This window comes from Veillonella sp. Ser01 (assembly GCF_053850375.1).
On record NZ_JBSPUA010000001.1, the window covers coordinates 692,060 to 749,730 of the forward strand.

53 protein-coding genes (2 of these 53 running past the window's edge) are annotated in these 57,671 nt (G+C 38.2%); 3 read left to right on the forward strand and 50 right to left on the reverse strand.

Annotated elements, in window-relative coordinates:
• From ACWTVK_RS03305 to ACWTVK_RS03320, 4 genes are all read right to left on the reverse strand, one after another.
• A protein-coding gene (locus ACWTVK_RS03305; protein WP_456045924.1) for a BdrN protein crosses the window boundary here: on the reverse strand, positions 1 to 240 show its 5' portion. Its footprint begins 201 nt before the window's first position; 240 of the gene's 441 nt are visible here — the first part of the coding sequence; it begins with the start codon at positions 238 to 240; the stop codon falls past the left edge of the window.
• 33 nt (positions 241 to 273) lie between these two features.
• Entirely contained in the window at positions 274 to 1,761 is a 1,488-nt protein-coding gene (gene rlmD, locus ACWTVK_RS03310) for a 23S rRNA (uracil(1939)-C(5))-methyltransferase RlmD (protein ID WP_456045925.1), read from the reverse strand.
• Entirely contained in the window at positions 1,762 to 2,430 is a 669-nt protein-coding gene (locus ACWTVK_RS03315) for a TerC family protein (RefSeq protein WP_295210042.1), read from the reverse strand.
• A gap of 145 nt (positions 2,431 to 2,575) precedes the next feature.
• Entirely contained in the window at positions 2,576 to 3,235 is a 660-nt protein-coding gene (locus ACWTVK_RS03320) for a TerC family protein (RefSeq protein WP_308522571.1), read from the reverse strand.
• 290 nt (positions 3,236 to 3,525) lie between these two features.
• Here ACWTVK_RS03320 and ACWTVK_RS03325 point away from each other — a divergent pair, with 290 nt between their 5' ends.
• Complete coding sequence (locus ACWTVK_RS03325) at positions 3,526 to 4,869, forward strand: MATE family efflux transporter (RefSeq protein WP_456045926.1); 1,344 nt, start codon at positions 3,526 to 3,528, stop codon at positions 4,867 to 4,869.
• Positions 4,870 to 4,917: 48 nt separating this feature from the next.
• On the opposite strand, the gene uvrC is transcribed toward ACWTVK_RS03325, so the two are convergent.
• From uvrC to ACWTVK_RS03425, 20 genes are all read right to left on the reverse strand, one after another.
• Entirely contained in the window at positions 4,918 to 6,744 is a 1,827-nt protein-coding gene (uvrC, locus tag ACWTVK_RS03330; RefSeq protein ID WP_456045927.1) for an excinuclease ABC subunit UvrC, read from the reverse strand.
• Between the two features lie 32 nt (positions 6,745 to 6,776).
• A complete protein-coding gene (uvrA, locus tag ACWTVK_RS03335; RefSeq protein WP_456045928.1) occupies positions 6,777 to 9,629 on the reverse strand; it encodes an excinuclease ABC subunit UvrA in 2,853 nt (950 codons plus the stop codon).
• A 147-nt stretch (positions 9,630 to 9,776) separates the two neighbouring features.
• On the reverse strand, positions 9,777 to 11,951 hold the full coding sequence (gene uvrB / locus ACWTVK_RS03340) for an excinuclease ABC subunit UvrB (protein ID WP_456045929.1): 2,175 nt from the start codon (positions 11,949 to 11,951) through the stop codon (positions 9,777 to 9,779).
• Complete coding sequence (locus ACWTVK_RS03345; RefSeq protein ID WP_295802913.1) at positions 11,951 to 12,334, reverse strand: hypothetical protein; 384 nt, start codon at positions 12,332 to 12,334, stop codon at positions 11,951 to 11,953. The genes uvrB and ACWTVK_RS03345 overlap by 1 nt, the downstream gene beginning before the upstream one ends.
• The gene (gene ftsY, locus ACWTVK_RS03350; protein ID WP_024066706.1) at positions 12,324 to 13,259 is read right to left on the reverse strand and encodes a signal recognition particle-docking protein FtsY; all 936 of its coding nucleotides are present in this window, start codon (positions 13,257 to 13,259) and stop codon (positions 12,324 to 12,326) included. The genes ACWTVK_RS03345 and ftsY overlap by 11 nt, the downstream gene beginning before the upstream one ends.
• Positions 13,259 to 16,813: a chromosome segregation protein SMC gene (gene smc, locus ACWTVK_RS03355; RefSeq protein WP_456045930.1), complete on the reverse strand. Its 3,555-nt coding sequence runs from the start codon at positions 16,811 to 16,813 to the stop codon at positions 13,259 to 13,261. The genes ftsY and smc overlap by 1 nt, the downstream gene beginning before the upstream one ends.
• Before the next feature lie 45 nt (positions 16,814 to 16,858).
• A complete protein-coding gene (locus ACWTVK_RS03360) occupies positions 16,859 to 18,001 on the reverse strand; it encodes an elongator complex protein 3 (RefSeq protein ID WP_456045931.1) in 1,143 nt (380 codons plus the stop codon).
• A 203-nt stretch (positions 18,002 to 18,204) separates the two neighbouring features.
• Positions 18,205 to 18,942: a ribonuclease III gene (gene rnc / locus ACWTVK_RS03365; RefSeq protein WP_456045932.1), complete on the reverse strand. Its 738-nt coding sequence runs from the start codon at positions 18,940 to 18,942 to the stop codon at positions 18,205 to 18,207.
• A complete protein-coding gene (gene fabF / locus ACWTVK_RS03370) occupies positions 18,942 to 20,186 on the reverse strand; it encodes a beta-ketoacyl-ACP synthase II (protein WP_024066702.1) in 1,245 nt (414 codons plus the stop codon). Before fabF ends, rnc begins: the two co-directional genes overlap by 1 nt.
• A 36-nt stretch (positions 20,187 to 20,222) precedes the next feature.
• Positions 20,223 to 21,179, reverse strand: coding sequence for an NAD(P)H-dependent flavin oxidoreductase (locus ACWTVK_RS03375; RefSeq protein WP_005386972.1), 957 nt, complete (start codon positions 21,177 to 21,179; stop codon positions 20,223 to 20,225).
• Between the two features lie 77 nt (positions 21,180 to 21,256).
• Entirely contained in the window at positions 21,257 to 21,487 is a 231-nt protein-coding gene (locus ACWTVK_RS03380) for an acyl carrier protein (protein ID WP_004693441.1), read from the reverse strand.
• 51 nt (positions 21,488 to 21,538) lie between these two features.
• On the reverse strand, positions 21,539 to 22,282 hold the full coding sequence (gene fabG, locus ACWTVK_RS03385) for a 3-oxoacyl-[acyl-carrier-protein] reductase (protein WP_105085447.1): 744 nt from the start codon (positions 22,280 to 22,282) through the stop codon (positions 21,539 to 21,541).
• A gap of 1 nt (position 22,283) precedes the next feature.
• Complete coding sequence (gene fabD / locus ACWTVK_RS03390) at positions 22,284 to 23,225, reverse strand: ACP S-malonyltransferase (protein ID WP_039969254.1); 942 nt, start codon at positions 23,223 to 23,225, stop codon at positions 22,284 to 22,286.
• 10 nt (positions 23,226 to 23,235) lie between these two features.
• Entirely contained in the window at positions 23,236 to 24,180 is a 945-nt protein-coding gene (gene fabK / locus ACWTVK_RS03395) for an enoyl-[acyl-carrier-protein] reductase FabK (protein ID WP_105094461.1), read from the reverse strand.
• A 15-nt stretch (positions 24,181 to 24,195) separates the two neighbouring features.
• Positions 24,196 to 25,191 carry a beta-ketoacyl-ACP synthase III gene (locus ACWTVK_RS03400; RefSeq protein ID WP_060924752.1) on the reverse strand — a complete coding sequence of 332 codons (996 nt, stop codon included), beginning with the start codon at positions 25,189 to 25,191 and terminating at the stop codon, positions 24,196 to 24,198.
• Positions 25,175 to 26,203 (reverse strand): phosphate acyltransferase PlsX, encoded by a 1,029-nt coding sequence (gene plsX, locus ACWTVK_RS03405; RefSeq protein ID WP_456045933.1) that lies wholly within the window; start codon positions 26,201 to 26,203, stop codon positions 25,175 to 25,177. The genes ACWTVK_RS03400 and plsX overlap by 17 nt, the downstream gene beginning before the upstream one ends.
• 3 nt (positions 26,204 to 26,206) lie before the next feature.
• Positions 26,207 to 26,767, reverse strand: a complete 561-nt coding sequence (fapR, locus tag ACWTVK_RS03410; protein ID WP_456045934.1) for a transcription factor FapR — start codon at positions 26,765 to 26,767, stop codon at positions 26,207 to 26,209.
• Positions 26,768 to 27,071: 304 nt separating this feature from the next.
• On the reverse strand, positions 27,072 to 27,248 hold the full coding sequence (rpmF, locus tag ACWTVK_RS03415; RefSeq protein WP_004693428.1) for a 50S ribosomal protein L32: 177 nt from the start codon (positions 27,246 to 27,248) through the stop codon (positions 27,072 to 27,074).
• 25 nt (positions 27,249 to 27,273) lie between these two features.
• A complete protein-coding gene (locus ACWTVK_RS03420; RefSeq protein WP_156719552.1) occupies positions 27,274 to 27,786 on the reverse strand; it encodes a YceD family protein in 513 nt (170 codons plus the stop codon).
• A gap of 101 nt (positions 27,787 to 27,887) precedes the next feature.
• On the reverse strand, positions 27,888 to 28,022 hold the full coding sequence (locus ACWTVK_RS03425) for a rubredoxin (protein WP_004693422.1): 135 nt from the start codon (positions 28,020 to 28,022) through the stop codon (positions 27,888 to 27,890).
• 530 nt (positions 28,023 to 28,552) lie between these two features.
• Here ACWTVK_RS03425 and ACWTVK_RS03430 point away from each other — a divergent pair.
• Together ACWTVK_RS03430 and ACWTVK_RS03435 are read left to right on the forward strand one after the other, a co-directional pair.
• Positions 28,553 to 29,506, forward strand: coding sequence for a nitronate monooxygenase (locus ACWTVK_RS03430; protein ID WP_129822907.1), 954 nt, complete (start codon positions 28,553 to 28,555; stop codon positions 29,504 to 29,506).
• A 17-nt stretch (positions 29,507 to 29,523) separates the two neighbouring features.
• Positions 29,524 to 30,072, forward strand: a complete 549-nt coding sequence (locus tag ACWTVK_RS03435) for a gamma carbonic anhydrase family protein (protein WP_119207239.1) — start codon at positions 29,524 to 29,526, stop codon at positions 30,070 to 30,072.
• A gap of 167 nt (positions 30,073 to 30,239) precedes the next feature.
• Here ACWTVK_RS03435 and ACWTVK_RS03440 read toward each other — a convergent pair whose 3' ends face one another.
• The 26 genes from ACWTVK_RS03440 to ACWTVK_RS03565 all read right to left on the reverse strand — a co-directional run.
• The gene (locus ACWTVK_RS03440; protein ID WP_456045935.1) at positions 30,240 to 31,478 is read right to left on the reverse strand and encodes a chloride channel protein; all 1,239 of its coding nucleotides are present in this window, start codon (positions 31,476 to 31,478) and stop codon (positions 30,240 to 30,242) included.
• Between the two features lie 2 nt (positions 31,479 to 31,480).
• On the reverse strand, positions 31,481 to 31,978 hold the full coding sequence (nrdG, locus tag ACWTVK_RS03445; protein WP_456045936.1) for an anaerobic ribonucleoside-triphosphate reductase activating protein: 498 nt from the start codon (positions 31,976 to 31,978) through the stop codon (positions 31,481 to 31,483).
• 144 nt (positions 31,979 to 32,122) lie between these two features.
• A complete protein-coding gene (gene nrdD, locus ACWTVK_RS03450) occupies positions 32,123 to 34,273 on the reverse strand; it encodes an anaerobic ribonucleoside-triphosphate reductase (RefSeq protein WP_155086936.1) in 2,151 nt (716 codons plus the stop codon).
• A gap of 243 nt (positions 34,274 to 34,516) precedes the next feature.
• On the reverse strand, positions 34,517 to 35,320 hold the full coding sequence (locus tag ACWTVK_RS03455) for a CpsB/CapC family capsule biosynthesis tyrosine phosphatase (protein ID WP_303940641.1): 804 nt from the start codon (positions 35,318 to 35,320) through the stop codon (positions 34,517 to 34,519).
• 264 nt (positions 35,321 to 35,584) lie between these two features.
• On the reverse strand, positions 35,585 to 36,031 hold the full coding sequence (locus ACWTVK_RS03460; protein ID WP_456045937.1) for a VanZ family protein: 447 nt from the start codon (positions 36,029 to 36,031) through the stop codon (positions 35,585 to 35,587).
• A gap of 36 nt (positions 36,032 to 36,067) precedes the next feature.
• A complete protein-coding gene (locus ACWTVK_RS03465; RefSeq protein ID WP_303940635.1) occupies positions 36,068 to 37,234 on the reverse strand; it encodes a nucleotide sugar dehydrogenase in 1,167 nt (388 codons plus the stop codon).
• Positions 37,235 to 38,332, reverse strand: a complete 1,098-nt coding sequence (locus ACWTVK_RS03470) for an NAD-dependent epimerase/dehydratase family protein (RefSeq protein ID WP_303940633.1) — start codon at positions 38,330 to 38,332, stop codon at positions 37,235 to 37,237.
• Between the two features lie 26 nt (positions 38,333 to 38,358).
• Positions 38,359 to 39,810: a lipopolysaccharide biosynthesis protein gene (locus tag ACWTVK_RS03475; protein WP_456045938.1), complete on the reverse strand. Its 1,452-nt coding sequence runs from the start codon at positions 39,808 to 39,810 to the stop codon at positions 38,359 to 38,361.
• Positions 39,810 to 40,949 (reverse strand): CapA family protein, encoded by a 1,140-nt coding sequence (locus ACWTVK_RS03480; RefSeq protein ID WP_456045939.1) that lies wholly within the window; start codon positions 40,947 to 40,949, stop codon positions 39,810 to 39,812. The genes ACWTVK_RS03475 and ACWTVK_RS03480 overlap by 1 nt, the downstream gene beginning before the upstream one ends.
• The gene (locus ACWTVK_RS03485; protein WP_456045940.1) at positions 40,927 to 41,859 is read right to left on the reverse strand and encodes an ATP-grasp fold amidoligase family protein; all 933 of its coding nucleotides are present in this window, start codon (positions 41,857 to 41,859) and stop codon (positions 40,927 to 40,929) included. Before ACWTVK_RS03485 ends, ACWTVK_RS03480 begins: the two co-directional genes overlap by 23 nt.
• On the reverse strand, positions 41,837 to 43,078 hold the full coding sequence (locus ACWTVK_RS03490; RefSeq protein ID WP_303940623.1) for an O-antigen ligase family protein: 1,242 nt from the start codon (positions 43,076 to 43,078) through the stop codon (positions 41,837 to 41,839). Before ACWTVK_RS03490 ends, ACWTVK_RS03485 begins: the two co-directional genes overlap by 23 nt.
• A 19-nt stretch (positions 43,079 to 43,097) precedes the next feature.
• On the reverse strand, positions 43,098 to 44,165 hold the full coding sequence (locus ACWTVK_RS03495; protein WP_456045941.1) for a glycosyltransferase: 1,068 nt from the start codon (positions 44,163 to 44,165) through the stop codon (positions 43,098 to 43,100).
• On the reverse strand, positions 44,162 to 45,211 hold the full coding sequence (locus tag ACWTVK_RS03500; RefSeq protein ID WP_456045942.1) for an NAD-dependent epimerase/dehydratase family protein: 1,050 nt from the start codon (positions 45,209 to 45,211) through the stop codon (positions 44,162 to 44,164). Before ACWTVK_RS03500 ends, ACWTVK_RS03495 begins: the two co-directional genes overlap by 4 nt.
• Entirely contained in the window at positions 45,204 to 45,926 is a 723-nt protein-coding gene (locus ACWTVK_RS03505) for an IspD/TarI family cytidylyltransferase (protein ID WP_105085427.1), read from the reverse strand. The genes ACWTVK_RS03500 and ACWTVK_RS03505 overlap by 8 nt, the downstream gene beginning before the upstream one ends.
• A 9-nt stretch (positions 45,927 to 45,935) precedes the next feature.
• Positions 45,936 to 46,802, reverse strand: coding sequence for a LicD family protein (locus tag ACWTVK_RS03510; RefSeq protein WP_456045943.1), 867 nt, complete (start codon positions 46,800 to 46,802; stop codon positions 45,936 to 45,938).
• Between the two features lie 11 nt (positions 46,803 to 46,813).
• Positions 46,814 to 47,500 (reverse strand): sugar transferase, encoded by a 687-nt coding sequence (locus tag ACWTVK_RS03515; protein WP_303938257.1) that lies wholly within the window; start codon positions 47,498 to 47,500, stop codon positions 46,814 to 46,816.
• The gene (locus ACWTVK_RS03520; protein ID WP_456045944.1) at positions 47,494 to 48,699 is read right to left on the reverse strand and encodes a DegT/DnrJ/EryC1/StrS family aminotransferase; all 1,206 of its coding nucleotides are present in this window, start codon (positions 48,697 to 48,699) and stop codon (positions 47,494 to 47,496) included. The genes ACWTVK_RS03515 and ACWTVK_RS03520 overlap by 7 nt, the downstream gene beginning before the upstream one ends.
• Positions 48,700 to 48,768: 69 nt before the next feature.
• Entirely contained in the window at positions 48,769 to 49,380 is a 612-nt protein-coding gene (locus ACWTVK_RS03525) for a CpsD/CapB family tyrosine-protein kinase (RefSeq protein WP_456045945.1), read from the reverse strand.
• Between the two features lies 1 nt (position 49,381).
• Complete coding sequence (locus ACWTVK_RS03530; protein ID WP_456045946.1) at positions 49,382 to 50,827, reverse strand: GumC family protein; 1,446 nt, start codon at positions 50,825 to 50,827, stop codon at positions 49,382 to 49,384.
• A 120-nt stretch (positions 50,828 to 50,947) separates the two neighbouring features.
• Positions 50,948 to 52,774 (reverse strand): polysaccharide biosynthesis protein, encoded by a 1,827-nt coding sequence (locus ACWTVK_RS03535; protein WP_303939728.1) that lies wholly within the window; start codon positions 52,772 to 52,774, stop codon positions 50,948 to 50,950.
• A 36-nt stretch (positions 52,775 to 52,810) separates the two neighbouring features.
• A complete protein-coding gene (locus ACWTVK_RS03540) occupies positions 52,811 to 53,554 on the reverse strand; it encodes a polysaccharide biosynthesis/export family protein (protein WP_456045947.1) in 744 nt (247 codons plus the stop codon).
• Positions 53,555 to 53,982: 428 nt separating this feature from the next.
• Positions 53,983 to 54,693, reverse strand: a complete 711-nt coding sequence (locus ACWTVK_RS03545; protein WP_456045948.1) for an ABC transporter ATP-binding protein — start codon at positions 54,691 to 54,693, stop codon at positions 53,983 to 53,985.
• Between the two features lies 1 nt (position 54,694).
• On the reverse strand, positions 54,695 to 55,456 hold the full coding sequence (locus ACWTVK_RS03550; RefSeq protein ID WP_129822886.1) for an ABC transporter ATP-binding protein: 762 nt from the start codon (positions 55,454 to 55,456) through the stop codon (positions 54,695 to 54,697).
• A gap of 11 nt (positions 55,457 to 55,467) precedes the next feature.
• Complete coding sequence (locus ACWTVK_RS03555) at positions 55,468 to 56,478, reverse strand: branched-chain amino acid ABC transporter permease (protein WP_456045949.1); 1,011 nt, start codon at positions 56,476 to 56,478, stop codon at positions 55,468 to 55,470.
• Complete coding sequence (locus ACWTVK_RS03560) at positions 56,478 to 57,359, reverse strand: branched-chain amino acid ABC transporter permease (protein ID WP_060924778.1); 882 nt, start codon at positions 57,357 to 57,359, stop codon at positions 56,478 to 56,480. The genes ACWTVK_RS03555 and ACWTVK_RS03560 overlap by 1 nt, the downstream gene beginning before the upstream one ends.
• A gap of 17 nt (positions 57,360 to 57,376) precedes the next feature.
• On the reverse strand, positions 57,377 to 57,671 hold the final stretch of the coding sequence (locus ACWTVK_RS03565; RefSeq protein WP_295819146.1) for an ABC transporter substrate-binding protein. 854 nt of this gene lie beyond the right edge of the window; the window shows 295 of its 1,149 coding nt (coding positions 855–1,149); its start codon lies beyond the right edge, outside the window; its stop codon occupies positions 57,377 to 57,379.

A 57,671-nucleotide genomic window follows, 5' to 3' on the forward strand; every position in this document is an offset into this window, starting at 1 on the left:
CGATGCATCTATAATAGGATACGCTTTATTAAAATAAGAAACTAAGATATCAAAATCTGGACTATAAACACGTAATGGCTTTCTATAACAGTGCCAGTCTTTCCAACTTGGTTCATGACTAGACACATCAGAAATTTTGAGTGGATTAAAGTCTAAGCGTATATTCTCATATAATGGAGCATTAAGTCTTAGCTCCATATAATCTTGGTTTATATAATCTGATGAATTTAGCCATACCATTATAGTTCGCTCCATAAACTTATAAACAATATATTAAAGTGATGCTTCGCTTCTAGAAAGCAAAGCAACAGCTTCGACATGCGCTGTCATTGGGAACATGTCTACAGGTTGGACTTCTTTAAGTTCATAGCCGTAGTGTGTAAGGATTTCAATGTCTCGAGCCATGGTTGCTGGGTTACAGGATACGTAAACAATGCGTTTTGGTTCCATACCGGCTGCAGAGGTTAGTACCTCTTCTTTACAGCCTGCGCGGATTGGATCGAATACAATAACATCTGGTCGTACGCCAGCTTTGTAGAGTTTTGGCATTTCTACAGCTGCATCAGCGACGATAAATTCTGTATTATCATAACCGTTGCGACGCGCGTTTTCACGAGCATTGATAATAGCAGGTTCTACGATTTCTATGCCTATTACATGTTTTGCCTTATGAGCTAAAAACAATGAAATAGTCCCAGTACCACAGTACGCATCAATAACGGTTTCATCACCTTTTAGGTCCGCATAAGCTAATGCTTGATCGTAAAGTACTGTCGTTTGTTCTGGATTCACTTGGAAGAAGGAATGTGGAGATAATGTAAACTGTAAGTCCTTAATATGATCTGTAATCGTCCCATCACCATAGAGGATATTGTTTTTAGGTCCTAATATGACATTAGTACGCTTACCATTTACGTTATGAACGATAGTTTCTACTTGAGGAATTCTTTCCGTTAGTTTCTCTACCCACTTCTCTTTATGGGGCAATTGTTCGGTTGCCGTTACAAGAATAATCATCCATCCAGATTGTCCAATGCGTCCAATAATATGGCGCAGTACGCCCTTTCCTGTATGTTCGTCATACGGTTCAATGTCAAACTCTTTAGCAATTTGGTAACAAGTTTGAGCGATGATATTATTCCCTTCATCTTGAATAGGACAGTTTGTACCTTGCACAATATCGTGAGAGCCCATTGCATAGAATCCCATTTGAATATCGCCTTTAGTACCGCCTACAGGCATTTGCATTTTATTTCGATATGCCCAAGGTTCTTTGGGGCCTAATGCAGGTTTTACAAGGTCTGGATTTTGATGACCAATGCGTTCTATAACGTCCTTCACCTTTTGTGTTTTTAGTGAAAGCTGTCCTTCATAGGTAATATGTTGTAGTTGGCATCCCCCACAGAAGCCATAGAGATCACAACTAGCATCGATACGATTCGGAGCCATTGTAACAATCTCTAAAAGTCTACCTGTAGCATACGTCTTTTTTACCATGGTGATGACTACTTTTATAGTTTCTCCAGGCAAAGCAAAAGGAACAAAGACAGTAAAATTATCTACACGACCTACCCCTTCACCACTGCTACCAATACCGTGAATGGTTACGAGCACTTCATCACCTAGTTTAACAGGTGCATTGAGTATAGCTTGTTGTTTTTTAGATACTGTACCGCTCACAGTTTGCTGTGAATTTGAGCGATTCGCTCTTCTATGTTGTTTAGATTGTTTTTTACGAGATGTACGACTTGTACCGTTCATTTACGCGTCTCTTTTCTTCCAAATTTTAATCATACCAGTCACAATGAGTACAAAGAATACAGTACCGAATTTCACGAGTAATTCTTCACCTTGAATATATGGCATAAGAAGTGGATCTTCCACAATCATTTCGCCTGCAACCCAGCCAAGTAGTGCACCACCTGCCCAAAGAATAGCAGGAAATTTATTAATAATACGAGCAAATAATGTAGAGCAAAATACGATAATTGGAACAGTAATTAACATACCTGCAATAACAAGCTCTAAATGACCTTTAGCGGCCCCTACTACACCGATGACATTATCAATACTCATCATAGCGTCGGCTACAATAATCGTCCAAATAGCACCCATTAATGAATTCTTAGCTTCAATATGTGCATCTTCATCTCCACCTTTTAATAATTGAATGGCAATCCATACAAGTACAAAGCCACCACCTAAGTGGATAAGAGGAATTAAAGTAAGCGCCTCTACTAAAAGGGTAGCAAATAAAAGGCGCATTACAATAGCCCCTACAGTACCCCAAATTACGGCTTTCTTTTGTAGTTCTGGAGCTAATTTACCAGCTGCCATACCAATTACTACAGCATTATCGCCAGCCAACAAAATATCAATTAAGATAATCTTACCAATGGTCACCCACGTGGCAACTTCTAAAAATTCCATTCTGTACATACCTCAATTCAAACGAGTAATTCAATAACTATCCCTTAACTATACCATAATTTTTCTATTTTCTCACCTAAAAGAGAGCTATTAGTTTACATAAAAAAATCTCTCCTCCTATGATTAGGAGAAGAGATATATTCTATTATTTCTTGAGTTTTTTAGCTACCAAAGATGCTCCTACTACGAGGATTACTGCAGCAATTTTGATGAACAGTGCATATGGTTCAACACTATGAGCAATCAATGTATCCTCTACTGCCATACCAGCACCTACCCAGCCAAGGATACCGCCGCCAACGTATAGGATAATTGGAAATCGTTCGATGACTTTCACAAATAAAGTACTGCCATAAATGATGATTGGTACAGTTATGAGCATACCAATAGCTACCATTGTCATATGACCACCTGCAGCACCAACTACACCGATAACATTATCGATGCCCATAATACCATCTGCAATCACAATAGTAGTAATAGCAGCACGCAAACTATCCTTCGCTTCAATATTATGCTCGCTTTCATCATCGGCAACAAGTTTATAACCGATCCATAAGAGAAGGATACCACCTACTAAACGAAGTGCAGGAATATTGTTCAATGCCTCTACAAATAAGAATGCCATAACAAGGCGTAAAATAATGGCCCCTGCTGTGCCCCAGAAGATAGCTTTCTTCTGCAAATGAGCAGGTAAATTACGAGCCGCCATACCAATCACAATAGCATTATCACCAGCAAGTAAAATATCGATAACGATGATTTGTAACATCGCCAATAAACCTTGAATAGATAAGATGTCCAATGTATCCTCCTTATAATACAACTATAGTATATATATTATAATCGATATAGTTCAGTAGTGTAAAATTCAATTTGTAAAATATATATTCATTTTTAGCATACTCCATTCATATTAATATGAGAAGCATAACACTACAAATAGAAGTTCTACGATATAAAAAATCATTAATTATAGATTCATAATAGACTAATCAATAATATATATTTAATTCCCAATTCTCAAGGCATTTATCTATTAAATTAGGCTACTTTATGATATCGTATAATATATCATTAATAAGGGAGGTAAGTATGTATCAAACATATTCTATATCACAAAAGTTATGGTTGTTTATTAAACTATTTACTCCTATGTGCATAACACAATTTTCTCTTATAGGTGGTACATTTATAGCCATCTTTTTAACGGGACAATATAGTACGATAGATTTAGCAGGGGTTGCTACGGGGTATAATTTATGGCTCCTCTTCTATATCTTTGCACAAGGAACGTTGTTAGGTATCACTCCAATTATTTCTCAGCTATTGGGAGCTAAGAAAACCGATGATATTTCAACAATCTTTTATCAAGGTCTTTATATCGGTACAGGCCTAGCATGTATCATTTTAATAATTGGTCTCTTAGGCTTACGTCCTCTTCTGACAGCATTAAATCTAGAACCTGCTGCAGCTGAGGTATGTATTAGTTACCTGAAAGCTTTTGCTCTTGGTTTGTTCCCTCTACTTTGGGTAAACACCTTGCGTAATACAGTCGATTCCCACGGGTTAACACATTACTCTATGGCTATCGTTTTTACAAGCTTTGTGATTAATGTATTCTTAAACTATGCACTTATCTTTGGCCACTACGGTTTTCCTGAAATCGGTGGTGTTGGTGCTGGTTATGGTATTGCTGGTGCTTGTTGGACCAACTTTATTCTCTTTAGCTTAGTCATTCTCTTCCATCCTAAATTAAAGGGATATAGAATTTATAAGGACTTTAAACGCCCAAGCTTCCACTATATTCGTGAGCAATTACAAGTGGGTATTCCTATTGGTGCTTCCATTTTCTTAGAAGCCAGTATCTTTAGTATCGCTGGCCTCTTGATGGTTCACTTTGGATCTGCCGTAGTAGCAGCCCATCAGTCGGTTATTTCCTTTACTAATGTATTCTACTGCTTACCACTCAGTATTGCTATGGCCTCTACTATTGCTGTTGCTTACGAGCTCGGTGCAGGGCGTAAAAAAGAAGCCATTCAGTATTCTTACATCGCTCGTATAATGGCCATCATCATTGCGTTACTCATTTGTGCCTTTACGTTCACCAATATGGACAATATTGCAGACCTATTCACAAATGATGACGAAGTATATGGTCTTATTTATCAATTCCTTGGATATGGCGTATTCTTTGCCGCTATCGATGCCATCGGTACTCCATTACAAGGCATTCTAAGAGCTTATAAGGATGTAAAAATAGTACTTTACATCTCCCTCGTATCGTATTGGGGGGTATGTTTTCCTACTGCTTATATTCTTGCTAAAAATCCTAATTATGGACCATTTGGCGTATGGATTGGGTTACTCGCTAGCGTACTAGCAGCAAGTGTATTATTTACTTGGCGTACTTGGTACATTCAACGTCAACAAAAATAAATAACATACTTATACAGCAAAAGAGCATCTTAAATAAGATACTCTTTTTTATTTCAACATATCTTGTTTTTCTGCCTTAGACATGCGGAAGAAATTATATAATGCTTCTGCCGTCTTATAGTTCATAGATTCCACCTTTGAAAGCTCATCAATAGATGCTTCTTTCATGGCTTCTAAACTATTAAAGTGAGCCCATAATGCCTTTCGACGTTTAGGGCCGATACCTTCAATATGATCTAGAATAGATTCTAAATTACGTTTCCCACGAAGCTTACGATGGTACGTAATGGCAAAGCGATGGGCTTCATCACGTATTTGTTGAAGCAATTGAAGCTCTGGTGTGTGATGGCTTAAGATGATGCTTTCAGATTGTCCTTCTACAAAGACCTCTTCAATACGCTTAGCTAAAGAGATAACAGGCACATCTGTAACACCTACACCGCGAATCAACGGCAATGCTGCATTGAGCTGACCTTTACCACCATCGATGATGATTAGATCAGGCATAGGCCAATCTGTTTCCTTACCGTACCGTCGTTCCATGATTTCTGCCATAGACTTGAAATCATCAGGTTTACCTTGTGTCGTTTTTAATTTAAATCGGCGATATTCTTTCTTCGCTGGTTTGCCACCTTCAAAGACAACCATAGATGCTACCGTTTCAGCACCTTGGGTATGAGAGATATCGAAACACTCCATACGCTCTGGCAAGCGAGGTAAGTCCAATACTTCCGCTAATTTTTTAACGGCTCCACCAGTCTTATCAATTTGATGTTGCCACTGACGACGGCGCTCTTCAAGGAAGGTTTCCGCATTCTCATGGGCCATCTTGATCATATCCATCTTGTACCCTCGTTGTGGTACAGATACGTCTACATTCTGGCCTTTAAGCTGCGTAAACCATTCACGTAACAAGTCTCTATCAGTACTATCCATAGGGAGTAATAGCTCTTTAGGAATAAAGTTCGTATCCCCATAGTACTGCTTGATAAAGTCCGTCATTATAGTTTCAGCACTATCTCCATCGTGTTGCACAAAGTAGTTTTCGCGACCTAGTAATCGACCACCGCGAATAAATAGTAACTGTACACAGGCCATAGATGTATCTACTGCAAGACCTAACACATCTAGGTCCCCTCGCTGCGTAACCATGCGCTGCTTTTCTTGTATCTTTTCAATACTAGATAACTGATCTCGATACCGTGCGGCATCTTCGAAGCGTAAGTCTTCTGCAGCTAATTCCATCTTTTCTTTGATTTCTTTAAGCAATGGTATAGGCTTACCTTCAAAGAGTTCTACAATTTCATCAATATATTTCCGGTAGTCTGGTACAGAAATCTTATTAAAGCACGGCGCTTCACAGTAATGCATGTGGTACTGTAAACACGGTCTCTCTACCTTCATAGATTTACATGTCCGCAAAGGATAATACTGACGAATCAATTTTAGTACTACATGAACTGATGTTACATCTGTAAAAGGTCCAAAATACTTGGCCCCATCACGTTCAAGACGGCGCGTCATATATACACGTGGGTAGTCCTCTTGTACTGAGATTTTTACGTACGGATACGTTTTATCATCGCGAAGCCTAATATTGTATTTAGGCTCATGCTCCTTAATAAGCGTGTTCTCTAAGATAAGCGCTTCCATTTCCGTCTTTGTTTGAATGATTTCTACATCGACTGCTCGCTTCATCATGGCCGCAACCTTAGGTGCCCGATTGGCATCATTGCGCACATAGGAACGAACACGATTACGCAAATTAATGGCCTTACCAACATAGATGATGCGGTTATATTGATCACGCCATAAATACACGCCCGGTGTAGTCGGCAAATGACTGACCTTCTCTAGTAATTCTTCAGATGGCATATGTCCTCCTTTCTTCGTAGATTTTTAATATTTTATTTCTTATTTTTTGATGCTTTCATAAATTTCTTAGTCTGTTCTAATACAGGACCTAAGAATTTGCCCGTATAGCTTTCTTTTACCTTAACGATTTCCTCTGGTGTACCTGTAGCTACGATAGTGCCACCGCGATTACCACCTTCAGGACCGAGGTCTATAATGTGGTCTGCCATCTTAATGACATCTAAATTATGTTCGATAACCACCACTGTGTCCCCACCATCGACGAGCTTTTGTAGTACATCTAAAAGCTTACGAATATCTTCAGCGTGAAGACCTGTAGTCGGTTCATCAAGAATATACAGTGTTTTACCTGTGCTGCGCCGAGCTAGTTCAGTAGCTAATTTAACGCGTTGAGCTTCACCACCAGATAATGTTGTAGCAGCTTGACCTAAGCGGATATAGCCTAAACCGACCTCTTGTAGTGTAATCATCTTACGATGAATTTTAGGGATGGCACTAAAGAATTCTACTGCATCGTCTACGGTCATATCTAATACATCAGCAATAGATTTGCCTTTGTATTTAACCTCTAAGGTTTCTCGATTATAACGGGCACCCTTACAAACCTCACAAGGCACGTACACATCTGGTAAGAAGTGCATTTCAATTTTAATGATACCATCACCACGACAAGCTTCACAGCGACCACCTTTTACGTTAAAGCTAAAGCGACCTTGTTTATAGCCACGCATCTTTGCTTCCGGTGTTTGACTATAGAGCTCGCGGATCGCATCGAATACACCTGTATAGGTAGCTGGATTAGAGCGCGGTGTACGACCGATAGGACTTTGGTCGATATTGATGATTTTATCGATATGTTCAAGACCACGAATCTCTTTATGAGCCCCTACTTTATGATTAGAACGATATAATTGATTAGCTAAACCTTTATAGAGAATTTCGTTGATTAAGGTAGACTTACCAGAACCGCTGACACCAGTAACAACATTGAATAAGCCAATAGGGAATTTTACATTCACATTTTGTAAATTGTTTTCCTTAGCACCGCGAATTTCAATGCAGTTCTTACCTGGTTTACGACGTTCTTCAGGAAGAGCAATAAACTTGCGGCCGCTCAAGTATTGACCAGTAATAGAGTCTTTTACCTTCATCACTTCCTCTACTGTACCGGCTGCAATAATTTGACCACCATGTTCACCAGCACCAGGCCCGATATCTACAAGATAATCAGCAGCACGCATCGTATCTTCATCATGTTCTACAACGAGCAAGGTATTACCTAAGTCTCGTAAGCCTTTTAAGGTATCGATGAGTCGATCATTATCTCGTTGATGTAGACCTATGGACGGTTCGTCTAGGATGTATAATACACCTACTAAACCAGAGCCAATTTGCGTAGCTAGACGAATACGTTGTGCTTCACCACCAGATAAAGTGCCTGCACTACGGTTCATAGTAAGATAATCAAGGCCTACATTGTTTAGGAACCCAAGACGAGCATTAATTTCTTTTAAAATCTGAGCACCTATTACTTGTTCCCGTTCAGTAAGCTGTAAGGTACCAAAGAAATCGAGTGCTTCTTTAATCGTTAACTGCGTTACCTCATTAATGTTCTTATCCCCTACGGTAATGGCTAATACTTCAGGTTTAAGACGAGCTCCATGGCATGTAGTACAAGGCTTAATGGACATAAATTTTTCAAACTCTTCACGCATAGAATCTGTAGAGGCTTCACTATGACGGCGTTTTACCATCGGTAAAATACCTTCGTACTCAGTAAAGAATTCCTTCACTTCACCGCGCATATTTTCGTACGTGAAAGCCACCTTATCTGTAGTGCCATACATTACTTTTTTCTGTAATGCTTTTGGCAATTCATCATAAGTAGAATCTAAAGAGTATCCATTGGCCTTCAATAGACCTTCTACTTGACGCATAAACCATGCATTAGGATTAGAGCTCAACGCTTGTACACAACCATCGGCAAAGCTAATAGATCCATCTGGAATAACGCGCTCTTCGTCTACTTCCATAGTGGAGCCAATACCCAAACAAGCTGGGCAGGCACCAAATGGGCTGTTAAAGGAGAACATACGTGGTTCAATTTTCGGCAAGGAAATATGACAATCTGGACATGCAAAGTGTTGGCTGTACATGTGTTCAGGTCCATCTACCTCTTGGATAACTACAATGCCTTCTGCCCATTTTGATGCGGTCTCCATAGAGTCTGCTAGGCGAGATTCAATGCCCTCTTTAACCACCAGACGATCTACTACGATATCGATGGAGTGTTTTTTATTTTTCTCTAATACAATATCTTCATCTAATGTACGTACAACGCCATCTACGCGGGCACGAACAAAACCTTCTTTTCGAAGTTGATCAAAGACGGATTTATGCTCCCCTTTTTTCCCTTGAATCATAGGGGCTAATACTAAAATCTTAGTACCTTCTGGGAAGTTCATTACATCGTCTGTCATTTGTTGTATCGTTTGCTGTGTAATAGGCTTACCACATTCAGGACAATGAGCATGGCCTACACGAGCAAATAATAGACGCAAGTAGTCGTAAATCTCCGTTACAGTACCAACTGTAGAACGAGGATTACGGCTTGTAGTCTTTTGATCGATAGAAATAGCTGGAGATAAACCTTCAATATAGTCTACATCGGGTTTATCCATTTGTCCCAAGAATTGACGGGCATAAGCAGATAAAGACTCTACATAGCGTCGTTGTCCTTCTGCATAAATCGTATCGAATGCCAAGGACGATTTACCAGAACCACTGAGGCCGGTTAACACGATAAACTGGTCCCGTGGTAAGGATATATCTATATTTTTAAGGTTATGCTGACGTGCACCTTTTACAATCAATTGGTCTTTCATTATTTTCCCTATATAAAGAGATGATACCAAGCGGCATCATCTCTCCCATAACTAACATGAAATAATATATCTATATTATCGCACATATAGTCTATATAATCTATGTGTTTTATTACAATCTATATAATCTATGCGTTTTCTTACAATCTATTTACTCTTTGGACTAGTTCGCTTTCTACCTTTAGATGATGCCGGTTTTTTTAACTTACTTTCACCTGCGCTATGCATATCAGACCATTGTTGACGTAATACGCCCAATTGGTCACGCAACTTAGCGGCCTTTTCAAATTCAAGCTGCTTTGCAGCGGCCTTCATTTGACGATCTAGTTCTTCAATTTTATTGAATAACTCTTCTGGTGTTATATCGGCCACCTTAGGCGTAGATATATCTTGTGCATATGGTTCATGTCCATGGTCCATTCCCGGTGTAGAGGATTTCTTTTTCCCCTTCTTCGGTGAAAGTCCCTTGCTATCAGTGTCCATATCTTCTTCGATTTTCGTCAATTCAATAAGCTCTTTCACGTCTTTAGAAACAGACTTAGGCGTAATATTATGTTCAATATTATAAGCCTCTTGCACGGCGCGACGGCGATCGGTTTCATCGATAGCGCGCTGCATAGAACCTGTTATGCGGTCTGCATACATGATAACGTGACCATTCACGTTACGAGCGGCACGACCGATAGTTTGAATCATAGCCGTATCAGAACGCAAGAAGCCTTCCTTATCTGCGTCTAATATAGCGACGAGAGAAACCTCTGGCATATCAAGGCCTTCACGAAGCAAGTTGATACCAACTAGTACATCGAATACACCAGCTCGTAAGTCTCGAATAATTTCAGCACGCTCGATGGTAACGATATCCGAGTGGAGGTATCGAACGCGGACGCCCATTTCCTTCAAGAACTCTGTTAAATCCTCTGCCATTTTCTTTGTTAAGGTCGTAACGAGGACACGTTCATTCTTAGCTGCTCGCTTATGAATTTCACCGAGCAGGTCATCCATTTGTCCCTTAATAGGACGAATCTCAATGGATGGATCGAGTAGACCGGTAGGACGAATAATTTGCTCTGCAATATTCGTTTGTACGTCCATTTCGTATGGACCAGGCGTTGCCGATACATAGACGATTTGATTGATGCGCTCCACGAATTCATCGAATTGAAGCGGTCTATTATCAAGTGCTGAAGGTAGGCGGAAGCCATATTCGATAAGTGATTCTTTACGTGCACGGTCACCATTGTACATGGCACGCACTTGAGGTATCGTTACATGTGACTCGTCCACCATGATGAGGAAATCATCTGGGAAATAGTCTATCAATGTATATGGCGCCTCTCCAGCCTTACGTTCAGACATATGGCGGGAATAATTTTCGATGCCTGAGCAATAGCCCATTTCTTGCATCATTTCTATATCGTAACGGGTACGCTGCTCAAGACGTTGAGCCTCCAATAGACGATCAGCAGCTTTCAACTTAGCTAACTGTTCTTCTAACTCAGCCTCAATACGCTCTACAGCAATACGCATCTTATCTTTCGTAGTTACATAGTGAGATGCTGGATAGACTGCAACGTGCTTGCGTTCAGCAATCAATTCACCAGTCAAAGCATCTACCTCAACGAGGCGATCGATTTCATCGCCGAAGAGTTCCACCCGAATGGCTCTTTCACTATAAGCGGCAGGGAAAATCTCGATAGTATCCCCTTGTACACGGAAGGTACCGCGAATAAAATTCATATCATTTCTCGTATATTGAATATCTACGAGTTTAGACAGAATTTCATCACGAGATTTCGTCTGACCTAAGCGCAAAGATAGCACGAGTTCAGAGTAATCCTCAGGGTCACCTAAGCCGTAAATACAGCTAACAGAGGCAACGATGATCACATCGCGACGTTCAAAGAGGCTCATCGTAGCGCTATGTCGCAGTTTATCGATTTCATCATTAATAGACGCATCCTTCTCGATGTACGTATCGCTAGAAGGAATATATGCTTCTGGTTGATAGAAATCGTAGTAAGATACAAAGTATTCTACCGCATTATTAGGGAAGAAGCTTTTAAACTCACTACATAGCTGGGCAGCTAAGGTTTTATTATGGGCAATAATCAGAGTTGGTTTTTGAACGGCCTCGATAACCTTAGCCATTGTAAAGGTTTTACCTGTACCAGTGGCACCGAGCAAAACTTGGGCCCATTCACCGCGTTCAATGCCTTCTGTTAAAGATTGAATGGCAGTTGGTTGGTCCCCTGTAGGCGTAAAGGGCGCCTCCACTTTAAATGGTTGACCCCCTTCATAATTATATGTATTATGTTTCATTACTGTTCATCCTGATGTTTACGGATAGCTTTAAGTTCTTCCTCTGATAGACGGCGCCCTGCATTTTCCGCTTGGTTCAAAGTATCCTCACCCTCTAAGACTTCGGTGAGCATAGCAATAGAAAAGCGATCTAATGTTGGCGTAGTCTTTTGGATTTCATCTGCCATCATCCAATCGGACTCAGAATAGTTATTAATACGTTCAGTAATCTCTTCCCAGTTTGAAAGTAGTAATCTCGTAATAGGACGATATAATTCAATGCCGAAATATTCGATTAAGCTAACAATCTTATTCATATTTTCTAGGCTAACATTACATTCGTTTTTTTTATTTTCAGATTCTACATATTCAAGTAAGAATTCCCGGTTATATTTATTTGTCACCTTGAATCATTCCTTTATTAAATAGTGCATTAGCAAATTCTTTTGCATTAAATGGACGCAAGTCATCCATGCCTTCGCCAACGCCGATCCAGCGAACAGGTACACCTAATTCCTCTTTAATAGAGATAACTACGCCACCTTTTGCTGTACCATCAAGTTTAGTAACAACAATACCATTTACTGGTACGGCTTGACCAAATAATTTAGCTTGGCTTACTGCATTTTGACCTGTAGTGCCATCTAACACGAGCAATGTTTGATGCGGAGCCCCTTCTACGTGGTTATTCGCTACACGGCCCATCTTTTTAAGTTCTTCCATAAGGTTCACTTTTGTGTGTAGACGACCAGCTGTATCAACAATAACAAGGTCTGCATTACGAGCTTTTGCCGCTTCCATTGCATCATATACAACGGCTGCAGGATCAGCGCCTTCTTTATGTTTAACGATAGGCACACCTACGCGATCAGCCCAGATAGATAATTGGTCAGCTGCAGCGGCACGGAATGTATCGCCTGCAGCGATAATAACCTTTTTACCTTCTTTAGTGTAATAGTTAGCTAACTTAGCAATAGTCGTAGTTTTACCAACACCGTTTACACCAACTACAAGAATAACTTCTGGATGATGTAATGTAATTTCATCTTCTTGGTCAACAAGCATTTCTGTAATACGGTCTTCCATAAACGGCATTACATCACCAGTATTGTTGATAATACCTTCTGTAACACCACGACGGATTTCCTTCATCAAATACTCTGTAGTCTTAGGACCAAGATCACTAGTAAGCATAACTGCTTCTAAATCATCAAGAAAATCATCATCAATTTCTGCATAACCAATGATCACTGTTTCTACATTTTTTACAAAGGACTTACGAGTTTTTTCTAAGCCCTCTTTAATTTTATTAAAGAATCCAAATGCCATTATGCTAGATCCTCCTTCACATCTTCAAATGCTACTGTTAATAATCGCGATACGCCTCGTTCAACCATGGTCACCCCTTGTAATACTTCGGCAGCTTCCATCGTCTTTTTACGGTGCGATACTACGATAAATTGTGTTTCTTTATTTACCCGATTTAAGTAAGAACTAAATCTTTCAACATTGGCTTCATCAAGGGCTGCGTCAACTTCGTCAAGCACGCAGAACGGGGCAGGACGATAGTCGAGGAACGAGAACAATAAAGCAATAACCGTAAGGGCACGCTCACCACCGGATAACAAGGTCAATTGTTGACGTTTCTTTCCTGGTGGCTGAATGTAGAAATCGATACCACCAGTTAAGATATTATCTGGATCAGTCAATACAATTTGAGCTGTACCACCGCCAAATAATTGGCTAAATACTTCTTGGAATCTGCGGCCTACCACATCTAATACATCGTATAGCTGTGTACTCATAGCCTTATCCATTTCAGCAATAACCGCTTGCAATTGCTCCTTCGCTGTATCTAAATCCGCTAACTGTGTAGTTAAGAAATCATAACGCTCTTTAGTTTCTTCATATTCTTCAACAGCGTTCGGATTGACGGGGCCAAGCTCGGCAATTTCTGCCATCAAGCGGGCCTGCTCATCCTTCCAATCACTAACTGAGCCTTCAATGCGAAGGGATTGCGCATCTTCCAATGTAAAACCAAGTTCTTGTAACTCTTCTACAAAGCGTTCACAGTCCATGCGATGACGGGTAATTTTACCTTCCATATCAACGAGGCGACCTTGCACCACCTTATAGCGTTGGTTTAAACGGTCTTGCTCGCTAAGAATGGATTCTAATTCCTCACGACCTGTAGATGTTTTATCATAGGCTTCATCGCGAAGTGCACGCAAACGTTCAACTTCGGCTGTAGCTGAAGCCAGTTCACGGTCTGCCAATTCTTTAGCCTTTGGTAGCTCCACTTCACAGCGCTCTGTAGTACTAATTAGCAAATTACGTAACGGTGTTAAGCGCTCTACAATGTTAGCAATGGATTGATTACGTTGTTCTCGCTGAGTTTCACGTTCCTTAATGGTTTGTCGCAATGTATCACAGGTGAGGCGAGCCTCTGTGAAAGCTTCATAAGCCTCTTGCTGTACCTTTTGTAATACAGTTAAACGCTCCATTAAGGCCCCTTGATTGCCATCTACACCGTGGTCTTCTTGCAAAGAAGCAAGAGCCGCTTCTTGGTCTTTCAAGTTAGCCGTTGTACTAGCTAAATCAATATCGATTTGTAATAAACGTTGCTCTTCTTCACGAAGAACACGTTTCTTACGATCAATTTGATTTTGAATATTTTGTACCTTTGTTTCACTAGCCACATATAGTAAGTTCGTATGTTGGTAGCTTTCATCAAGGGCACCTCGTTCTTTTTCGGCTTCTTCAACCCGTTTTTCAAGATTTTCCAAGCTAGCTGTTAAGGAACGAATGCGGTCTTCAATTTGCAGAAGCTCTTGTTCAAGGCTAGCCGCCTCTTCCTTACGGCTCAATACAGAGGTACGCTTACGCTTTGTAGCACCACCAGTTAAAGAGCCACCAGGTTGGAATTGTTCCCCTGTAAGCGTAACGATACGCAATTGTTGATTATATTTTTTTTGCAATCCAATAGCATCATCCATGGAGGATACTACCAAGGTGCGCCCCAATAAGTATTGGAAAATATGAGCGTATGTATTATCAAAGGAAATACAATCAACAGCAGTACCAATTACACAACTTTCATGTAAAGCCGGTGTATCATAGGGTTTTCCTTTTACAGAATCCATCGGCAAGAAGGTTACGCGGCCACCTTGGATAGATTTCAAATAATTGACACCCTCTGCAGCAGCGCGAGAAGTAGTGGTCACAACGTGATTAACACTACCACCTAATGCCGTTTCGATAGCCGTAGTATATTTATCTTCTACCGTAAAGAGATCACCAACAGCACCCGTAATCTGTTCGCGCCAAGATCCTTTACCGTTTAGGATATTCTTAGTACCTTCTAAGTAGCCTTCATGTTGTTCTTCCCATTGGGCTAATAGTTCGATACGACCTTTAACACGTTGCTCTTGGGTACGTAATTTTTGTAATTCTTTGCGTTCTTCACGAGCTTGTAAAGCTGCTTCTTTACCGCCATCAACGAGGGCTTGTCGTTGTGCAGAAATAGCATTAAACTGTTGGCCTAATGTGTCAAATTCACCGTGAGCTGCTTGTAATTCACTATCTACTTGACCTATTTCAGCCTTCAAAATCTCACATTGTTTTGTAGACTCTTCCTTACGAGCTTCTAAGCTACGAATACTAGCCTTTGCTGTTTCAATAGCGCTCACCAGTTCTAATTGATGTTGCTCAAAGGCTTCTCGATTAGACTGCAAGGACTGGAACTTCGCTTGCTCGGTGCTAACATCTTCAACAGCTTTTTTATAATTCGCCTCTAACTCTTCTAGTTTGGATTCTTTCTCTACTAGTTGAGCACTTTCATCTTGAATCAATTGATTTAAAATGCGTAATTGTTGTTCTTCACCTTTTTGAGTCGCCTCTAGCTCACTAATACGCATAGATGTTTCATCTAATTCGCGATGAGCTGTCTTCAACTGCTCGTCTAACAGACGTAAATGACCGGCTAAACGCTCTTCATCACGTTGCTTTTCCGTATATTGAGCTTCCCACAATTTGAGCTGTTCTTGCTCTTTTGTTGATGCGGATTGCAAGGTATGACGGCGAGCTTCCAGTTTAGACAATTCAGTTTGAAGCTCAATCTCTTCATCCTTAAATGCAATATTATCATTTTCAAAACGCGTTAATAAACGATCAGAGGTCTTATAATTGTGAAAGCCTAATGCCCCATCATAGTCGCGCTTTGTACGACTTAAGGTCATATATTTTTTAGTCTTTTCCGCCTTTTCAGACAAAGGTCCTAGTTGCTCTTCGATAGTAGCCATTACGTCGCGTACGCGTTCCATATTTCGGTCTGTGCTAGCAATACGACGCAATGCATCTTCTTTATTGATTTTAAAACGAGAAATACCTGCTACATCTTCAAAGATCAAACGACGCTCTTCAGGCTTTGAATTCAAAATAGCATCAATGCGGTTCTGACCGATAATAGCCATTGAATCTTTCCCAAGGCCTGTATCAGCTAATAAAAGGTGAATATCCTTTAAACGACAAGAGCGTTTATTGATAAGGAACTCACTTTCACCAGTACGATAAATACGGCGTGTAATAGCAACCTCAGCCATATCTACATCTAATTGATGGTCACTATTGTCAAATACAAGTGTAACCTCAGCTGCACTCATTGGTTTACGTTTTTCCGTACCAGAGAAAATAATATCCTCTGCTTTTTGACCACGTAAGTTACGGACATTGGATTCCCCTAAAACCCATTTCATAGCATCCGTAATATTACTTTTACCACTTCCGTTAGGCCCAATAACGGCAGTCATTCCTGGTGAGAATTTTACAACCGTCTTATCTGCAAACGATTTAAAGCCCTTTAATTCCAACCGAAGTAATTGCATGACTGCCTCCTTTCTACTAACAACCCCGAATAATCATATCTTTTATTATAACATATATTGTAGGCCATCAATACAGCAACGAACAGTATTTCTCGTATTATCTTCACACCAATCTATGCTAAATTGAGGATACATTTCTTGAAAATATAAAATATTGCGATTTTTGAGACCTCGCACCTTTGATGTACTGCTTCTAGGATAAGAAATTACAATCCTATGTTTCATCAAAATATCACCACTATCCGAATAAAATCTACATCCTACCTTATGGGTATGGTAACAATCAAAATGAGAAAAATTGTAATCATTTTGCTTTCCTAATAAATTTTCTGAAGAAAAATGATCATCAATACATCTTTCAATGCGTTGTTTATATTGTTCATTTACGACGAGCTCACCCATAGCAGGTTCATAGGGACCTGCTACCAAACTATTGCCTGAATCAAGCTCGTCCGTGCTTTGTAATCCTGTACGTATAACTTCAATATTATGCTGTTTAAACCATTCCTTTAAGAATGCACAATATTTAATAGCTTGCTCAGTACTTAATGGCTCATACTCACCAGATCTATATTGATCTGCTAGTTCCGTATTTTCTATAACAAGAACAGGATAGATTCGTATAAAATCTGGTTTTAATTTAACTACAGCAATAGCGGTTTCTAGAATGGTTTCCCAAGTTTCACCTTTTAATCCTGGTAAAAGCTGAACACCTACAGTCATTCCACGTCGCTTTAATCGTGCAACAGCATCTACTACCTCTTGTGCTGTGTGACCGCGCTTAGCATCAACCAAAATACCATCATTCATAGATTGTACGCCAAGTTCTACTGTTTTTACGCCATAGGATTGTAACAATGAGATAGCCTCATCCCCAACAGCATCAGGCCGTGTAGAGCAACGTATACCATCGATTATGTCCTGTTGTAACATCTCATAAGCTGGCGCTAATAATGTATGTTGCAAATCGCGATGAATGGCTGTAAAAGAGCCTCCATAAAAGGCGACCTCCCAAAACTTATCATTTCGTTTTTTACCCACATAATCTGTAATCGTTTTTTTTATATAATCCGGTGTTAGGTGACTAATACCAGATTGGCCTGTAATACGGGACTGGTTACAAAATGTACATACATAAGGACACCCTACATGAGGTATAAAAAAAGGTATCATACCAAATGGTTTCATAGTCACTCTCCTTTCTTATATAAAATAAACTCAGCCAAAACCTTTTATATTAATATATTAATATCCATGTATTTATTCCTTATGATATGTAATTAATATATTAAGATATAAGGCTTTCGATACAACGATCAAACGATCATAAGATAAATATATTTACTATTCTATATACTATTATACAGAAAAAAGCGCCATTAGGCGCTTTTCTATTTGTCCATTAACTTTTCTAATGTTAATTGAGCCGCATGTTGTTCTGCAATTTTTTTACTTTTACCAGAGCCTGCCTCGTAAGTAACACCATTGATTTCGACCACCATATGGAAGGTCTTAGCATGGTCGGGACCACTTTCACTGAGCAAACGATAGACGATATGTTTATCACCATCTCTTTGTACATATTCTTGTAACAAGGTTTTATAATCCTTGCCCCGTTTACCTTCTAAAGCTTGCTTGATATAAGTAATGAGATGTTTTAAAACGAAGTCCATCGCCGTTTGGTAATCTGTAGAAATATAGATAGCACCAATGAGAGACTCAAAGGTATCAGCTAAAATAGAATTACGATTATTACCACCGGAAGCACGTTCACCATGACCGAGCAATAAATATTGCCCCAATTGTAAAGAACGACTTACAGATGCTAAAGAATCCTCACATACTGTAGCGGCCTTAATTTTCGTCAAATCACCTTCGGCCATGTCTGGATAAGTCTTAAATAGGTATTCCCCAATAATAAGATCCAAAACAGCATCGCCTAAAAACTCTAATCGCTGATTGTGATTAATATGCTTTGATTTATGTTCATTCGCATAAGATGTATGTGTAAAAGCACAATCTAAAATGGATATATCTGACACAGGTATGTCTAAACGAGCAACAAGCCCATGAAGAGATTCTTCACGAGCTTGTGTCATCTTACTCTTATGCGCTTCAACAGCTACCATTAGCCTTCATAACGGCGTACGCAAAGTGTACCGTTATGACCACCAAAACCGAAAGAGTTGGAAAGAGCACATTTAACTTGAAGGTCACGTGCACCTTCGCGAACATAGTCAAGATCCAAACCTTCATCAGGGTTGTCACAGTTGATTGTAGGATGAACTTTGCCAGTTTCGATAGCCATCGCCATAACGATAGTTTCGATAGCACCAGCAGCACCTAACAAATGACCTGTCATGGATTTTGTAGAGTTAACAGCGATGTCTTTAGCATGATCGCCGAATAATTCTTTAATAGCCAATGTTTCATTTTTGTCATTAAGGCCAGTAGATGTACCATGAGCATTGATGTAGTTAACGTCTTTAGGATCGATACCTGCATCTTTAATTGCTAATTCCATACATTTACGAGCTTGTACACCACCTGGAGCTGGTGCAGTAATGTGGTAAGCATCGCCATTAGTACCATAACCTACAACTTCAGCGTAGATATGAGCACCACGAGCTTTTGCGTGTTCTAATTCTTCAAGAACAACGATACCAGAACCTTCACCCATTACGAAACCATCGCGATCGCGGTCAAATGGACGAGATGCTTTTGTTGGTTCGTCATTGCGTGTAGACATAGCTTTCATAGCTGCGAAACCAGCTACAGCTGCAGGAGATACAGCCGCTTCAGTACCACCGGCAAACATGATATCAGCATCACCACGTTGGATGATACGGAAAGCATCGCCAATAGCATTTGTACCAGAAGTACAAGCTGTTACGTCTGTAATAACAGGACCTTTAAGGCCAAGACGGATGGATACACGTGCAGATGTCATATTGGCAATCATCATAGGAACTGCAAATGGACTTACACGGCCAGGACCTTTTTCGAATAATGTTTCATATACTTCATGGATGGAGTCGATACCGCCAATACCAGTACCAACTACAGTACCACAACGATCTAAATCTTGTTTATCTAAATCAAGATCAGCATCTTCACAAGCAAGAACAGCAGCACCGATAGCCAATTCTACAGAACGGTCCATACGACGAGCTTCTTTCTTGTCTACGCCATAGTTTGTAACATCAAAATCTTTTACTTCGCCAGCAATACGCGTTGCATATTCAGATGCATCAAAGCGTGTAATTGGCCCAATACCAGATTGACCTGCCAATAACGCATTGTAAAAGTTCTCTTTACCGATACCTACAGGAGTCACTGCCCCTAAGCCAGTAATTACTACACGTTTTTCCAATTATTCCACCTCTTATAGCTATACAGCCCTTTTAAATTAATCAATCTCTGCTACCTGCTGTTTTAGTTGAGCAAAGATATCTTTAACTGGCATAATCTTATCGACTTTTCTCATATTATTGCCAGAGAACACCAAACCTGTTTCCACATCACCTTGTTGTGCACGAGAAAGAGCACGGATGATACAGAATTTATGGGAACAATGTTTCAAACAGTTATCACACACCGTTGGAGGTGCTACAGTACCGTCTAATACAGATTCAGCAAATTTATTTTTAATTGCTTGTCCAGGCAAACCTACAGGACTTTGAATCAATACAATATCCTCAGGATTAGTAGCCCGTACATACATTTTTTTCAATTCGTCAGATGCATTACATTCATCAGAAGCAGCAAAACGGCTACCCATTTGAACGCCACTAGCACCTAATTTCAACATTTCTACGATGTCACGACCATCAAGAACACCACCAGCACCAATAACTGGAATGTTTTTAACGGCAGCTACAACCTCTGGAACGATTTCTCGAGCGGAACGATCCGTCCCCAAGTGGCCACCAGCTTCGCAGCCTTCTACGATTACTGCTGCTGCACCTAAACCTTCAGAAATGCGAGCTAATTTTGCGGACGAAACAATTGGTACGATTGGCGTACCAGACTCTTTGCCCATTGCGAACATATCTCTTGAAAAACCAGCACCTGCTACTACAAGATCAATGCCCTCTTCGATGGCAGTTTTAACTAAGCCCGCAAATTGTGTTGCGGCTACCATCGCATTTATACCAATAATACCCGTAGGTGATAATTTTCTAGCTAATTGTATTTCGTATCGTAATTCATCAAACGGCAAACCGGATGCTGCAATAAGGCCGATACCACCTTCATTTGCAACGGCTGCCGCCAAGCGAGCTGTAGACAATCTAATCGCCATACCACCTTGAATAATAGGTACTTTGGCCACTAGATTCCCAATGCGAAGTTCAGGGAGCTTCACTATCAAATCCTCCTGTAAATAAAACCGGTTGGGAGGCCACTCGGCCTCCCGTACGGCTGAATTGTCAGCTTTACAGCTTATTTAGCAGAATCAATATATTCTACTGTATCCTTAACGGTTTTGATTTTTTCTGCAACATCGTCAGGGATTTCAACATTGAATTCTTCTTCGAATGCCATGATCAATTCAACGATATCTAAGGAGTCAGCGCCTAAGTCGTCGATGAATGTAGAATCAATGGTAACTTCAGCTTCATCAACGCCTAATTGTTCCACAACGATTGCTTTTACTTTATCGAAAGTGTTCATTGGTGGTTCACCTCCTTTCAAAGTGTATTTATATATAGTCTAATTTTGAAACTACATCACCATACCGCCATCTACATTGATGACTTGGCCTGTAATATAGTTAGCAAAATCGCTAGCAAGGAATGTTGCTACTGTCGCTACTTCTTCAGCATTAGCCATACGGCCCAATGGAATTTCTGCAACCATAGCTTCTTTAACTTTTTCTGGTAATACATCAGTCATATCAGTATTGATAAATCCTGGTGCAATAGCATTAACAGTAATGCCACGACTTGCTAATTCTTTAGCACAGGATTTAGTAAAACCAATTACACCAGCTTTAGATGCTGCATAGTTAGTTTGACCCGCATTACCCATAACGCCTACAACAGATGTCATATTGATAATATGACCAGAACGTTGTTTCATCATGATTTTAGATACTGCTTTAGTTACTAAATATACACCTTTAAGGTTGATATCTATAACAGCATCAAAATCTTCGTCTTTCATACGCATCAATAAACCATCGCGCGTAATTCCCGCATTATTTACGAGAATATCAATGTGACCAAACTCTTTATGAGCTTCTTCCACCATAGCTGCAACTTCATCAGCATTAGCTACATTAGCTTTAATTTTAATGGCTTTACGGCCTAAAGCTTGCACAGCTTCAACAGTTTCTTGAGCTGCACCTTCGCTACCGCTATAGTTAACTACCACATCAGCACCAGATTGTGCTAAATTGATAGCTACAGCGCGACCAATGCCACGGGATGCGCCAGTTACAATGGCTACTTTACCCTCTAAATGCATTTTATCGAACCCCTTTCAAAAATTCAAGCGTTTTCTCTAAGGATGCAATGTCTTCAACATTGGCTAATTCCATATCTTTATTAATCTTTTTAGTAAAGCCAGTAAGTACTTTACCAGGACCTACTTCAACGAATCGAGTTACACCAAAGTTAACCATTTCAGCTACGCAATCTTCCCACAATACAGGATTTGCAGCTTGTGTAACTAAGGATTCTTTAATATCGTTTGCATTAGTCAAAATTTTACCTGTCACATTTGCTACTACAGGAATTTGAGCATCGCTCACTTGGATTTTATCCAACTCTTCTTTTAAACGTAGAGCTGCAGGTTCCATCAAACGGCTGTGGAATGGAGCACTTACAGGAAGCATAACAGCACGTTTTGCACCGGCTTCTTTCATCTTTTCTGCTGCAGTTTCTACCGCTGCTGTTTCACCAGCAATAACAATTTGACCTGGGCAGTTGAAGTTAACTGCTTGCACAGAACCAACAGAATCGTTAACCTCTTTACAAATTTCTACAACTTGTTCACGAGGTAAAGCTAGAATTGCTGCCATAGCACCTTTGCCCAATGGCACAGCTTCTTGCATATATTCACCGCGTTTATGAACAACATACACAGCATCTTTAAAATTCAATACACCTGCTGCTACAAGAGCACTGTATTCACCAAGACTATGACCACCTACGATATCAGGTGTAAAGCCTTGTTCTTTAAGAACTTCATAGCAAGCTACAGATGCAGTTAAGATAGCCGGTTGTGTATTAGCAGTTTTAACAAGTTCAGTATCAGGGCCTTCAAAGCACAATTTGGAAATAGAATAACCAAGCGCTTCGTCAGCTTCTTCAAAACGTTGTTTTACAATAGGATATGCATTGTACAAATCTTGTAACATGCCTACTTTTTGGGAACCTTGACCAGGAAAAACAAATGCCGTTTTCATAAGGGCCTCCTTATTTACCAAGACCTTGAAGTTTTTTAATTACAGTTTCAGTTTCAGCCATGATATCTTTGATAATAGTTGCACATGGTTTAACATCTGTTAACATGCCAGAGATTTGACCAATCATTACAGAGCCTTCTTTTACATCACCTTCAATAGCAGCTTTACGAAGTGTGCCTGCACCTAAGTTTTCTAAATCTTCTTTGGAACCACCGCTAAATTCAAGGGATTTATATTTATGAGCTAATGCATTATCAATGATACGTACAGGGTGACCTGTTGTTAAGCCAGTCATTACTGTAGCACGATCTTTTGCTTTCAATACTGCATTTTTATAGTTTTCATGAGCAATACATTCTTCGGATAATACGAATCGCGTACCCATTTGTACTGCTTGAGCACCTAATGCAAAGGCTGCAGCCATACCACGGCCATCAGCAATACCACCAGCTGCGATAACTGGAACATCTACAGCATCTACTACTTGTGGAATCAATGCCATAGTAGTAATATCGCCTACGTGACCACCAGATTCTGTACCTTCTGCGATAATTGCATCAATACCACCGCGCAACAAGCGTTTTGCAAGTAATACGGAAGCAACTACAGGAATTACTTTAGTACCGATTTCTTTTAAAGCTGGAATATACACGCCAGGATTACCAGCACCTGTTGTAATGACAGGAACGCGTTCTTCCACAACTACTTCCATAACTTCTTTAACAAATGGAGACATGAGCATAATATTACAACCAAATGGTTTGTTTGTGCGCTCTTTTAATTTGTGAATTTCATTACGGAAAATATCAGGAGGCATATGACCAGCCCCAATGATACCAAGACCACCAGCTTCGGAAACAGCTGCCGCTAATTCTGCAGTACCGAGCCAAGCCATACCACCTTGTAAGATTGGGTACTCAATCTGCAATAAATCACAAATGTCAGTCTTAATCATCTTGATGTGTCCTCCTTAATACCATTTCAAGACAAGGCTAGCCCATGTAAGGCCTGCACCAAATCCTGCAAACGCAACATTATCGCCGCGTTTGAAACGCCCTTCACGATTAGCTTCGTCCAAAGCTATCGCTACAGACGCGGCAGATGTATTACCATACTTATGTAAATTAACAAATACTTTTTCCATCGGCATATGTAAGCGTTTTGCAGCCGAATCAATAATACGAATATTTGCTTGATGTGGAATAAAGAAATCCAACTCATTAAGTTCCATTCCAGCTCGTTCTAAAGATTTTAAAACAGTACGCCCCATCGTTTTAACAGCAAATTTATATACTTCAGAACCATCCATATGAATGAATGTTAAACCTTCTTCAATGCGTTGGTCATTGGCAACTACGGCTGTACCACCTGCAGGAATACAAAGAGATGGACCACCAGTACCGTCGGCACCCATATCAACACCTTTAATGCCATAACCTTCAGGGACTTCAGATACTACTGCGGCACCAGCGCCATCACCAAAGAGGATACTTGTACTACGATCGTTCCAATTTACTCGACGGGAAAGAATTTCAGCGCCCACAACGAGCACCTTTTTGTATAAACCGGAGCTAATATAGCTAGCTGCAGTAATCAATCCATATACAAAGCCAGAGCATGCAGCTTGTAAATCATAGGCCGCTGCATTCTTAGCGCCTAAATTTGCTTGTAATACACAAGCGGCTGAAGGAATAATCATATCCGGTGTTAAGGTAGCAAAAATAATCACGTCTATATCTTCGGCACTAACCTTAGCCATTTGCATAGCTTTTTTTGCTGCCTCAGTCGCCATATAGGATGTATTCATACCTTCCGGTGCAATGCGTCGTTCCTCAATACCAGTACGTTCTCTAATCCATTGGTCATTGGTATCAACCATTTTTTCTAGATCAAAGTTTGTTACTACATTGTCAGGAAGGAAGCTCCCAGTACCAATGATTCCAACCGGTTTACTCATCATAGTCATACTTCAAGGCTCCTTCAATATCCATTGTTTCTCTTATGTGTTGAATAATTTTACGTTCTACTAAATCACTAGCAATTTCAATAGCAGTTTTAATCTCTTTAGCTTTGGAGCTACCATGAGCAATCATAAACACTCCATTAACCCCTAAGAGTGGAGCACCACCATTTTCCGTGTGATCTAAGCGTTTTGCCATCTTTTTTAAAGCTGGCTTTACAAGCATAGCACCAATTTTGGCAAAAATACTACCTGCCATAATGCTATCCTTTACTAATTGTGTAAGACCTGTTACCAAGCCTTCTGCGAATTTAAGTACCACATTACCGACAAAACCATCGCAAACAACAACATCTACGACCCCTTTTGGAATATCACGGCCTTCAATATTACCTTTGAAGTTAATAGTTTTCATACGTTCCAAAATTGGATATGTGGCTAGAACGACATCGTTCCCCTTAGTGGCTTCTTCGCCAATATTTAATAACCCTACTGTAGGTTCTTCTTTACCTAATAAAAGTTTTGCATATTCAGAACCCATCAATGCACCTTGTACAAGATGTTTTGGTTTACTATTTGAGTTAGCACCAGAATCTAACATAACAGTAATACCACTAACTGTTGGCATCGGAGTTGCAATAACCGGACGATCAACCCCCTTAATACGACCGAGACCAAACAATGCAGCTGCTACAGCTGCACCTGTGCTACCAGGAGCAATCACGGCATCGCAATCATTATCACGAACTAAAGATGTTGCTACCACAATGGATGCGTCCTTTTTCTTACGCAATGCTTGTCCTGGATGCTCATCCATACCGATAACTTGACTGGCATGGTGTACAGAAATGCGTGGATTCTTAGCTTCATTCCTAGCTTCTAATATATTAAAAATTTGCTGCTCATCGCCGACGAGCACCACTTCAATGTGTTCATTTGCTCGTACGGCTTCAATGGATCCTAGTACAGTCTCCAATGGAGCAAAGTCGCCACCCATGGCGTCTATTGCAATTTTCATAATCTACACCCTATTCTCTACGGATTCCATAATAAATTTTGCGCGAAATACTTCTTTTATTTTATCTCTTATAATGACCCAAATAAAGAACTTATTACCACGGCGACGCACAATTTCTGCTTTTGCCACCAGATTAGTACCAGCTCCAACTGGGTTTTTATATTTTATATTTCCAACCTCCGCAGAACAAACAGTAGTCCCCATGACTACCTTTGCGAGGGAATTTGCTTGAGCATATAAATACTGTGGCTCTACATGTCCAAATCGATCTTCCATGTCAGAAGTAGTACGTAGCATTGATAATGCTTGTTGTCCTTCCGTAACATCGATCAATTCACCAACCACTTCGTACGGTACATGTTCTACCGCTTCTTGTGATTGACATGTAGCCATGACGCGTATGCGTTCACGCAATTCAGGAATGCCCAACTCTAGACGATCCAGACGAATCGTTGGCACACTTACATTAAAGTGTGTAGCCAATTCTTCATCAGTAAGAAATGGCGTAATATTCAGTTTTTCTTGTAACTGCTTTTGGCGCTCTTGCTTCTTTAACCGACTCATGGGACCACCTTTTATGACCTAGTATTAATATTACATCCTAAGTATATACAATAATTCCCTTGTTGGCAAGGCTTTTCATACATATAGTAACAGATTTTGCACATATATACCAAATATAGTTATTATTTTATATTTAAGTATCTTTTTGTTTATAAAAGTATAAAAAATGCCATTATTCTACAGTTTTATATTACTATAAAATAATGGCACTGACTAATGCATATCAAGTATATTAAGTTATATATTACTAAAAGTATACAAAAAAGACGCCTACTACAGTAGGCGTCTTTTTTTAGCTCACATATTAAGCATTAGCTACTACTTGCTCACCTTTATAGTGACCACATGTAGGGCAAACACGATGAGGCATCTTAGGTTCGTGGCATTGTGGGCATGCTACATAACCAGGAGCTTCCAATTTCCAATTAGCACGACGGCGATCGCGACGGCATTTAGACAATCTACGCTTAGGTACTGCCATTATCTGCACCTCCTTAGTACAATCATTAGGACAATCTATCATCTTTCTCATCAAGCAAAGCACGTAACTCTGCAAATCGAGGATCCACCACAAAGGATTCACAAGAACAAGGTGAAACATTTAAATTTGCTCCGCAATGAACGCACAATCCTTTGCAATCATCCTGACATAACACTTGAGAGGGCTCATTGATGATTAATGTATCCCTAATTAGTTCGGTTAAGTCAATTTCCTCTCCATCGAAAGGAATCACATCATCAGTAGCCTCTCTAGAGTCACTAAAGATTTCCTCAAAGGAATCCTTACGATCTTGCTCTGTTGTAGTTAAACAACGAGAACATTCGTAATCGCCTTTAGACTCTATCGAACCTTGAACGATGTAATTTTGACCATCAAACCAAAACTCACCATTAATGGTTATATCATGACGGCTCCAAGGAAAAGCAGTTACGTCACCAAGCTCAGAGGATGGTATCGTATAGCTATAAGGAAATTTCTTTCCTATATGTTCTTTTGCTTGCTCTACTTGCAGTTTCATAATCTTACCTCGACTCATAATATTATAAACATGACATAGTGCTTTGTCAAATAAAAAAGACTATCTTAAGCGGACTCAAGATAGTCTTTTTGGTAAGTCAATTACATTTTTTCGAATTGGTCTTTACCAACACCGCAAATTGGGCAAACATAATCAGCTGGTTGATCTTCGAATTTTACGCCTTCAACAGCTTCATCATAAACCCAACCACATACTACGCATACGTATTTTTCCATGTGTATTTCCTCCTTCACTTGAAAATTATTGTTTAATGTTTATCTTTTATAATTCAGATACTCTATCTGTAATGTAGTATACCAAAGATATCGAAACTTTTCAATACTCATTTTCTTAATTTCTCATTTTTCCTAATATTTAAAAAGCATATATAATATGCGGATTTGTGCTACACATTAATTTGAAATCTATTATCATTTAGACGCTTTTAGACTCAATTCCCCCAAAATTTTCTTCATCACTATTCCTCTATCAATATAAATAATAGAGTTTATTCTACCAACAGTTTTTGTAGTATTAACGAAAATATTTACCTAAGGTGTACATAATTTTTATATTATACTATTATATATAAGAGAATATAGTTATATTATATTTCAAAACAAATAAACTATTAACTTATTATATAAGTATGTACTTATGAACACTTACTTCTCTATGCGATATACGTATAATAAGAATTTTACTATCTTACTATGAACTATTGATTAGAGAAATCATCATTTATTTTGTTATCACAGGAGGATTTATGAGAACAGCTTTAACGGAACTTTTACAAATTGAATACCCTATTATCCAAGGTGCTATGGCTTGGGTATCTGAACACAAATTAGTTGCTGCCGTTGCTAATGCAGGTGCAACAGGTGTTATCGCCCTTGGTGGCCGCGATGCTGAATGGACTCGTAATGAAATTCGTGCATGTAAAGAATTAACAGATAAACCTTTTGGTGTTAACCTTATGTTAATGGCACCTAATAAAGATGAGTTAGTAAATGTTATTATCGAAGAAAAACCTGCATTTGTAACACTCGGTGCTGGTAATCCTGTACCATATATCAAACCGCTCCAAGAAGCTGGTATTAAGGTTATCCCTGTAGTACCTTCCCTTAAATTGGCTAAACGTATCGAAGAAGCAGGTGCTGATGCGATGATCGTAGAAGGTATGGAAGCTGGTGGTCATATTGGCAGCCAAACAACAATGTCCTTAATGGAGAATATTTTGCCAGAAATCTCTATTCCTGTAGTAGTAGCTGGTTCTATTGTAGATGGTCGCGGTCTTGCTGCTGCATTACTAATGGGTGCCGAAGGTGTACAAATGGGCTCTCGCTTCTTGCTAGCGGAAGAATGCCAAGCACATCAAAATATGAAAGAAGCAATTATCAAAGCAACCGATACTGATTCTGTTGTAACTGGTCTTCTCTCTGGCCACGGCGGTGTTCGCAGCTTAAAAAATGAATTTACTACTCGCTATTTAGCAGCAGAAACTGATGGTGTTACTACACCTGAAGAGCGTACAAAAATGTCTCAAGGCACTAATAAACGTGCCGCAATTGATGGCGATGTTGTAAACGGTGCGGTACAAGTTGGTCAAGCCTTGAATCGTCTTGTCGCTATTGAACCAGCTCATACAATTGTTCAAACTGTAATGAACGAAGCAATTATGTCTATTCGTAAGGCTCAACGCCTTATTGAAATTGTTTAATAAATCAGGAGTACTATATGTTACCATTTCATGGAAAATATCCAAAATTAGATCCTAAAAGTTGCGTCATGCCCGGTGCTGAACTTGCTGGTGATGTAGAGCTTAAAGAATATGCATCTATTTGGCAAAACTGTGCACTTCGTGGTGACGTAAATAAAATTGTAGTAGGTCGTTATTCTAATGTACAAGATAACTCTGTTTTGCATGTGGACGACGATAAAGCATGCATCTTAGGCGATTATGTAACAATCGGCCACGGTGCAATTGTTCATGCAAGCACAATCGAAGATAATGTCTTAGTAGGTATGGGAGCTATTGTGTTAAGCGGTTGTCATGTTGGATCTGGCTCCATTATCGCGGCTGGTGCAGTAGTCAAAGAAAATACTGTAATCCCTCCAAACTCCTTAGTAGTTGGTATTCCAGCCCGTGTTGTTCGCACAGACGAAACACAAGTCGAACGCATTCACAATCAAGCTTTAAAATATAAACACTTATGGACAATTGAATACGGTATGCTTCCTGATGCGGGTGGCGAGGAATACGATAAAAACGCTAAAATCGTATAAATGTATATACAAAGTTACACAAATAACAAAAACGGATAGTTGATAAACAACTATCCGCTTTTATTTTTTATTGCAAACAGAACTTAGCTTTCAAAATAACTAAATATAGCCTTATAAGTTAGTAGAATATCCAAAACGATACATTGATAAACACTCTAGTTCGAAAACTATTTACTCGTTTTTAATTTGGCCTGAATAATTTGTTCTACCATAAGTGCTGTGCCCATGGTCAACGCTATAGGGAATAACATCTCTACGGAAAATCTAGTCAACTCAAGCATAAATACGCAAGATGTCATAGGCATCTTCTGTGCTAGTCCTAAAAATGCTACAGCACCGATAAAGGCAGCCATACCTAATGATATAGGAGCTACAGCAATAGACCAAAAAGTACCAAATACTATGGCCAACGTACTTCCCAACATCATAGATGGAGTAATACGCCCACCATAAGCTCCAGCTGCTAATGCGAGTAATACCGCTACCCACTTAGAACCAAATAATCCTAATGCATAAGTCCATGTAATATCATTAGTAAAGGTTAATTCGTTCCCAGCCTTACCATTCCCTAGAATTTCAGGGAAATACATAGCTAACGCACCAATAATTGTAAATGCAACGATAGATATTGGGATCATAACAGGACTGCTACGATGAATAGAAGGTAACTTGCCTTGCGTAATATTAAATAAAACTACACCTAAAGCAACAATAGCGCCCAAGGCGATAGAGAATTCTACATAGTGACTGCCCAAGCTAGGTTGAGCCATTGTATATTGAATGACATCCCCTACACCAGCTTGTCGAGTTACAAAAGTTGCTAATCCACAGCATATAAGTGCAGCACTCATGGCGCGTATATTCCAAGTAAGGAGCAAGGTTTCTAAGGTAAAGATTGCCGCCGATAATGGTGAATTATAAACTGCTGCTAAGCCCGCGCCTGCAGCACAAGCAATCAATAATTGGCGATCTTCTTGTTTTATGTCAAAGTGCTTAACTAAAAAAGTTGTAATCCCCGCACTTGCTTCACGAGGGGCTACTTCTCGCCCTAAAGGTGAACCTATAGCTACCGTAATAATTTGTAAGGTTGCATGTAAAACAGTAGTAATGGGATTCATCTCCATCTTACCGGAAACCGCAGTTTTAATATCTACAACACCTTTACCATATCGGTGAATAAGAAACCAACCCACACCACCTATGAGACCACAAATAATAAGTGGTATCAATCGTTCTACTGGAGATACTCGCGCTACAGCAGCACCAAAACTCATATGATCTGCAGAAGAATAATGATATACAAAATGCTGAATACTATGCATTAAATGTGTATAAGAAGCCCCTACTAATCCCGCTATAAATCCAACAATAATTATGAGACCTATTAAACGTTTATCAAATGCCATACTTACTCCATTGCTAACACAACTTCACCAGTTTCTAATGTTTTCTTAACATCTATAATACGTTGATTAGATGAACCTCTAAATCGTAATGCTGGATCTTTAAGTTCATCTACAAATCGACCATCTACGAGGATATCAATTTCCTGTAATAAAGCACTTCGCAACTCATCCTTTAAAATATCATCTATTTCATACCCTGAATAGGCCCAAATTTTCTTTTCCGGTACAGCCCCTCGTACAGCTCTTACTACAGGTAATAAACCTTGTACATTTTGGAACGGCTCTCCACCCAATAAAGTTAAACCTGAGCAGTTAGGATTCTTAACATAAGAGACAACTAGATCTGTTTCAGCTTGTGTCCATACTTTACCGGCATTAAAATCTTGGTATTCTTCGTTAAAGCAGTTATAACAACAATGCGTACATCCAGTCACAAAGATAGATGTACGAATTCCTTCTCCATTGGCAATATCATATTGTCTTATTTGCCCATATCTCATAATTACCTCCATAGTAGTGCATATCAAATGATCAACACTATATAGATATATTTCAATTTTTCACATGTATAGTAAAAGCTGTGCCCTAGGCACAGCTTTTACCATGTATAGAATTATTATAATAAACAGTGATGCTATCTATTATTAGATATGCATTACACGATCTTTAATTTCTTTCGTACGGCCTTCATTCCAGAAGTTCTCACCCAAATAACCACAAGTACGACGAATAACAGTTAATTTATCACGGTTTGTGTTATGGCAACGAGGACATTCCCACTCATTATTTTCATTGACCTTAATTTCACCATCAAAACCACATTCGTGACAGTAGTCAGACTTGGTATTAAATTCAGCATAAGAAATATGGTCATAAATATATTGAATCATAGTTAAAACGGCTGGAATATTATTAGTCATATTTGGAATTTCTGCATAGGAGATACAGCCGCCTGTAGATTTCTTTTGGAACTCAGATTCAAAGGCAAATTTATCAAATACATTAATCTCTTCGCGAACATTTACGTGATAACTATTAGTGTAATAGCCTTTATCAGTAATATCTTCAATGACACCAAAGCGAGCACGATCTAATGAAGAGAATCGATTTGTTAAGCTTTCAGCAGGAGTACCGTATAAACCAAAGCCAAGATTATGTTTATCATGCCATAGGTTAATAGCATCGTTTAAACGATCCATAATTTTCATTGCAAATACACGGCCTTTTTCACCTGTATTGGATTCGCCTGTAATCAATCGAGTTGCTTCATAAATACCGATATAGCCAAGAGAAATCGTTGCATAACCACCAGTAAGGAAACGACCGATTTTTTCTCCTTTTTTAAGGCGTGCAATGGCACCATGTTGCCAGTGAATTGGAGACACATCGCTCACTACATCTTTTAAAAGATTGTAGCGTAATAACAATGCTTTTTCTGCTAATTCAAGACGTTTATCTAAAATTTCAAAATATTTTTCTTCACTACCACGAGCCAAAATACCAATTTGTGGCAAGTTTAAGCTTACAACACCCATATTAAAGCGACCATCAAATTTATAGTGGCCCTTTTCATCCTTCCAAGGAGATAAGAAAGAGCGGCATCCCATTGGGCTAAATACATTCCCTTCATAGTTTTCCTTCATCTTCTTAGCGGAGATGTAATCTGGGTACATGCGTTTAGCTGTGCATTGTGCAGCGAGCTCAGTCAAGTAATAATACGGACTATCAGGCGTTACATTATGTTCATCAAGAACATAAATCAATTTAGGGAATGCCGGTGTAATATATACATCAGCTTCGTTTTTTACACCTTTAATACGTTGACGCAAAATCTCTTCTGTAATAAGAGCAGCTTCCTTAGCATATTCATAATCAGGTTTAAAATACATGAACAACGTAACAAATGGAGACTGACCATTTGTAGTCATCAATGTATTGATTTGATACTGAATAGTTTGAATACCATCCTTAACCTCTTTACGCGTACGTTTCCATGCGATTTCACGAGCCTTTTCCATATTTGGCTCCATACCGTAAATCTCAACTTGTTCTTCAATAACATTGTTAAGAATCTTTTCGTAAGACTTACGTACAAATGGTGCTAAAATGCGATCAATGCCATTAATACTTTGACCGCCATATTGCCCAGATGCAACTTGAGCAATAATTTGTGTTGTCACTGTACATGCAACCTGGAAAGACTTAGGTGTATCAATCTTCTTACCATTGATAACTGTACCATTTGTAAGCATATCTTCCAAATTGATTAAGCAACAGTTAAACATAGGCTGGATAATGTAATCCATATCATGGAAGTGGATGGCACCACTATCATGAGCCTCTAAAATATCTGTAGGAATTAATTTACGGCGCGCAATATCCTTAGATACTTCACCGGCAATTAAATCACGTTGTGTAGATACAATCGCAGCATCCTTATTAGAGTTTTCGTCAAGAACGCTAACATTACTACGGTCTAATAAACCAATTACATCATCATCTGTAGTATTTTGACGACGTTTAAAAGCTTGAACAGCTTTGTAACCTTCATAGGCACGTGCCGTTGCAGGATTATGATACTCAATCAACTTATAATACACTTGATCTTCAATAGCATAAATTGTCATGTCCTTTTGGAGCTTTGTAGCATATTCTTCAATTTCATCAGCAATACGCTGTGCCAACCCCTCTTCGTACAACCCTGTACTACTATGCTCGGCTTTTTCTATAGCCAAAGCAATTTTGTTTTTGTCGAAAGGTACCTTTGTACCATCCCGTTTAATGACCTGCAACATATTGGCAACCTCCCCATTTTGTTACCGCTGAAATATATGTTATGACAAAGAAAAAAGTATGGTATACCATACTTTTATAAATTTATATGTAAAAATGTAAAGAATTATTAGTAAACTCTCTATTTTTACCGCTAACTCAGTATACTATATATGGTGGTTGTTTTCAAGAACAAATACTATATAAAGTAAAAATAGGTCCTTTTAGCCATGCTAATATAGCATGAATAAAAGAACCTATTTAAATTATAATGTAAACCCAAATAGACGAGTCAAGAAGTTAGATTTTTGACCTACCCAACTAGAAGGAACAGTAGGATAGAATGTGCGATCAGCTAAAAGATCCCGCTCATTGAGATGAATATTTGGCAACAAATCTTTTTTGTATGTACTGTCTAATTTAGAAATAGCTTCTACATACCCTTGATGCGCTTGTACATCACTTTCATTGCAATAACCAGTGCCAAAGAAATGAATTAATCCATTACGATATAATTCGATCGCTCTATGATAATTAGGATTATTATGATTAAAGGATGCCATGTTACATTGAATTAAAATCCCTTTATCTACCCATTCCAATAACTGTTCTGGTTTTGTAAATAATTGGCGATGCGTTTCTACTTCACTAATGATAGGGACAATGTCCATATCTAGTAAGCTTAGCAACCATGCATTAATATGGTGAACCTTACTATTTTCAGGTAATGCTACTAACATAAAATGGCTATTACCCAACAAATACTGATTGCGATGAGCAACGATATATTCAACCATTTCATCACAAAGTAAAACGCGAGCACCACTGTGAATAGTAACATCCACTTGTTGCTCCCCTACTGCAAGTTTTACATCATTCAATGTTGTTTCCATTTCATCCCAAGTATTCATATCCATAGATACTATTACATCAGGTGTACTGAAAATATCTGTGATTCCTTGTTCAGCCAAGGATTTTATCATTTTTACTGATTCTGCCATTGTTTGTGGCCCTTGAGGCCCTAACACAGCTGGCAAAATGCAACCATGTAAGTCAACCACGCGATTCATATTCTTTCCCTTCTACTTACGATAACCCCTTACAGATATCGTTCTCTTTATAAATTTCATGTTGTTCTCATTTATTTTTCATTTTCTATTCATGATTATATCAAGGGAAAAGTGGCTTGTATAGTGATTTTTATATAAAAATAGATAAATTATAATGTATTTATTTAATATATTGTTTATATTTTCATGTTAACTTCATTAAAAATACCTCATAATCGCTAAGATTATGAGGTATTTTTCACTCATCTGTATATTATTAACAATTTAATTTTTAAATGTACTTATCTTATACTTGATGTAATAAGCTAGCTTTACTATTAGAATACCAATAATAACACCGACTGTATCAATTAAAACATCAGAAATCTGAGAGCTACGACCTGGTGAAAACAATTGTATAAATTCATCAAGACTAGCTATCAACATTCCTAAACCTATAGTCTTAATTACGGTACCATATGTAATATATCGACGTAGAATCGTATATAAAACACCACCAAGGATTGTAAATTCTGTGAGATGCGCTAACTTTCGAACAATCCTATTTAAGGTCCATATATTTCCATGAAAGCCTAACTTATTTACTATATGGGCAAAGGTCTCTGCAAAAAGTAAACTAAATCCATCTGATGAACCTCCATTCTGCATCGAATTATCCCATATAAAAAATACTATTAGCCCTAACAGGATATATAGTATCCAACGTTTCATACTACTCTCCTAAACGCCATAATACATATACTTATATTAATCGCGGTCAAAAATGTCTCTTGTGTAAACTTTATCCTTCACATCTTCTAAACTCTTATCCCAACGGTTAGCTACTATGACATCACTAACACGTTTAAAGTCTTCAAAGTTACGAATCACAGGGGAATTAAAGAAGTCTTCTGCATCAAGAGTCGGTTCATAAACAACTACTGCAATCCCCTTAGCTTTGATTCGTTTCATTACACCTTGTATTGCAGATGCTCTAAAGTTATCAGAGTTCATTTTCATAGTCAAGCGATAGATGCCAACAATTTTTGGATTCTTTCCTATAATAACATCTGCTATGTGATCCTTGCGAGTTCTATTAGCATCAACAATAGCAGAAATCAAATTTTGTGGAACATCATTATAGTTAGCTAATAATTGCTTAGTATCTTTTGGCAAGCAATAACCGCCATAACCAAAGGATGGATTATTATAGAAGTCGCCTATACGAGGATCTAAACAAACACCATTAATAATCTGACTTGTACTAAGACCACGAACTTCGGCATAAGAATCTAACTCATTAAAGTAAGCAACGCGCAATGCTAAATAAGTATTAGCAAATAATTTAATAGCTTCAGCTTCCGTAGAATCCGTATACAATTGAGGCACATTTTCTTTGATGGCACCATCAGCTAATAGTTGACCAAAGCAACGAGCTCTTTTAGAGTCTTCTCCTACCACAATTCGGGAAGGATGTAAATTATCATATAAAGCTTTACCTTCACGTAAGAACTCTGGAGAGAAAATTAAGTTCTCCGTGTCGAATTCTTTACGCATTTGAGCTGTATACCCAACTGGTACTGTTGACTTGATAACCATAACAGCATCTGGATTGATCTCTAATACTGTTTTGATAACTTGCTCTACAGAAGATGTGTCAAAGAAGTTCTTTTGAGGATCATAATTAGTAGGAGTTGAAATAATAACATAGTCAGCACCTGTAAAAGCCTCTACAGGATCCAAGGTAGCTTTAAAGTTTAATTTTTTAGTAGCCAAATACTCTTGCAATTCTGCATCTACAATAGGTGACTCTTTGCGATTTAACATTTCTACCTTTTCAGGAATAATATCGAGGGCTACTACTTCATTATGTTGTGCTAATAAAACACCATTTGAAAGGCCTACATAGCCAGTCCCAGCAATTGCAATCTTCATTTATTTGCCCTCCGTCATATAAAACTCTTTATACCATATAGCAAATTTCCGTAACCCTTCCCGTAAAGATGTATTCGGTTTGAATCCAAAATCTTCTTCTAGAGCACTTGTATCTGCATAAGTTACAGGTACATCACCGGGTTGCATTGCCACTAATTCTTTATGGTTTTCAAAATTATAATCTTCTGGTAATACACCAGCAGAAACTAATTCCTCTGAAAGAATACGTACAAAATCGAGAAGATTTTCAGGATGACTATTACCAATGTTATAAATAGCATATGGTGGTACTGGCAATCCATCAGCTCCGTTACGACGCTCTGGTGCTGCACACATAACCTTAGATACGCCTTCTACAATATCATCGATATAGGTAAAGTCACGTTTACAATTACCATAGTTAAAGATTTTTATGGTACCGCCACTACGCAATGTATTAGTAAAACCAAAGTATGCCATATCAGGACGCCCTGCAGGACCATATACAGTGAAGAAACGAAGTCCTGTACTAGGAATGTTATATAACTTGGCATACGAATAAGCTAATAATTCATTTGATTTTTTTGTAGCCGCATAAAGAGATACGGGATTATCTACTTTATGATCTGTAGAGTATGGAATTTGTTTATTCGCTCCATATACAGAAGACGACGATGCATAAACTAAATGCTCTACTCCACTTTCACCGTTATCATAAGAATGACGACAAGCCTCTAATATATTGTAAAAACCAATAATATTAGACTCAATATAAGCATCAGGATTTGTAATAGAATAACGCACACCAGCCTGTGCTGCTAAATTAACAACAACACGTGGTTTATAGGTAGAGAAAATTTCTTCAATAAAGGCCTTATCTGCAATATTCCCTTTTTTAAATATCCACGTATTTTTATTATCTTTGCTCATCTCATCAATTTGTTGCAATCGATAATCTTTTAAGGCCACGTCATAGTAATCATTAACAGAATCTATGCCGATAATTTGAGTTCCTTCTGCTTCAGATAACAGGGACATAACAAGATTAGCCCCTACAAATCCAGCGGCTCCCGTTACTAGGATCACCGTGTTGTTTAAGTCTACATTTTTTGAAAGCATATGTACTCCTTTCATAGTTCTGTTAATTATGAGCGTCTTACTTTACTTAATAATTTATCAATGCCAGAAGTGATAATAGTGCGCTCAGATGGTATGAGATATAAGATAACCACATACAATACAACGCATAAAATCATACAAGCTATAGTCCACCATACTGCATCATATAAATGTAAAATACTATATGCAAAAGCACCAACAATAGATGCGGTAATTAAATATACACCTATATTAGTAATCACCCGAAGGGCACTCATATGTATAAATAATGCTAAGAAAATCATGGCAACCATTAACATTTCCATGCGTACTATTGAACGAGCATAAACAAATGTACTAAAGTCATACTGAATACAAATATAAATTACCGGTATTAATACAACTAAATGTAATATTTGAGTCCAGAATGATAAATTAGGAACTCCTTTTGCACGGAATACTTCAGAAATCAAATTTGCTGTTACTGTCATAATAGCGGAACTCAAAGCCCAGGATCCCAATACAATACCTGCTAACTTCCATTGTGGTCCCAATAAAAGATTAACAACAAAGTCTTGGAATACAAACAAGCCTATCCCTATAGGTACTAAAAAAAGAGCCATATAGCGTTGGAAGGTAAAGAATGTATTTGAAAATGCCTGTTCATCCTGTTGAACTCGACTTAATGCGGCAAATAATACAGGCGCTAAAGATGAAGTAGCCATGGCCATAACAGTTGTAACAATAGCCATAGGCATTTTGTATATCCCTAAATAATAGGCATCCAAAAAGCGACTAATAATGAAGGTATCCACCCATGCAGTAAGCCAAATAGAAAATGCTTCAGCCAATGACCATGCACTATAACTGAACATGTTCATAAAGACTCGAGAACTAAAGAACAGATGGATTTGATTTTTCCTACTCTTCAATAAGGCCAAAGCCGTAAATAGCTGAGCCCCTAACATACCAGCGATTAAAGACCAATAGTCATATCCCATGAGCGCCATAGGTATGGATATCAATATAGGAGTCAGAATTGTGATGAGCCGAATGTTAAGAAGAAACTTAAAGTTAAAGTCCCGTCTATACAAGGCCATTTGTACACTACTAAAAGCAGAGAGCGGAATCATGGCCCCCATTATGGCCAACGGTATGCCTAAGCCATCATTTCCAACTAATACGGCCAATTCATCACGACCGACTATAATAGCCCCCCACAAGAGTAAAGAAAGAACTAAGTTAGCAATAAAAGCTACATCTGTAGCCTCCTGTTTTTCTTTATCACTTTGAAACTCATGCTGTACAAGAAATTTTTGAAATCCCGCATCAGCTAGCATTTCTGCAAAGGATATAACCATCATAATTGTTGCCAATATCCCAAATGCCGTAGGTGCTAGCATATGGGCCAATATTATATTTGTTAGTGGTGTAATAAGCTTTGCTAAAACCTCTGTTATGACAGACCATTTAGCAGCAGCTACTATTTTTGTATCCATTATTTTTTATTGATATTCTTAATGCCCCGCAAGAATAATTCATGGTGAGCTTCACATTCCAAGTAATTTTGAATTGCTAAATAACTTGTTTTTCCTAAAATAAGTTGCATTAATTTTCGTCCAAATAATCCATTTATTGCGCGGATAATAAAAGATCTACCTAAAAATTCACGCAAATATCGCTTTACATGAGTATCAGCAAAATCCTTATATGCTTGAGCTACAAAATGAGCATCTCTAATGTTTTCACTTCGCTTTTTATATTCCGTCAATGTTTCAATGGCTTCTGATTCAGTAGCCAAACGGGTGCCCCTTTCGCTACCACGAATTGGCACTTCAGATACAACAAAGGTATCCATTGTAGCCTCCACACTGATTAATAAGGAATCTTTTACAAACTCCTTATGATGTATATAGGATTCGGAGTTAAAGATAAAGTTACCTTGGCCATAAATAATAGTCCCCTTACCATAGTCCTCACGAGAACCTATACAATGACTATGTTGGCAAATTACAAGGTCTGCTCCTTTATCAACAAATTTACGGCAATATCGCTGTAACATTGGCGATGGATAGCGATAAAACTCTTTCCCACCATGATATAGAACGATAACATAATCACATGTTTTCTTTAAAGCTTCTACATCATCAAAGCTCTCTAATACATCAAATGGATTAGCCCCCATTGTATGACAAGAAGCAACGGTAAACTCATGTTCTGCACATAGGTAAAATCCTATACGTATACCTTCTTTTTCAAAGATAAATGGCTTTTTAGCTGCTTTTACATTAGCACCAGCACCTGCATTTTTAATATCATGCTTTTTTAATAACTCTAGTGTAGTAGTTAATCCTTCTACACCATGATCTAAGGAGTGATTATTAGCCAATGTTAAAAATATAGGCTCTAAAGCCTTATAACCATAGATTGTTTTTGTAGGAGACTTTAAATTATTACCAAATTTATTAATCGGAGTAGATGCATCTGTTAAAGGCACCTCTAAATTAAATACATTTAAATCAGATTCCTTTAGAATTCCCAGTAACTCCTTACCAACCAAAGCCTCTCCATTACCAGATTCAAATAATTCTCTATTTATATCCGTTGGGACAAAATCAGCCCCGATGTACAGTTTCAAGGTGTAACCACTCTCCCAATTCATAATCTTTTGACATAGGACGAAACTTTTCAAATCCAGCACCAGGGAAAAATGTTAACTCTCCAATAAATAGGCGTCCTTTTATTTCGTAAAAATCAACACGTAAGAACGGACAATCCTTACTTAGCTCAGCTGTGAGACGTTTCATCTCCTCATAAGTAGCTGGCTTCGGAAACTCCGTAGGTAATGGCGGATAATGACCAAAATGAATCTCCATGGGCTTCCAATTGATATCATAGAAATTCATACGCGTTCCAGTCTTTGAAAAGCGATCCGAGCATACCACAGTTAGCTTTGGTTCTCCATGGAAGGAATACATCTTATAGTCCAATAAATCATCCTTGCCCAATTCAGAAATATATTCTTCCGCTATAATGCGACGCGGTACATTTTGATAAGCCCATTCTCTGGCTATTTTAGAGTAATCACGTTTTAAAGATGCACTTAGCTTCGCTTTAGCTGCTTCGAAGTCAAGAGATGATTTGTCTTTACAAATTACGATGCCTCCACTATCATGAGTTGACTTTAACACAAATTGATTTGGCAATGCATCGAAATCGATATCCTCTACTGAATCCCATACGGCAAGTGTAGGAATAATATATTGACTTCCCACACGTTCCGCAATAAAGTTCTTAGCTTCATGTTTATCAACCATGACAGTTTGAATAGGATTCCGGTAATTGACTTTTAGCCATTGTAATTTTTCACTGAAGGTTTTAGGATTCTCTAAATCTAAAGGGTACCCCATATATTTAGGGAATACCTTCTTTAAAAACTCTTCATCAGATAAAGAATCATAATAACCTAATTTGATTAATACTCTTGTGCGATAGTAAGGTTTTGTTAAAAAGGACATGCCAACTTTACATAACTTGCTGAGCTTCATTTTTACGTCCTTTCCGGAGCAATTGCACCTCTAAATAAAACATCATCATATAAAAATATGTACTCTTACTTTCATAAGACACCATCCCCATATCCATGACGATTTGAGAAAGGAATAAAATGAGCACCATTACGTATTCATTGCTATGAAAGTTTCGATAACGAATTAAGTTATAAGCTATATACACATACATTGAGTAATACGCCAATAAGCCGATTATCCCTGTACCCGCTAATAGTTCAATATAATTATTATGTAAATAATAATTCTCTTTACCATATAAAAAATAGGTAAGTACAGATGGATTATTTACCCCCACCCCAGTGATGGGCGATTGATAAAATAAATCCCAACCTATATCAACCAAGGCTAAACGAATGATGGTAGATGAATCACCACCAGTACCGGTGAAAGCATCCACCATACTCGACATACGATCCAGAACCTCTGAAAACATAGGTAATTGTAGGACTGCAATACCAATGATAGTAAGAGCTAACAATGACCCAATGATCTTAGCAATAGAATTTACTACATTGGCACTACGTAAACTTTTAAATACAAATAGTAATACTGTACCAACAACAACAAATACTAAAGCTTTACGACTACCAGTAGCAGCTAGAATCCCCAATGTAGGTAAAGCTATAATATTCCACCAACGAGGTCGATCGTATAACATGTAATACAATGTCATAACGATAGCATTGGCACCTAATAAACCTACAGTATTCGCATTTAATGCATCATTTGCAATTCGTGCAGAAGATGATAAAACCGTAATAAAGTAATCTAAACCATAGAAATATACCGTGTAAAAACAAACTATATAACCGGTCCACATACCAATTTTTAATAATGTGTCCACCGATGTTTTATCTTGATAACACATGTATAAAATGATAAGCATAAAGAATATCTTGACGATATCAAAACTTCGACTGAGTGCTACAGATGGCTCAATAGCATTAATAGTACTCAGATAACAGGCTCCAATAAAGAGCAGCATATAACCATGCATCCAAGTAAACCTAAATTTTATAACTCCCTGCTCTCGTATGAGATAAAAAATAATAAGTCCAAATAGGCATACAAATAATACATAGGCACCATAATTCGCATCGCCAAGGGCAAAGGAAATAGTCAACGACAACACTAAAAAAATTAGAGTTATGAACCATATCATGCGGTCAGCAATAGCCGTTATATTTAACTTCAATGGTTCTCCTCCTTACAACTCATAAAACCTCTAACCAACGTTTAGCAATTTTACATAGTGGGAATTTATCTCGCACCTTGATAGCTTCCTGTGAAAGTTTTGCTGCTAATGCAGGATCTTTCAGAATACTGCGCATAGCTTCATACATAGCCTTTGTATCTCCTACAGGTACCAAGATACCATTTTCTCCACTATTTATTACCATACGAGCACCACCTACTGGACAGTCTGTAACTACAGCAGGCAATCCCATGCCAAGTGCTTCTAACATAGAGTTTGAAATACCTTCAAAATCAGATGATGAAACATACATAGAACAAGGTGCAACCTTCTCTAAAATATTACTAGCAAAGCCAGGTAATAAAATACGATTCTCTAAATTGAGCGCTTTAATTTGAGCACGTAGTTCATCCTCTAAAACACCTTGGCCATAAATAACAAGTTTATACTCTGGAAACTCATCTGCCAGCATACTAAAAGCATTAATCATCATAGGTAAATTCTTTTGAGGATGTAATCGACAGGCCGTAACAATCGTCTTCTCACGTTCCCCTTCTATTGGTGGTGGCAATTTACCATTAATAGGATTGGGAATGATAACACCACGTTCTTGTATAGATTTTGGGAAGTAAGAGCGAGCGTCTTCTGTTTGGAATACGAGAGCATCAGCAAATCTAAAGGCAAAATTACGCAATGCTTGTTGATACCAACCAATAGGCACCTTGCGCGGATTATTTCGCTCCGAAAAGACGATGCGATTCTTCACAAACCAAGAGCTAATGGCGAGAATAAAGCTCGATGCTGACAAAAACGATAAGCATGTTGCGTTAGGTCTTGTCTTCAAAATCTTGATCAGCTCTTTAATTTCCTGAATAAAGCGAATTACTTTATTAGAGCTTGTAGTATGAATCTGAATTTGTTCAATACCTTCCTCTAAAGCATATTCATTACCATAACGATTAGGGCTTGTTTGGATAACCGTAATATGGTGACCATCATGCACCCACTGACGAGCTAACTCTGTTAAAATACGTTCAGCTCCATCGTTACCGAGGGAGATGGTAACAATAATTATTTCCTTTTTCATAAGCCTTCCTCTTGGATATATTCTGCAAGTCTTACATAGGCCTGTGCCATTGACACTTTAGGCTGCCAACCTAAAGATTTCAACTTCTTAGAGCTTAAGAACATGTGAACTGTCGGTGCGTATCCTAAACCCTGTACATCTTCGGGAATGTCAAAAACTACTTCACTTTTTCCATGACTTACATGCGTAGCTACTAGATGCGCAATACTTGCTATGGAGCGAGTTTCCTCATCATGACAAATATTATATGCTTCACCAGCTTCGCCATCCTTCATGAGGGTTAAAATGCCCGTTAATGCATCAGTAATGTAGCAATAGTTCGACATGGAGTCACCTTTTGTATGAAGAATAATGTTTTCATTTCGTAGCGCACTCTTAGTAAACTGCATGAATACACGATTATCAGATACAGGAACACCTGGTCCAAAAGTTTGAGCAAGTCTAGCTATAACAGCAGGAACTCCAAATTCTACAGCATAGGACTTACAATAACACTCACATAATCTCTTACTTTCAGAATAAGAACTGCGAATATTTAAATGATCTAAATACCCTAATCGTTCTTCTGTCATCACTTGTCCAGATTCATAGGGTACACCATACTGTTCCATACTCGATAAGTACACAAGTTTTTTTACCGTTTTATGACGACCGAGCTCTAACATAGCTTCAGTACTATGAATTGATGTACGAATAGTTTCTACAGGATGCTCCATAAAGAATTTAGATTGTGTTGGTGCAGCACCATGTAAGATATAGTCACACGGTACGTCAATAGATTCTAAAGCACCATCGATAAGTGTAATGGAATCATTATCTAAGTAGTTACCTAATATAGCCTGTGCTTTATCATGACTTCGTACATGACCTATTACCTTTATGTCCAAGTTAAAAGTCTCATTGGCAAGTATAAGCAATTTTATAAACATAGAGCCAATAAGTCCCGTCGCACCTGTCACAAGAATGCGTTGATGGCGGAGGAATTCAAAGTACTCTTTGTCTTGTAATAAAGCTGTTAACTCGCGTTTAATAACGGAATTACTCATCTTGTAATCCTCCTAATTCACGGTTTTTAATAATACCCGTGAACATATAATAATCAGATGGTGTAGTAATCTTTATATTTTCTGTTTCTCCTAATACTGGATACAAGGTGTATCCATAATGCATCATCATGGATGCAGAATCTATAAAATTATGGATGCCTTCTGTTTTAGCTTTATCATGAACCGATAAAATATCATCTAGTTTAAAGCTTTGAGGTGCTTTTGCCATAAGGCATTCGCTACGATTTAAAATTCGGTTTATAGAACCATTATCTGTAACCATAACGGTTTCAATAGCAGGTGTAACCGTAATAGCAGAACCCTTTGTTTCTACAGATTCAATATTTCTCTCTATTGTTGCCTTATCCACAAGTGGTCTAACACCATCGTGAATCAATACGGTAACCTCTTCATTAGGAAATAATCGTTTTGCCTCTGTCAATCCATTATATTGAGAGTCTAAAGCACTGTCTCCACCTGGAACAATGGATACAATTTTTTGTAAACCAGCCTCTTTGATGAGGTTTTTAGTATGATCAATCCACTCTGCTTTGCAAGCTAAAACAATACCGTCAATAGAGTCGGTTTGTTCAAATACATCTAAAGTTTGAATCAAAATAGGTCTACCGTTCCATTCTAGAAACTGTTTTGGCGTCTTGCTGTTATTCATTCGAGCACCTACGCCACCTGCAAAGATTACTGCTATTCGTTTCATAGGCCCTCCTTAAGGTTGAGCTTCGTTCTTGGCATAATGTATGCCTTTATACTCCTTGTAAGGTGTATGTAAATCAGCAAACACAGCATCATGTTTTGCTACACGCTGTTCTACTGGTGGTAATTGCATATAGTCGCCCCAAATGAGACGTAAATATCTTTCATACCCTTTCATAACAGGTATCTGATGACCTTCAAAGTCTTTATATATAACAGAATCAAAGTCTTCTCGAGGATGACGCAACTTCATGCCTTTTAAACTACCAATTAACTCAGTACACTCCTTGCTCGTATTAAAATCATATTTGGTCATTTGCTTCTCTGCAAACCGCCATATATGGTAACGTAATGACTGACTAGAGAATACCTTGTAGATACATCCTGCTAATGCACGATACATCGGTCCTTTATTATCCGGTAAACGTTGTGCATTAAAAAGTGCAAAGGTCATAGCCCACATAAGTTGTAAGGTACGGCTAATTTTTCCTGGTGCACAACCATCAATAGGCATAATTTCAAGAGCTAAACCATGACAAATATCTTCATGCATACTATGACGATTTATAAATGTCGTATGATTATCTCTAATAGAAGCACCTGCATCATGATAGATATGATGCCGATCCGTACGACAATAGGTATACCGTTCTGTATCAGCATATTTAGGCCACAACTCTGCTAGTTTTTCATAGTCAGGCCGAGGCATAAAAAGATCTAAATCATCATCCCAAGGGATAAAACCATTATGGCGTATAGCCCCAATGAGACCACCGCCGCAAAGATAGAATCGCAAATTATGTTTGTCACAGAACTCTTTAAAGTACAGCAACATAGTCAGCTCTTTCTCTTGTATTTCCTTTGTCATAGATGTACTCATAGGAACCTCTCTTAACGTAAAACAGCTAGTACGGTATCAATCATCGTTTTAATATCTTGTAAAAAAGAAAACTCTTTAATACTCTTTAAATTCCAAGCCATTTTGCCTGGTAAAACCTCATTGATATACACTTCATCAACATTTTTAGCATTTTGTAAAAGTTGATCTTCATCTTTATAAGCAATACTTGCAATACTTGTTACCCCTGCTGGTAATAACAAAGTTGCTTTCATTTCATTTGTGTAAGCCGCCACATAGCGAGGCACCTCTGGTCTTGTACCAACAAAGCTCATATCTCCTAATAGGATATTGATTAGCTGAGGCAATTCATCAAGACGACAGCTACGAAGCATATTGCCTACCTTTGTAACGCGCATATCATTTTGTGATGTCACCCGAGCACCTAATGATTCCGCATTTTTTACCATGGTACGAAATTTATAGATACCAAAGGTACGACCATATTGCGTCACCCGAGTTTGGCGGAAGAAGACCTCCCCTTCGCTATCTCGTTTAATCATTATGGCTAACACCAAAAATACAGGACTTAAAACAATGAGCATACCAGCGGCTATAACACGGTCAAATATGCTTTTACAAAGAAGGCTTGTTCGTCTTTGATTCAATATTTCAAAGTATGGACGCACCTCTTCACACTGCAACTCTTGTGGTAGATCGTGAAAGTTTTTTACTAACATTCGGTAATAATCCTTTTAAATGTTTCAATGATATATTGCACTTCTTCATTCGTTAGCAATGTATGAAGAGGCAATGTGATTTCATTTTTAAATTGATTATAAGCATTTGGATAATCATCAATGGTAAATCCTAAGTTCTTATAAGCCGTATGCATAGGAATTGGCTTATAGTGAACATTAGTTGCAATACCGGCTTCAGCCATAGCCTCGATTACCTTATTACGGTATTCAGCATCTTGACCATCTAATCGCACTAAATATAAGTGGCCACTACTTTGATGATCATCAGTATAATGATGTAACAATGTAACAGGTAAATCTTTAAAACCTGCATCATAAGCTGCGATGATTTCCTTACGTCGTGCTAACAGTTTTGGGTATCTTTCAAATTGAGCCAAACCAATAGCCGCCATAATATCGGTCATATTACATTTATAATATGTACCCTTAATATCGTATTCCCATGCACCAGCCTTTGTCTTAGCAAGAGCGTCCTTATCTTGTCCATGCAAAGATAATAATTGGAATTGCTTATAGATGACTTCATCATCAATACCATCTATATGTCGCCATGTAGCACAGCCCCCTTCGGCAGTCGTAAAGTTCTTTACTGCGTGGAAGGAAAAACTACTAAAATCAGCCACATTACCAGTTGGTATTCCTTTGTATGAAGCACCAAAGGAATGGGCACAGTCTGCCACGATAGGAATATGACCCAATGCTTTTTGAATATCATTGGCAGGTGCAAATAGCGATTTCTTTTCTTCTACAATAGAGCGTAACCTGTCATAGTCACAAGGCACCCCTGCAATATCTACAGGAATGATTGCCTTTGTTTTTGGTGTAATAGCACGAGCTACTGCATCATAATCCATTTCAAATGAATCTTTTTGGGTATCTACAATAACTAGTGTAGCCCCTACATGAGCAACAGGACTTGCACTAGCAGTATAGGAATAGGCACTAGTAATAACTTCATCGCCAGGTCCAATACCTAATACACGAAGAGACATTTCAAGCGCCGCGGTAGCAGAGTTTAAACAAACAGCTTTAGGTGTACCTAATTGAGCCGCAATCTTTTTTTCCAATTCTTTAGTACGCGGTCCAGTTGTAATCCAGCCACTCTTTAAGGCTTCAACAACTTCATTGATTTCTAACTCTGTAATATCAGGAGGGGAAAAATTAATTTTCATATACATCACCTCATTACTTTCTGTACCTCGTCGATACGCTTGATTTATCTAATGGAATATATATTAAATTATTGACTACACATCAATGACGATAGAACCTAGTAAAGGAATTCCAACTTGAGTAAGTCGTTTCTTAGCTTCTATTAAATCTTTAGGACTTGCTACTTCATTTTTAACAACAAGCATAACACCATCAGATTTTTCAGCTAATACAATAGCATCCGTAACATCTAATACTGGTGGTGTATCAATGATAACTACATCATATTCGTCGCGGATATAATCCCAAATTGTAGATAATTTACTAGAATCTACGACTTCAGAAGGAGATTCAACTATTTCGCCTGCAGTCAGTACATCTAAATGAGGGACAATATTGCGATGAATCGTCAAATCTTCATCCATAATAACTGCGTTTGTAAGGCCTTTATTTTGCACGTTGAATGCTACATGCTGAACTGGATTACGTAAATTACCATCTACCAAAAGAACTTTGTTATTATTCTTCGATAAAGCTAATGCCGTATTAGCCGCTACCTCAGAGGTACCTTCTCCACTAGTAGCAGCGGTGATACAAATGATCTTACATTTATGTTGATTACATACATATTGTAAATTGCTACGCAATGTACGATATGCTTCTACAAGTGGTGTATCACCACGCTCATTAGAAATTAGTCTAATCATATTAACCTCTCACTTTACGCCACAATGCTACAATACGATTGCTTGGTTCTTCATATTCCTTTTCTTCATGATTTGGAATGACACCTAAATTTTCAATGCCAAGAATATCATTAATTTCTTGTACCGATTGAACCTTGCGGTTGCAGAAGAACTGACCCAATGTGTAAAGGCAGCCTAGAATAATACCCAAAATTGCAGAGCCTAATAAAATAAGGATCTTACGAGGAGCAATAGCCTTTTCTGGCAATGTAGGAGCATCTACAATTTGAACTTCATTTGGTACCATTACTTCAGCTACTTTAGCCTCTTCCAAACGCTTAGATAACATTTCGTAAATGTCTTGGGCTACATCAACATCACGTTTTGCCTGGATATAGCCACGTTCTTTTTCAGGCAAACCTTTCATAGCTTCCTCATTTTCTTTATCAAGTTCCGCTAATGTAGATTCTTTACCTTGTGCTACAGCTAAAGCTGCTTCATTTCTGAATTTATCTGCTAATAAACCTTGCTGTGCAGAGTTGCTAGATGGTGCTTGTTGGGATGCAATAGCATTAATTTCAGCATTTAAACCACTCTTAGCTTCTTCGATTTGTTGGTTAATCTCTTTCATTGCCGGATGCTCATCAGTATATTTACCAACATAGGAGGCCTTACGAGATTCTAAGTCAGCTAATTGTCCTTTATATGCTTGAACAGTGGCACTATCAGCAATACTTTTACCTGCAGAGCCTAATTGCTCATTAATACTGCCTAAAGCTGCTTGCGCCGTTTCCAAATCCAATTGGTTTTGAGCTTTTTCACGATCAATAAGGGTAATCTTATCTGTTAGCCCCTTCATTTGATCCGCCGTGGAATATACCTTATTATCCACTTGGAATTGTTGTAATTTCTTTTCTGCTTGACCCAATTCTTCTTTTGCAGTTACCACACGTTTTTGTAAAAATTCGCGTGTCGTCCGTTGCTCAACATGGGAAATGTCTGCCAAGCGATTTAAGAATGTATCAATTAATAATTGATTAGCCTCTTGTGCTTGTTCTGGACTTTTACCAGTTACACTAACTTGTAATAATTCAGTTTCTTTATATGGTTTTGTTTCAATACGTGTTTTAACAAACTCTTCGTATGTAGGTGCTTTACCTGTTCCTTCTGGATCTTCAATCGCTGCAATAACAGGTTCTACAACATTACGACTCTTTAAAATTTCAGCATCTGTATTCATCAATTGACGTGCCATAGAGTCAGAGTAACCATTAGTACTTGATAAAACAGAATTACTTAATCCTTGAGATTGTTTAATGCGCAACATAGATGTAGATTGATAGGTAGATGGTGCTAGGAGACCATATGCACCACCCAATACTATACATGCTACCGTAACATTGATAATCTTACGACGTCGTTTAACGAGGACTCTACCGACCTCTTTTAAATCTATAATTTGTTCCACCCATATACCCCTTTCTGTGAAAGTATACAAACAACAGGGTCTCTCCCTCTTAGGAATAGTTACTGTATATCTCCCTCTCACGTAGACTACAGCTCTAAATAAATGATTGTAACTAAACTGTTATACATTATGATTTGGATGATATGTAGGAACGATGTCTTGTAATACATTGATTACATCCAAGTCAGATTTACATGTTTCAAAGCGATCAATTTCACGGCTTAACCATTCTTGATCTACATCTTCTAAGGCAGCTTCAAAGATTTTCTTATGTGTAGTTGTATTAGTACCTTCTTCAGCAGTTAATAATTCTTCATATAGCTTTTCACCTGGACGCAAGCCAGTAAATTCAATGTGAATATCTTTATCAGGCTCAAATCCAGAAAGGCGAATCATATTTTTCGCTAAATCAACAATTTTTACTGGTTCACCCATATCTAATAAGAACACTTCACCACCATTCCCCATTGCACCAGCTTGTAATACAAGTTGGCTTGCTTCTGGAATAGTCATAAAGTAACGAGTCATTTCAGGATCTGTAACTGTTACAGGTCCTCCAGCTTCAATTTGTTTGCGGAATAATGGAATAACAGAACCGCGACTACCAAGAACATTACCAAAGCGAACGGTAATAAACTTTGTATCGTACTTATGATTCATACCAAGTACAACCTTTTCTGCCACCCGTTTCGTAGCCCCCATAACACTTGTTGGATTTACCGCTTTATCTGTGGAAATCATAACGAAGCGCTCAACACCATGTGCGCCCGCTACATCTGCCACATTACGAGTGCCATAAATATTATTTAACACCGCTGCAATCGGTTGGATTTCCATAAGCGGTACATGTTTATGAGCTGCTGCGTGGAACACTACATCGGGTTCATAATCGGTAAAGATTTGGTCTAACTGATTTTTATCTCGAATATCAGCAATAATGGGAACCAATGTACCTTCAGGCACAATGGAACGCAACTCTTGGTGAATAAGATAAATACTATTTTCACCATGACCTAATAACAATAGTTTTTTAGGTCTTACTCGTAATACTTGACGACAAATTTCAGAGCCAATAGAACCACCTGCACCCGTAACAAGAACGACTTTATCTTTTAAATATGGTTCTACTTTTGATGTGTCTAGATGAATCTCATCACGTTCCAATAAATCTTCAATAGAAATAGGATGCAAATGAGATACTAAAACCTCATCATCTAATAATTGGTACATCCCGGGTAATGTGTTGATTTTACATTTTAGAGGTGAGCAGATTTCCATAATTTCTCGAATAACATCACGCTTTACCGATGGCATAGCAATGATAATTTCTTCAACCTTATATCTTGCTACAAGCATTGGAATATCTTCACGATTCCCTAAGATTCTAAAACCATTCATCAACCGGTTATGTTTATACATATCATCATCAACAAAGCCAATAATACGTCTTGAACGCTTATGATACCGTTCAATTTCACGAGCTATAATTGCACCAGCATCACCAGCACCTATAATGAGTGTATTTACTTGGCCACTTTCACCATCATCCCCATTACTATAGTGAAGTGCCACATAATGAAGTAACATGCGCCCCATACCAACTGTCCCCGTAGTGAGGAACCATGTAATAAAATAAATGGAACGTGGTAAAGATTTACCAAAAACAAACATAGAAGAATAGAAAATTCCTGTACCGATAGTGGTAGCTACAAAAACAGCTAAAACCTCTCTCATCCCTGCATAGCGCCATATACGCGTATATAGATGCATAACCAAGAACATCAACATATACGAAATCAGCAATAGTGGCAATGCGTCTACCATTTGATCAATATATCGAGGTTCTATATAGCCATCAAATCTTATAAATAAACTAATGAAAGCAACAATAACAATCGTCGCAATATCGGCAATAAACAGTATGGCTGGTAATAAATATGAACGCAAAAGAACGCCCCCTTATATGTGAGATAAACCCTATCCTTAATCCTTACCGATACGTGATACCATGTACGCACCAGTCAAAATTGGAGCAATATCACGAGCAAAGTTAATACGACTATTTTTAGTCAAGTAAAGAACATCCCCTTCTCGCATAATATAGTTTTCGGACATATCTCCAGTTTGTAACATGCGATTTAAATTAATAGGAATTGGTTTTTCAGGATTGTCTTGATGAATTAAATAAATTTTCTTTTTAGCTGTATCCCAGTTAAAGCTACCAGCAGCACCAATCGCATCAATAACAGTACTAGACTTAGTCAATGTATAAGCACCAGGCTTATTAATCTCACCGAATACGTACACCCGAACTCCTCCGAGTTTTGTAACATTTACAGTAATATCCGGATTAATAATGTACCGAGATAAACCTTGCTGTAATTGGGCGGTAAACTCATCGACGGTTAAACCATCTGCTTTTACCGGTCCCACCATAGGGAATGATACATATCCGTCAGGGCGAACAGTGTACATAATATCGTTACCATTACGTGTACCAAGATCTGCTTGTTGTACAACTTGAATAGTTAATTCATCACCTTGTCGTAGACGATACACCTTATCAGAACTCACTACAGATGCACTAGTTTCTAGTGGTACGTGTCCTTCAGTTTGTAATACTTTAGAATTGTAAGACTGTTCAGCTGTTACATTAACAGGTGCAGCCATGGATGTTGTTGTGGCACATAAGAATGCGGCCATCATCATATACTGTTTTTTATTCATATTTACCTCTTTGATTTACATTCAACTCACTCAATACAACACTTTATTTTTTAGAATTATTAATCCTAAAAAATCGCTTAAGTTATTTTATCATTATTTTAAACTTTCTTCTATAAACACAGCCCGTTCTGAGCTAACTTCATTAAACCTTTAAGAATAAATCGCGTAAATATAAGGTTTTCACCATTTTATTATGTGTATTTTTTTACGCATTTCACTCATATTTCACTCGATTTTTTCATTAAATTTAGATATATAAATAAAAAATATATAAACTCAATTCATGGTCGATTCATGGTCGATTCATAAAATCATCAAATTCTCATCAATTTTATTGATTAAACAAAAAAATAAGGTGTATATACTAGTTTTCTAGTATATACACCTTATTAAAAATTTTAGATAAGTCTATCGACTTAAAGTATTAATTATTCAACACGACCGCCTAAATATGCTTCCATAACGCGAGGATCATGACGTACTTCGTCAGCAGGACCAGATAATACCATCTTACCTGTTTCCAATACATACGCATAATCAGCTATTTTTAATGCTTGTCGCACATTTTGTTCTACCAAGAGAACAGTAGTTCCTTCAGCACTAATCTCTTTGATAGTTTCAAAGATTTCGTTTACTACTAATGGTGCAAGACCCATAGATGGTTCATCCAATAATAACAATTTTGGACGTGCCATAAGGGCGCGACCAATAGCCAACATTTGCTGTTGACCACCAGATAGAGTACCACCTAATTGATAACTACGTTCATCAAGGATTGGGAAGCGTTTAAATACTTTTTTGATATCTTCTTCAATCTCATTATCGTTACGGATATAAGCGCCCATTTCAAGGTTTTCATAAACGCTCATATCTTGAAGAATTTGGCGACCTTCTGGAACTAAAGAAATACCACCATGTACAATTTGATGTGTTTTATGACCAGTAATATCTTGGCCTTCAAATAATACTTTACCAGATGTTGGCTTTACAAGGCCCATTATGGTCTTCATAGTTGTAGACTTACCAGCACCATTAGCACCAATCAAGGATACAATAGAACCTTGTGGTACTTCTAAACTGATATCTTTTAAGGCTGTAATATGTCCATAACTAGCCACGATGTTTTCTAGCTTTAACATATTACGCCTCCTCTTTCCCTAAGTATGCTTCAATTACAGCCTCATTATTTTGAATTTCTTGAGGTGTACCTTCAGCAATCTTTTTACCAAAGTTGAACACTACCAAACGATCACAAATATTCATCATTAATTCCATGGCATGTTCAATAACTACAACAGTAATACCAAGATCGCGAATTTTACCAATCAATTGGCGTAACGCTTCTGTTTCACTATCATTCATACCTGCTGCTGGTTCATCTAGCAAAATTAATTGAGGATGTGTAGCCAAGGCACGAGCAATTTCAAGGCGACGTTGTTTACCATAAGGCAAAGATGTAGCAACCTCTTCAGCATCTTCTTCAAGACCTACGAGTTTTAAAAATTCATACGCAATGCCACGACAACGTTCTTCTTCAATACGTTGGCGTTTTGTTCTTAAGAAACTAGCAACGAAGCCAGAACCAGTTCGGCAATGCATACCAGTTAACACTGTTTCCAAAGCTGTCATATTGCCGAAGAGACGAATGTTTTGGAATGTACGAGCAATCCCCATTTCTACCGTTCTATGAGGCTTGATGCCTACAACAGACATACCATCAAATACGATTTCGCCAGAACTTACAGGGAATACACCAGTAATCAAGTTAAATAATGTAGTTTTACCAGCACCATTTGGCCCAATAACACCAAATACTTCACCTTGTTTTACACCAAAGGATATACCTGTGAGAGCTGCAACGCCACCAAAGCTTTTACTTACGTCATTTAATTCTAATAGCATTCAGTTCCCTCCTATCCTTGTTTTTCTTCTTGTTTACGTTTATACGCTTCAAAACGTTCTGTTAATACTTGTGATTCAGGAATATATGGGGCTTTCTTAAAGCCTAATTTACGACTAATTTTGTCTACCATAGATTCTGTTAAAATACCATCTGGACGAACTGCCATCAAGATGACTAGCAATGCACCGTAGATGATGTCCCGATAATCGGATAAGAAACGTAATACTTCTGGCAATAATGTAAGAATAAAGGAACCTAATACGGAGCCCCATACTACATTAGAACCACCAAATACAGGGAACAATAAGATTTGTACTACCTTGTGATAGCTAAAGTCTGTAGGATTAATAAAGTTTGTAATATGAGCATACAAACCACCGCCAATACCGGCGATGAAAGCACCAATGATAAATGCCATCATCTTGTAGTATACAACGTTAATCCCCATTAATTCTGCTGCATGATCATCCGCCTTAATCGCTGCAAAGGCACGACCAACACGACTATTATTAATGCGTACACAGAAGGCAATAATCAATACTAAAATGATTAGCAAAATAATAATAGACATTAAATTGCCCCATGCAACAGCATCGATGCCCATTAAACCATCGATATCAAGTTCATAGGCTAAATTTGTTAATTCTTGAGGAATAGATGGAATACCAGAAAGGCCTAATGCACCATTAGTAATATCCAAATTCAAGAAAATAACACGCACAACTTCACCAAAACCAAGAGTAGCAATGGCAAGATATAAACCGCGAAGACGTGTTGTTGGTAAGCCGATAATAACGGCTACAAGGCTAGCAACTAGGCCACCAATAATGATGCCTACAACGATAGGCAAATCAGCTTTCAAAGAAAGGATAGCCCCTACGTATGCACCAACACTCATAAAACCAGCAGCCCCTAAAGAAAGCTGACCACTTGCAAGTGTGAAGTAAATAGAAATACCCATGATGGCATTGATGATGAAGAACATCACGATCTGTAGATAATACGGGTTTAATAAATCCATTAAGGTCTACCCCCTTTATCTTTAGAACCAAACAAGCCTTGTGGGCGCCAGAATAATAATAGGATAATGAGGCCAAAGGCCACTGCGTCACGGAATGTAGAGGCTCCATATGCAACAGAGAAGATTTCTGCAACACCTAAAATAAAACCACCAACCATGGCGCCTGTAATATTACCAAGACCACCTAAGATAAGTACGGCAAGGCCTTTAAATCCAATAATAACACCCATAGTAGGCTCAATAGCATTGAAAGACAAGCCTACCAATACACCTGCAGCTGCACCCAAGGCAGATGCAATCATAACGGTAACAGATATAATCATTGTTGGATTAATGCCCAAAAGAGCCGCTGTTTCTGTACTCATAGATACGGCACGAATAGCCTTACCAATTTTAGTTTTCTTAATAACTATATTAAGAATTAGCATTAAAATAACAGAAACACCTAAACCAATAATTTGTACCATGGAAATTTTGAAAGCTCCAAAGTCGATTAGACCACCAATATAGTCTGGTGGGAAAGATCTTGTTTGAGGGCCCCAAAGCAATAATGCCAAACTTTCAAGAAAAATAGAAACACCAATAGTACTAATAAGTGGTGCCAAGTGAGACACCTTTTTCTTACGTAGTGGACGAAGCGCCACAAATTCTAATAGATAACCGAGGATAGCACCGACAGCCATAGCTACGATAAGGGCTACAAAAATGTTAACGTCAAAAACAGTTACCATAAAAAGACCAACGAAGGCACCTATCATAAAGATGCCTCCGTGTGCCATGTTGATGATATTTAAAACGCCAAACACAAGTGTTAAGCCAATAGCGAGTACAGCATATAAGCTACCGAGGGTTAACCCGTTAACTAATTGTTGTAAAAACACTATACTACCTCAACTTTTTATTTTTTTAATGCGTCAAATTGACCGTTTTTAATTTGTAAAACTTGAACTTCCATGGAAGGGTCACGTTTTTCGTTGAATTTGAATTGACCAGTTACACCAACGAAGTCAGCAATATTTTTCAAAGCATCGCGGAATTTTTCACGATCTGTAGTAGAACCTGCTTTTTTCAAAGCTGCTTCATAGAGGTATACAGCATCATAAGCTTGAGCTGCGAATTGGTCTGGTTCTTTACCGTATTTATCTTTATAAGCTTTACGGAAGTCTTTTACCTTTTGGTCTTCTTTATTAGGG

What these genes read in the sequence shown, in the direction of transcription:
- rlmD (WP_456045925.1), bottom strand. Translation starts at nt 1,761, where the DNA reads ATGAACGGTACAAGTCGTACATCTCGTAAAAAACAATCTAAACAACAT.
- ACWTVK_RS03315 (WP_295210042.1), bottom strand. Translation starts at nt 2,430, where the DNA reads ATGGAATTTTTAGAAGTTGCCACGTGGGTGACCATTGGTAAGATTATC.
- ACWTVK_RS03325 (WP_456045926.1), top strand. Translation starts at nt 3,526, where the DNA reads ATGTATCAAACATATTCTATATCACAAAAGTTATGGTTGTTTATTAAA.
- uvrC (WP_456045927.1), bottom strand. Translation starts at nt 6,744, where the DNA reads ATGCCATCTGAAGAATTACTAGAGAAGGTCAGTCATTTGCCGACTACA.
- uvrA (WP_456045928.1), bottom strand. Translation starts at nt 9,629, where the DNA reads ATGAAAGACCAATTGATTGTAAAAGGTGCACGTCAGCATAACCTTAAA.
- uvrB (WP_456045929.1), bottom strand. Translation starts at nt 11,951, where the DNA reads ATGAAACATAATACATATAATTATGAAGGGGGTCAACCATTTAAAGTG.
- ftsY (WP_024066706.1), bottom strand. Translation starts at nt 13,259, where the DNA reads ATGGCATTTGGATTCTTTAATAAAATTAAAGAGGGCTTAGAAAAAACT.
- smc (WP_456045930.1), bottom strand. Translation starts at nt 16,813, where the DNA reads ATGCAATTACTTCGGTTGGAATTAAAGGGCTTTAAATCGTTTGCAGAT.
- ACWTVK_RS03360 (WP_456045931.1), bottom strand. Translation starts at nt 18,001, where the DNA reads ATGAAACCATTTGGTATGATACCTTTTTTTATACCTCATGTAGGGTGT.
- rnc (WP_456045932.1), bottom strand. Translation starts at nt 18,942, where the DNA reads ATGGTAGCTGTTGAAGCGCATAAGAGTAAGATGACACAAGCTCGTGAA.
- ACWTVK_RS03380 (WP_004693441.1), bottom strand. Translation starts at nt 21,487, where the DNA reads ATGAACACTTTCGATAAAGTAAAAGCAATCGTTGTGGAACAATTAGGC.
- fabG (WP_105085447.1), bottom strand. Translation starts at nt 22,282, where the DNA reads ATGCATTTAGAGGGTAAAGTAGCCATTGTAACTGGCGCATCCCGTGGC.
- fabD (WP_039969254.1), bottom strand. Translation starts at nt 23,225, where the DNA reads ATGAAAACGGCATTTGTTTTTCCTGGTCAAGGTTCCCAAAAAGTAGGC.
- fabK (WP_105094461.1), bottom strand. Translation starts at nt 24,180, where the DNA reads ATGATTAAGACTGACATTTGTGATTTATTGCAGATTGAGTACCCAATC.
- ACWTVK_RS03400 (WP_060924752.1), bottom strand. Translation starts at nt 25,191, where the DNA reads ATGACTATGATGAGTAAACCGGTTGGAATCATTGGTACTGGGAGCTTC.
- plsX (WP_456045933.1), bottom strand. Translation starts at nt 26,203, where the DNA reads ATGAAAATTGCAATAGACGCCATGGGTGGCGACTTTGCTCCATTGGAG.
- fapR (WP_456045934.1), bottom strand. Translation starts at nt 26,767, where the DNA reads ATGAGTCGGTTAAAGAAGCAAGAGCGCCAAAAGCAGTTACAAGAAAAA.
- rpmF (WP_004693428.1), bottom strand. Translation starts at nt 27,248, where the DNA reads ATGGCAGTACCTAAGCGTAGATTGTCTAAATGCCGTCGCGATCGCCGT.
- ACWTVK_RS03420 (WP_156719552.1), bottom strand. Translation starts at nt 27,786, where the DNA reads ATGAAACTGCAAGTAGAGCAAGCAAAAGAACATATAGGAAAGAAATTT.
- ACWTVK_RS03425 (WP_004693422.1), bottom strand. Translation starts at nt 28,022, where the DNA reads ATGGAAAAATACGTATGCGTAGTATGTGGTTGGGTTTATGATGAAGCT.
- ACWTVK_RS03430 (WP_129822907.1), top strand. Translation starts at nt 28,553, where the DNA reads ATGAGAACAGCTTTAACGGAACTTTTACAAATTGAATACCCTATTATC.
- ACWTVK_RS03435 (WP_119207239.1), top strand. Translation starts at nt 29,524, where the DNA reads ATGTTACCATTTCATGGAAAATATCCAAAATTAGATCCTAAAAGTTGC.
- ACWTVK_RS03440 (WP_456045935.1), bottom strand. Translation starts at nt 31,478, where the DNA reads ATGGCATTTGATAAACGTTTAATAGGTCTCATAATTATTGTTGGATTT.
- nrdG (WP_456045936.1), bottom strand. Translation starts at nt 31,978, where the DNA reads ATGAGATATGGGCAAATAAGACAATATGATATTGCCAATGGAGAAGGA.
- nrdD (WP_155086936.1), bottom strand. Translation starts at nt 34,273, where the DNA reads ATGTTGCAGGTCATTAAACGGGATGGTACAAAGGTACCTTTCGACAAA.
- ACWTVK_RS03455 (WP_303940641.1), bottom strand. Translation starts at nt 35,320, where the DNA reads ATGAATCGCGTGGTTGACTTACATGGTTGCATTTTGCCAGCTGTGTTA.
- ACWTVK_RS03460 (WP_456045937.1), bottom strand. Translation starts at nt 36,031, where the DNA reads ATGAAACGTTGGATACTATATATCCTGTTAGGGCTAATAGTATTTTTT.
- ACWTVK_RS03465 (WP_303940635.1), bottom strand. Translation starts at nt 37,234, where the DNA reads ATGAAGATTGCAATTGCTGGGACTGGCTATGTAGGCCTTTCAAATGGT.
- ACWTVK_RS03470 (WP_303940633.1), bottom strand. Translation starts at nt 38,332, where the DNA reads ATGCTTTCAAAAAATGTAGACTTAAACAACACGGTGATCCTAGTAACG.
- ACWTVK_RS03475 (WP_456045938.1), bottom strand. Translation starts at nt 39,810, where the DNA reads ATGGATACAAAAATAGTAGCTGCTGCTAAATGGTCTGTCATAACAGAG.
- ACWTVK_RS03485 (WP_456045940.1), bottom strand. Translation starts at nt 41,859, where the DNA reads ATGAAGCTCAGCAAGTTATGTAAAGTTGGCATGTCCTTTTTAACAAAA.
- ACWTVK_RS03495 (WP_456045941.1), bottom strand. Translation starts at nt 44,165, where the DNA reads ATGAAAAAGGAAATAATTATTGTTACCATCTCCCTCGGTAACGATGGA.
- ACWTVK_RS03500 (WP_456045942.1), bottom strand. Translation starts at nt 45,211, where the DNA reads ATGAGTAATTCCGTTATTAAACGCGAGTTAACAGCTTTATTACAAGAC.
- ACWTVK_RS03505 (WP_105085427.1), bottom strand. Translation starts at nt 45,926, where the DNA reads ATGAAACGAATAGCAGTAATCTTTGCAGGTGGCGTAGGTGCTCGAATG.
- ACWTVK_RS03510 (WP_456045943.1), bottom strand. Translation starts at nt 46,802, where the DNA reads ATGAGTACATCTATGACAAAGGAAATACAAGAGAAAGAGCTGACTATG.
- ACWTVK_RS03515 (WP_303938257.1), bottom strand. Translation starts at nt 47,500, where the DNA reads ATGTTAGTAAAAAACTTTCACGATCTACCACAAGAGTTGCAGTGTGAA.
- ACWTVK_RS03520 (WP_456045944.1), bottom strand. Translation starts at nt 48,699, where the DNA reads ATGTATATGAAAATTAATTTTTCCCCTCCTGATATTACAGAGTTAGAA.
- ACWTVK_RS03525 (WP_456045945.1), bottom strand. Translation starts at nt 49,380, where the DNA reads ATGATTAGACTAATTTCTAATGAGCGTGGTGATACACCACTTGTAGAA.
- ACWTVK_RS03540 (WP_456045947.1), bottom strand. Translation starts at nt 53,554, where the DNA reads ATGAATAAAAAACAGTATATGATGATGGCCGCATTCTTATGTGCCACA.
- ACWTVK_RS03545 (WP_456045948.1), bottom strand. Translation starts at nt 54,693, where the DNA reads ATGTTAAAGCTAGAAAACATCGTGGCTAGTTATGGACATATTACAGCC.
- ACWTVK_RS03550 (WP_129822886.1), bottom strand. Translation starts at nt 55,456, where the DNA reads ATGCTATTAGAATTAAATGACGTAAGTAAAAGCTTTGGTGGCGTTGCA.
- ACWTVK_RS03555 (WP_456045949.1), bottom strand. Translation starts at nt 56,478, where the DNA reads ATGGATTTATTAAACCCGTATTATCTACAGATCGTGATGTTCTTCATC.